The organism is Haliea sp. E1-2-M8 (genome assembly GCF_030649675.1).
Classification (GTDB): domain Bacteria; phylum Pseudomonadota; class Gammaproteobacteria; order Pseudomonadales; family Halieaceae; genus Haliea.
This window is the reverse complement of record NZ_JAUTDR010000004.1, coordinates 115344-172350: the sequence shown is the minus strand read 5'-3', so window position 1 is coordinate 172350 and position 57007 is coordinate 115344. Positions and strand designations below refer to the sequence as shown.

Here is a 57007-nt window from a genome sequence, read left to right as displayed (position 1 = left end):
CCCGCACCGCAGCGTGCAGCGCCAGGTTCTGCGCGGGGATGTACCCTCTCCCATCAACCCGCCCTCCGGCTGCAGCTTCCACCCCCGCTGCCCGGTCGCGGAGCCCCGCTGTGCGGAACAGGAACCCGAGCTGATTGATAGCGGCGCGGGCCAACTTGCGGCCTGCCACCTGATCCAGCGCCAGACCTGACCCTGGTGCGGGTGTTCACCGCAGCGGGCGCTATCCTTGCGGCCACACAGGCTGGCGCTTGCCGAAAAACGCCTGGGTACCCTCGCGGGCATCCGCGGTGGTCATGGTCTCAATCATCGGTTCACAGGTGGTGCCATAGGCTTCTGCGAGAGGTTGGTTGAGTTGCTCATAGAACGCCGACTTACCCCGGGCAATGCCCTCGGTGGACTTGCTCGCGATTTTCTGCGCCAGCTGTTCGGTGACGGAGTGCAGCCTGTCAGCCGCCACCGCACGATTGACCAGCCCCATGCGCACTGCATCCCCGGCGTCAAACAGGTCGCCGGTCAGGGCCAGCTCCATGGCGTGTTTGCGGTGGATGTTGCGGCCCACCGCAACCAGCGGCGTGGTGCAGAAAGCCCCGATGTTGACCCCGGGGAGACAAAAACGTGCCTCTTCACTGGCGATGGCGAGATCGCAGGCTGCTACCAACTGACAGCCTGCCGCGGTTGCAATACCCTGGACACAGGCGACCACCGCCTTGGGAGATTGGGTTATCCCCAGCATGAGGCGAGAGCAGGCCTCCAGAATCCCGCGCATCCGCGCCTTGCAGGCAACGTCCGTCTCGCCAGCCTGAGGTGCCATTTCACGCAGGTCGTGACCAGCGGAAAAAGCCGGGCCGGAGCCGGCGATAACAATACAGCGCACATCTGTATCCGCTTCCGCGGCGGCCAGCGACTCCTGGAGCAGGTCGATCATCTGGCTGGAGAGCGGATTACGCTGCCCGGGCCGGTTCAGCGTGAGCCAGAGTACCGATCCGGACATTTCGGCGGTTACCCAAGGGGGGGATGGTGCTGGAGCCATGGTGCTTCCTCGCTTCGGGTGGTGATTGGATTCGATACTGGCCTCCTGCAGGCGACCTGTCCAGCTGATAACTGATCGGGGCCACGGCAAATATCGTATACTCTATTCAGCCGCAGCAGCAGGACACAGGGTCATGGCAGAGAACAACTCGCTACCGAAAACAGCATCCCGATATCCCCGACTACCCTGCCGGGGCTGCACCCCGGACTGCAAAAACTATGCGGTTTGTGAGGGCACGCCCTGGCGCATCGAGCGCGACGGCAAAGTTCCGGCCGGGCACGCCGGGACCCGCCGCACCTAGTACCCTGCCTCCAGGTGGCAGGGTACTAGCTATCGCCGGGCCTTGGCGCGTGCGGCCAGCTTAGGCGCGGCCAGCTTCGGCTTGACGGCCGCTTTGCGGGCCGCTGCGGTTTTGGCTTTGACCGGCTTTCCTGGCTTCACTCTCCCGGCCCTGGTCGGCGTCGCAGCTTTTTTCCTGGCCTTGGCCTTGGTCTTGGACTGCGCTCCGGTCTTGCTCGCCACTTTCGCTTTGGTCGATGCTTTCGCCGCGGGGCTGCTCGCCGCTTTCTTCCGCGCCTTGCGCTGCACCGGCTTGCTGGCCTTGGGCACAGCCAATACCTCCGCTTGCAGGGCGGCATAGGCGGCGTACAGGCACTGCTCGTAGAAGCCCGGATCGGGCATCATTTCCCGGCAGGCCTGGAACGACACGGCAATCTGCCCGTGGTAGCTGGTCACCGCGTGGAACAGGCCCATATTGTCGATGCAGGGCCCCAGACCATAGCTGCGCAGCACTTGGGCACCGCCCATGTACAACGGCACCTGCGGGCCCGGCACATTGGTCACAATGGTGTTGAAAATCGGTTTCATGCCGGCCATCAACCCTGACCCCAGGGCGGCGCGCACCCCCAACGCCGCCAGCTCTGCCGGCAAACTCTGGGTCATGTCCGTCATCAGCCGCGCGCCCACAGCCTCGTGGTAGGCCTTGGAGCCGACCGCTCCCTCGTGCACCGCCTGCAGGCGCTCGCGGGGACCGGCGATATCCGTGCCCAGGGCAATGACCATCATCGACACCTGGTTGCCCGCGGCAGTGGCGTCTTCGGTTTTGCGCACGTTGACCGGCGCGCCTGCCACCAGACTGCCTTCCGGCAGTTCTCCCTTGTCCAGCAGATAGTGGCGCAGAGCGCCGCCGACAATGCTGAGGATAACGTCGTTGACGGTAGCGCCGGGCACGGCGTCTTTCATCTTCCGGATCAGGCCGAGATCGAAGTCCGCAGCGCCCAGGACCCGGTGCGGCGAGACGGCCGCATTGAAGCGCGTGCGCTCCTTGTCCCCCAGGGTGCGGAATTTCTTCGCCTTGACTCCCTGATGCACCCGGCGCCAGGCCGGAATGCCCGCGGTCACCAGGCGGGCGAGCCGGAACGGTGCCCACATATTGACCTTGTAGGCGCGCCAGAGCATTTCCACCCTGCTGAGCCCCGGGTCCTGTACCGGAGACGCCTCCTGCCGCGGCGACGGCGGATTGGGGGTAAGGTCGTGCAGGGCCGAGATGATTTCCACCCCGGAGGCACCGTCAATCGCCGCGTGATGGATCTTCAGGAACATGGCGTAACAGCCCTCGGGCAGGCCCGCGACATTGTCCAGGCCTTCGATGATATAGGCCTCCCAGAGCGGGCGCGAACGGTCCAGCGGACGGGCGTGCAGGCGCGCCACCAGGATCGACAGCTGGCGCCAGTCGCCGGGTTTCGGCAGGGCGATATGGCGGACGTGGAATTCCAGGTCGAAATTCTCGTCTTCCACCCAGTAGGGCTGATCGAGGTTGAGAGGGACCATCGCCAGTTTGCGCTTGAACACCGGGGACCGGTGTAAACGGCTGGCAAAGGTATTGAGGATGTCCTTGAAACGCACCACCTCAGTGCCGGTGGTGGAGGGGTCATAGATCAGCAGCGGCGCGATGTGCATCGGCGAATTGTTCATTTCTGCGTACAGAAAAGTGGCATCCAGCCCACTCAGTTGATGCATACGACCACACCTCCCGACTATTCCCGGGCGCCAAATGACACCCTCTTCGCAGTATAGCCGAGATCAGTCACGGCGTTTGCGGGTTAGCGTCAGCCAGTCGAGGACGATGCCGGCCCCAGGTCTGGCAATAGCTCGCAAAAATAGCAGCGGCGCTCTAGAATCCCCGCTCCCGAACTCTTGCCCGAGCAGCTCACCACATGCCTCCCGCATCCCTATCGTCTTCCGGTTCCAGCGTGTTGCGCCGGATAGAATCCAGCCGCCTGTTCCAGGGCGCGGTGATCGCCATCATCATCCTCTCGGCGCTGACCATCGGCGCCAAGACCTACGAGTTGAGCCCCTGGGTGGAACGCACCCTGGGCATCCTCGACACAGCGATCACCGTCTTCTTTCTGCTGGAGATCCTGTTCCGCTTCGTCGCCTGTCCAGACAAGCGGCGTTTTTTCCTCGACGGCTGGAACATCTTTGACACCATCGTGGTGATCGGCAGCCTGATCCCGCTGGACAACTCCGAAGCCGTACTGCTGGGGCGGCTGTTGCGGGTATTCCGGGTCCTGCGCCTGGTTTCGGTGTTACCCGAGCTGCGTTTCCTGATCAACTCGTTGCTCAAGGCCATACCGCGCATGGGCTACATCGCCCTGCTGATGTTCATCATCTTCTACATCTACGCCGCGATCGGCTCCATGTTCTTTGCCGGTGTCGACGAGTATTTGTGGGGCGACGTGGCAGTGTCCATGCTGACCCTGTTCCGGGTCGCCACCTTCGAGGACTGGACCGACGTCATGTACGCGACCATGGAGCTCCACCCGCTGAGCTGGATCTACTACCTGACCTTCATCTTCCTGACTGCGTTCATCTTCCTCAACATGATGGTAGGCGCGATCCTGGAGGTCATGAGCTCGGAGCAGAACGCCCGCGAAGTCCAGCAGGCCCACGACGAGCGCGACCGCATCGTCCACCAGCTCGATGCAGTACAGGAGCAGCTGCGAGCCCTGACCCTGGCGGTGCAGGCGCAGCAGCCCCCCGACCGGCGGGCATGAGGGCGCGGACCGGCGGCACCCCGCATGGACACCGGTACAAGTTCACAGTGCGGTGGTATTTGGACCCGGTTTCGCGGATAATCCCGCGCCTTCCATAATCGCCAGCCGCTGGCGCCGGGCACCCCTGCACGGCGGCGGTTCGTTTTGCGGTTCCCGCTGACTCTCGCGAAGACTATCTGCCATGCTCGCTACACTCAAACAGGACTGGTTCGGCAACATTCGCGGCGACCTGCTCGCCGGTCTCGTCGTTGCGCTCGCCCTCATCCCCGAGGCCATTGCCTTTTCCATTATCGCCGGCCTCGACCCCAAGGTCGGCCTCTACGCTTCATTTTCAGTCGCCGTAATCATCGCCTTCACCGGCGGCCGGCCGGGCATGATTTCCGCCGCCACCGGGGCCATGGCGCTGCTGATGATCACCCTGGTGCGGGAGCACGGCCTCGAATACCTGCTCGCCGCCACAGTCCTCACCGGGGTGTTGCAGATCCTGGCGGGGTTCCTCCGCCTGGGGTCGCTGATGCGCTTCGTGTCCCGGTCGGTGGTGACCGGCTTCGTCAACGCGCTGGCAATCCTGATATTCCTGGCCCAGCTGCCGGAACTGACCGGCGTCACCTGGCACGTCTACGCGATGACTGCGGCCGGCCTCGGCATTATTTATCTTTTCCCCCTGCTACCCTTGGTGGGGAAGCTGGTGCCGTCACCCCTGATCTGCATCCTGGCTCTGACCGCCGTGGCCATCCTGCTGCAGCTGGACATCCGCACCGTGGGCGACATGGGCGAACTGCCCGACACCCTGCCGGTGTTTCTGTGGCCGGACGTGCCGCTGAACCTGGAAACCCTGGCCATCATCTTCCCCTACGCCGCCGCGCTTGCGGTGGTCGGCTTGCTGGAGTCGATGATGACTGCCACCATCGTCGATGACCTCACCGACACACCGAGCGACAAGAACCGGGAGTGCAAGGGCCAGGGTATCGCCAATATCGGTTCCGGACTGCTCGGCGGCATGGCGGGCTGCGCCATGATCGGCCAGTCGGTAATCAACATCAAATCCGGCGGCCGCGGCCGCCTGTCCTGTTTTGCCGCCGGCCTCTATCTGTTGCTGATGGTGGTGTTCCTCGGCGACTGGCTCAAGCAGATCCCCATGGCGGCGCTGGTGGCGGTGATGATTATGGTGGCCATCGGCACCTTCTCCTGGGACTCCATCCGCAACCTCAAGCACCACCCGCTATCCTCGAGTATCGTCATGGTCGCGACAGTTGTGGTGGTAGTCGGCACTCACAACCTGGCGCTGGGCGTACTGGTGGGCGTTTTGCTGGCCGCGCTGTTCTTCGCCAACAAGATCAGCCGCTTCATGCTGGTGCAGAGCCAGGACGAGGGCGAGGGGCACCGCCGCTACCGGGTTATCGGCCAGGTGTTCTTTGCCACCGCCGAGGGCTTTGTCGGCGCTTTCGATTTCAAGGAGGCCCTGGAACGAGTCACCATCGACGTCAGCGAGGCGCACTTCTGGGACATCACCGCGGTGTCCGCTCTGGACAAGGTGGTGATCAAGTTCCGCCGCGAAGGCGCGGAAGTGGAGATCCTCGGCCTCAACGAGGCCAGCACCACTATCGTCGACCGCTTCGGTGTTCACGACAAGCCGGAAGAAATAGAGAAGCTGATGACCGGTCACTGAGCCGGTCCGAATCCATGCAATGTTAGTGCGGTGAGGTGTTGCAGCCATTCGCCACCGCACGTAGCATGACGCTGTTGCCACTCCCGGCCAGGAAGCCCACATGTCCACCGTTACCGCCTGCATCGACGCCTCTCCCAGCGCCCCCTGCGTGGCCACTGCCAGTGCCTGGGCCAGCCAGCGCCTGCAGGCGCCCCTTCTCCTGTTGCATGTACTGGAAAGACCGGAGGCCCCTCCGACCCAGGATCTCTCGGGCAGCATCGGCCTGGGCAGCCGGGAGCAGCTGCTGGCAGAGCTGACCGAGCTGGACGCGCGCCGGGAGCGACTGGCCATGGAACATGGCAAGCACCTGCTGGAAGATGCCGCCCGGCTGGCGGCTGCAGCGGGCGTGGAATCGCTGGAGAAACGCCAGCGCCACGGCAGCCTGCTGGAGACCCTGCGGGAGATGGAAGGAGACACCCGCCTGCTGGTCATGGGGCGTGTCGGCGAGGATCACGATATCGCCGCGCATACCATTGGCTCCCACCTGGAAAGCGTGGTGCGCAGCGTACACCGACCGATCATGGTGGTTATGCGGGAGTTTGTCGCCCCCCGGCAGTTCATGATCGCCTACGATGGCAGCCCCACCGCGTCCAAAGCGCTGGACCTGGTGGCCAGTAGTCCGCTGCTGACGGGCCTGCCCTGCCATTTGGTCACCGTGGGCCCGCTATCAGCCGAGCAGACACGGCAGATCGGCCAGGCGCGCGACTCTCTCGTGGAAGCCGGCTTCGAGGTCATCACCGCCACGGTGGAGGGCGAAGTCCAGGCCGCCCTGGGCCAGTATCACCGCGACAACGATATCGACCTGATGGTCATGGGCGCCTGGGGGCATTCCCGCATCCGCCAGTTCTTCGTCGGCAGCAACACCACCCGCATGCTCAGCCACAGCGACATCACCCTGCTGCTATTGCGCTGACCATTGCCCGCGCGGCGTGGTTCACAGCGCCCGCAACAACATCCGCCCGGACACCAGCAGCAGGAAAAACCCGAAAGCCAGATTGAGTTGGCGCGCGTTCAGGCGATGGGCAATGCGCGCGCCCCAGGGCGCGGCCAGAATCGTCGCCGGCGCAATGCACGCCAGCCCCAGCAGGTTGACAAAACCCAGGCTGGCTGCCGGCAACCGCGGATCCCCCCAACCCGTCACCACAAAGGCAGCAGCGCCGGGTACGCTGATCAGCAGGCCAAACACAGCCGAGGTGCCCACCGCCCGGTGGATGGTGTGCCCGAGCAAGGACAGCACCGGCACGCTGAAGGTGCCGCCGCCGATGCCCATCATGCTGGAGAGACCACCTATCCCCAGAGGTATCAGCCGGATCCCGAGGCCCGTGGGTATCTCTCGCGCGGGTTCCGGGTTGCGACCGCCGAACAGCAGCATGCGCAGGCCCAGCAGCACCGCCACCGAACCAAAGATCAACGCCAGCACGTTGCTGTGCAGGCGCGAAGCCAGCCAGGCGCCGAACACCGCGCCCACCAGGATATAGCCACCCCAACTGCGCGCCACGATGAAATCGACCGAACCACGCTGGTGGTGGGCGCGAGCCGATGACAGGGAAGTCAGGATGATTGTCGCCAGCGAGGTCGCCACCGCAACATGCATGCGGATCGCCGGATCGACGGCCAGGGTTCCCAGGGCGGCATCCAGCACCGGCACAATGACAATCCCGCCACCGACTCCCAGCAGGCCCGCCATGAGACCGGCGAAAACACCCGTTGCCAGCATGGCCAGCACCAGGGGACCCCATTCGGTGACAAGATCCATGGTTACTCCCTGTTCCCAGAAACTTTTGGCGCACGCTGTTTCAGGCGCCGGCGACCGCGCTATGATGCCACAGCAAGCACGCCAAACCGCTACGAGGACATCTGTTGTGCGCACAATTCACTGCCAGGGCCGCGCCATTGCGCCCTCCAAGGTCGTTTGCATCGGCCGCAACTACGTGGCCCATATCGAAGAGCTGGGCAGTGAGGTGCCCGAAGACATGGTCGTGTTCCTGAAGCCGAACTCGGCCCTGGGCGACACCCTGTATGCGGCTCATGGGGAGCCCCTGCACTACGAGGGTGAAATCGCGTTTCTGGTGGAGGGCGGACAGTTGGCCGCCGTGGGCTTTGGACTCGATCTGACCAAACGCAGCCTGCAGTCGCGCCTGAAAGAGAAAGGCCTGCCCTGGGAGCGCGCCAAGGCCTTTGACGGCGCCGCCCTGTTCAGCGAGTTCCTGCCGCTGACCCTGCCGGTCGAGCAACTGTCAATGGAGCTGCGGGTCGACGGCGAAACGCGCCAGCAGGGAGGTGTGCCGCTGATGCTGTATCCACCGCAGAGCATTCTCGACAACCTGGCCGGCTTCATGACTCTGGAAGACGGCGACATCCTCATGACAGGAACCCCGGCGGGTGTGGGCGAAATTCTGGGCGGCCAGCATTTTCAGGGTCGCGTGCTCGGCAATGGGTCCGCCCTGGTCGAAGTGAGCTGGACGGCGCGATAACCGGTGAACACCGGGCAGCGAGCGTTGAGACTAGCGATCGGGGTCGGGGTCGGGTACATCCTCGGCAGTAACGGGCTCAGCCGCGGCCTTCTCCCCCGCCAACTCGCGGTCCTCTGAATCTTCCTTCAGCCCCTCTTGCTTATCCCCCCGCACGGGCTGGTGGCACAGTTCGACCAGCAGGGGAAAGTGATCCGAGCCGAAGGCCGGCAGACGGCGCAGCTCGCTAACCGTGAAGTGGTCGCTGTGATACAGATGATCAAGGGGCCAGCGGAGCAATTTATGCTCGGCATGATAGGTGTTGAACATGCCGCGCCCCACCCGCGGGTCGAGCAGGCCGCTGATCTTGCGAAAGAGACGCGTGGTGGTCGACCAGGCAACGTCGTTGAGATCGCCGGTGACGATGACGGGGCCGGTCTCGTCCGCGACCGCTTGCGCCACCACCACCAGCTCCGCGTCACGCTCGGTGGATTCCTCGTTTTCGGTCGGGCTTGGCGGTGCCGGGTGCAGTACGTGCAGGCGCAGGTCAACCGTGTCCGATAAATGCACCTTGGCGTGGATTGAGGGTATGTCCTCCTGCACCAGATAGGCGACTTTAGTGTCGCTGAGCGGCAGGCGGGAGTACAGGTGCATGCCGTAGAGATTGTCCAGGGGCACCTTTACGCTGAACGGATAGTCGCCCTCGAGCGTGTCCAGATAGCCCTGCCACCGGGAATCAGATTCCAGCGTGATGAAGATGTCCGGGTTGTTCTGGCGCACCAGTTCGAGGAAACGGTCCGCATGTTGGTTCGGGGTCAGAACATTTGCCGTCAGCAGCCGCAGGCAGGGTGTCGCGCCATCGGTGTCCAGCACTTCCCGCGGCCACAGGCGGGTGTAGGGAAGAATCCACCAGGCATGGAAAATGATACATCCGGCGCACAGGGCCAAACCGGTAATTACCAGCGGGCTGAGCCCATCCAGCACGCCGATCACCACGCCGACGGCAAGCAGCGTGCCGGCGAGCGCGGATAGCTGCAGGCGGGGAAAATCCAGCCCGCGAATCCACCAGGCGGTGATCCGCGACAGCGGCACCAGGGTAGCAAACACCAGTACAACGGTTGCACCAAGCCATATCCACTGCACCGTCACCGCCGACTCCCCGCTGTATTAGCGAAATGCGCACACACATTACAGAATAGCGGCCAGGAGCGGTGTGCGCACGCCCCGTGACTCCATTGCAGGGTACACAATCTGCAGGATTGTGAAAGCCACACTTTTACAGTAGCTTAGAGCAAACCACGGAGTGGCCGCCCATGCAAAACATCCTGAAACTGGACGTAGCAGGTCAACCACGCGGCTGGATCACCGCCCAGCAAGCCGTATCCGCCTACGCCCGAGGAGACGTCCTCTACGGCGTGGGGGCACCTTTGCCGCCGATTATGGGCGGAGTCCAGCGCCTCACCGGCCTGCGCTCCCGCATCGACCTGCAACCGATCATCGCCCTGCAGGGGCGCATCCGCAGCGACTTCAGCCTGCCGCTCTGCAACCGCACCCTGTTCCGCCGTGATGACCACCGCTGCCTCTACTGCGGCCAGCAGTTTCCCCGCTCTGAATTGACCCGTGACCATGTGCTGCCCACCTCCCGCGGCGGTAGCGACCGCTGGGAGAATGTGGTCGCCGCCTGCCGCCGCTGCAACTGGGCAAAGGATAACCGCACCCCGGAAGAAGCCGGCATGCCGCTGCTGGCGGTGCCGTTCCGGCCCAACACCTGGGAGTGGCATTTCCTGGCCAAGGAGCGGGTACTGGCAGACCAGATGGACTACCTGTCACAGCAGTTCCGGGCCCTGCGCGCCTGGGCGCACTGACCCGGGTCGGGCTCAGCCGCGGAAGTAGCGCTGGGGCACGAAAGGCATTTTGGCCACGGTGACCGAGACCGGCTTGCCGCGCACATCGACTATCAGCCGCGTACCTGGCTCGCCGCCGTCCCGTCGCACATAGGCGATGGCAATGGGAACACCGACGCTGGCGCCAAAGCAGGCAGAGCAGACTTCACCTACCTGTTCGCCACGCTCGTCGAACACCGTCTGCCCCTCCCGCACCGGCCGCTTGCCGTCTACCACCAACCCCACCCGACGCAGCGGCGGCCTGTGCTCGACAAGCTGGAAAATCCTGTCGGCCCCGGGGAAGCCACCGGGGCGCTCGCCGCCGGGGCGCCGCGCCTTGCCAATGGACCAGACCAGCCCGGCCTGCACCGGATCAATGGTAGCACTCAACTCGTGCCCATACAGGCACAGGCCAGCCTCGAGACGCAGGGAATCGCGAGCACCCAGGCCGATCGGTGCAACTTCCGGCTGTGCCAGTAACAGGCGGGCAATCCTGTCCGCGCTGACCGCGGGCAGGGACAGCTCGAAACCGTCCTCACCGGTATAGCCGGAGCAGGTGATGTACAGCTCCACCCCGTCGATACTCGCCCGCATGCCGTGCATGAAGGTGAGCGCGGCGGCCGCGGCACACAGCCGGGCCATGACCTCGCGCGCCGCCGGTCCCTGCAGTGCCAGCAGGGCCTGATCCGCCATCACCTCCAGGCTCTGGCCATCCAGGTGCGCACGCAAATGGGCGATGTCCTGCTCCTTGCAGGCGGCATTTACCACCAGGAAGAAGGTTTCCGGCCCCCAGCGGGTGATAATCAGGTCATCGAGCACGCCCCCAGTGCTGTTGGTCAGCAGGGCGTAGGTTTGGCGATCATCCGCAAGGCCAACGACATCCGCCGGCACCAGGGCTTCCAACAGCTCCGCCGACCCCGCTCCCGACAGCACTACCTGACCCATGTGGGAAACATCGAACAGTCCGGCAGCCTGCCGGGTATGCAGATGCTCCTTGATAATACCGGCGGGATACTGCACCGGCATGTCGTAACCGGCGAAAGGCACCATGCGGGCACCGAGTTCCCGGTGCAGGGCGTCGAGAGGAGTGTGCAACAGGGTCATCGTTAACGCCTCGGCTGTGTCTGATGGGGGCAATCCGGCACTCTAACCAGAGGCCAACGCCCGCGCAAGGCGCGAGATCTACCCCGGGGGAAGCAACCCGCTGGTCGCCAACGGTGTTGTAGGTTACGCTTCCCGCTACGAACGGTCACGCAAGCGTTGCCCCCCCAGCAGAAGATGTCAGGTTCAATACGGTCCTTTTATGCGTAAGTTGCTGCCCTGCGCTCATGACTGAGCATGCTGCCAGGAACCTTGAAGAGTTGCTCGAGCAGATCGCGATCGTGGCGCACAACGAGCACACCCTTGTTACGGTGGGTGACATACTCGAGGCTGTAGGTACCCGATCTTTCGCGCCGCTGCTTATGCTTACGGGCACATTGCTGGTCTCGCCCCTGAGCGGGATTCCGCTGTTTCCCTCGATGATGGCCTTGATCGTGCTGCTGGTGTCACTGCAAATGCTGGCCGGCCGACGTCACTTCTGGCTGCCCCGGTGGCTACTGCAACGCACGCTGCCACGACAAAAGCTGTTGCGGATACTGGAGTGGCTGCAGACACCCTGCGCGACTATTGACCGCTATCTGCAACCGCGTCTGACATATCTGGTCAGGGGTCCGTCAACGGTCTTGATCGCACTGACTTGCCTGGCCATTGCGGTGATGATGCCGGCAATGGAACTTGTCTTGTTTTCGTCGTCCATCGCCGGTGTCGCGCTCTGCGCCTTCGGGCTGGCTCTGGTGGCGCATGATGGCGTGCTGGTACTGGTGGCGTACGCCATAATCACACTGATGGCGGCAGTTGTGGCCGGCGTGTTGCCCTGGGAGGCTGCCGGAACAGGGTAGAATGCAAAGCATGAGCCGCCGCCGGTTTTGGCGCCATCCACCCGCAATTTCCGTTCGCTTTCGCGCGTGGAATCCGACTCAGTCATCGGCAGGCACCTTCGCATCGGCTTCCATCATGCTCGAACCACGCTTCACGTCGGCAAGCGACGCCTCCCAGTAGGCTTCGAACCGACGCACCAGATGCCTGGGCTTTTCCGCGAAGAGGCGCTGGCCCAGCGGAAACGCCCGGGCCTGCAACTGGGCGCGCCGCCGGTCGGACAGACCCAGCAGGGCCTGCAGGTCGCGGTTGGACTCAAAACGCTCCTGTTCCTCCGACAGCGTTTTCCCAAACACCGCAAGGTCATGGTCATCGCCCAGGTCGTCGCCCAGGTCTTCCAACGCGTCCCGCCACTCATCCAGCACGTCGTCCCAGATCGGGCGCAGTACCCGCACGTGGTAGAGATGGTATTTGACGCGCTTGCGCCACTGATGAAAGTTTTCAGTGCCTGGCTTGTCCGCCACCCTTTTCATGGCCTTGCGGCCCCGCGCATAGGTTTCTTGCAGGCCCGGTGCCAGGGAATCGAAGCCGTCGCCGATCGGCCAGTCGCCGGCCCGCTTGCGCGCCTCAAGGATGGTGGCGGCGAAGGCCTCGATCCGGCCGTCGAGGCCAATTCCGTCCTCGACCACCTTCCGCTTCCGCTCCTCCAGCACGTCACGCACTTTTTTCAGGCGTTGACGATTGCTCTGTTTGGCAAAGGTGTCGATCAGCCGGTCATAGGTCTCGAGCAACGCCTCCGCATCGCGAACGTAGGACAAGCTCCGGGCAGCATCCCGGAAGCAGTCGTTCTCTCTCTTGTACACCTGGCAGCCGTTATCCAGATCGCCGCGGGCCAGGCGCAGCAGCGCACGGATCTTTTTGCAGCGCTTGCGCAACTGGTGCACGGTACCGTGCCGGTCCAGGCCGCTATCGACGATTTCCGCCAGCGCTTTGTCCATCTGCTCTCGCGCCATGCGGCGGATGCCGTCGCCCGCGGATTCTCCGATCTCGAATTTAAATGACATTCAAAAAACTCTCGGGTTGGCTTTCCTGGTGGCTACCAGACTAACATTTGCGCTCCCAGGCGCCCGCCATCGGTCTGTCAGCGGCGAACCCGGCGCAGGGCTTTGCCATGCGGTCTGGGCGTTGCTACTGTAACCATCCTTGCCGCAGGACCACACCGTGCATCAAAACCCGCCTCCAACGCGCACCATCAGCCTGATCGGCATGCCCGGCGCCGGTAAAAGCACCGTGGGGGTTTTGCTGGCCAAACTCTCGGGCCTGGATTTCAACGACACCGACCTGGAAATCCAGGTCCAGGCGGGAGCCACCCTGCAGGAGATCATAGACAGTCGCGGCCATATCGTCCTGCGTGCGCTGGAAGAGGAGATCCTGCTGGCCGTCCCGCTGACACACACTGTCATCGCGACCGGAGGCAGCGTGGTGTACAGCGACCGGATCATGCAGCGCCTGAAACAGGCCGGGCCGGTGGTCTATCTGGACGTGCCTCTGTCGACCCTGGAAGCACGCGTCGCCGCCGCGCCGCCGCGCGGCATTGCCAGTGACGTCGGCTACAGCTATGCCGATGTCTTCCGCGAGCGCACCCCCCTCTACCGCCGCTACGCGGATTTCACCGTCGCCACAGAAGGGCGCGACCCCCAGGACGTTGCAATGGAAATTCTGACCCGACTGCGCGGCGCCAGCTGACGCCTGATGGACGCGGCCGGACACGTCCGCCGACGCCGGGACGGACAGCGCGTCAAGCCCACTACGGCCACTTGCCACCGGTTTCACGTTGCAGCGGGACTGGCACGGCCTTTGCTGGAATTGACCCAGGCGGCTCGCTGGCAACACCGTCAAGGATGACAGACTACAGGGACGTAGCCGCGAGTGCAGGGAACCCAGGACAGGGAGCGGGCCGCCTATCCATTAAGCCGCGTGCGTAGCAGCACTCTCAACAAAATAAATTTGTTATAAATCCAACAAAATTTTGATTTACTCGCTGAAATCACTGAGTGATATTGCGCCGAAATTCAAGGCTATAAATCATCAGGAGGTGATTTATGACTGAACGCACACAAGAACCCGCTGCCAATGATGGCCTCGATGATATCTTCGAGCCGGCGCTGATGGACATGGCGGATGACGACTTCGAAGAGGTTGCCTGTGTTTCCACCGAAAAGCAGCGCCTCGCCGCGAAACGTCGCCGTGCCGAGCAGCGCATTGAGCAGCGTCGTTTGCGGGAAGAACTGGGCTACTACGACCTGGAATTCGAGGACTTCTAGTCCCCGGTGGCGGGAGCCCGCACGCCCCCGCCCGGTCGCTGAATCCCGGAAGTCGCCCACAAGGCGACCATGTCCTCTCCCCCTGCTATACCTGAACCCCCTGAAAACACTTCGCCACCCGGTCGATCTGGGCGCGTTTGGGTGAGCTGCTGTGGTAGACCAGATTCAGGGGCCGGCTGAAGCTGGGGGCGGCGGCAACGGGCGACAGACCCGTGCCCGCGAGATAGTCCAGCAGGCTCGCGGGCAGGAAACAGGCGCCGCCAAATTCCGCCAGGAAATCGCTGGCCAGATCGTTGAGGTTGGTGTGTAGCCGCGGCGGCCGCTGTTCCCCAAAACGCTTGTCGTGAAAGCGGGCGAAGCCCCCGCCCCAGTCCAGAAACACATAGTTGCCGGCCATGGCTTCCTCCAGCGTGTCATCCGGCCGGGAGCTGTACAGGCGCAGGGTCAGGCGCCCGACAGGTACGCTCTCCAGCTCCGGCACACCGGGTGGCTCGTAGGCTATAGCCAGATCCAGAGTGCGGTCCAGCAGCTTGCGCATCAGTTCGCCGGATTCGCGGCTCTCGATGCGCAGGGCAAGGTCCGGGTCTTCACGCTGCAGGGTATGCAGCCGCTGCTGCAAGACACTGCTCCAGATCCCGATCCGTATTCCCAGATAGACCTGACTGCTGCGGGCATCCTCCAGGCGCAATTCCTGGCGCGCGCGCGTCAGCGCCAGCAGCACGGTTTCTGCATGCGGGACCAGCCGCTCACCTTCGCTGCTGAGCTGGATGTTGTTGCGATGGCGGATGAACAGCGCCACACCCAGCGCTTCCTCAAGCTGCTTGATGCGCGCGCTGACCGCCGCCTGAGTGATAAACAGGTTCTCGGCAGCGCGGCCAAAATGGCGGGTATTGCGCACCTCAAGGAAAGTGCGCAGCAGTTCCGTATCCAAGCTCAGGACTCCCCAGGCAGTTCGGCACAGCTTATATGCTAGTACCCGGTAGGCAAACATGCCCCCATTCGCTACATTGCCCGAAACCCGAGTGTGCGCGAAAGTTGCTCGAGAGAACGCTTCTTATGTGCAGGCAGTCGCGCTAGCATAGGCCCCCCAGGGAAGCAGGAGCAACAGGCAATGCCGGAACTGAAGCGCGAAGTCAGACCCATCGAAGTCAATTACGTCTGCGACGCCTGTGGCAAGGGGATGATGGCGGCCTGTGGCGAGATGGACCCCAAATCCGGAGCGATAGACCACCGCTGCCTGATCTGCAATCACCAGCAAGTGTTCGAGTGGCGCCCCTATCCCCGCATTGAGCACATCGGGCTGGAAGAAAAACTCTAGACGGCAGCTGTATCCGGGCGCGATTCATACTGCCACTCGAATACATTCATTTCGATGAAAATAAAGGCAAACAGCCACAGGGACGCGTCCCAGAAATCGAGGAAATCACCCGCCACACCCCAATAGGCTGCGGCGAAGAACAGCACACCATAGAGTACCGACTTGAAATACTTGTTGGCCCCCAGGATCGACGCCGAGAGCTTGCCCCGCAACTGCAGGCGCACCTCGATTTCCAGCACCACCACCACCAGAATCCAGACGCCGGCGTTGATCACATCGACCCAGGCCAGGCGCTTGGCGGCTGCCAGGCTGTCGGCACTGGTGAGGACATTGAAGCCCTGCAGCTGATAGACCTCCCCGCCCAGGGCTGCACAGCTCACCGCGTCGAGCGGGACAAACTCATCCAGATTGACCAGCACTGACCAGGACTGGTCGGCCATGGCGCAGGCGTTACCGAGGAAGGGGGCAACGTCGTACAGCGGGGTAAGCTCGGCGTAGTAGCCGGTGAAGGCGTAGACGATGGCGATGCTGCACAGGCCCCGGATCCCGTGCAGCGCCCATTGCACGGGGCCATGAATCCGGCGGTCATCGAGCACCGAGGTCTCCAGCTCAAACAACAGCAGCAGGATGATCCAGGCGGCGGTATCAATGGTGGCGGAGAAAACCTGCACCAGCTGGCCCGCGGCGACGGAGTCCGCGCCCATCGCCGCCAGGGTCAGCAGTTCTTCCTGCAGGAAAAGATAGACATTGATGCCCAACAGCAGAAAAGTGAGGTACTTGACGGCGGTGAACAGCTGATAACGCCGCTCGCTGCCGAACACATTGCTGCTCGCTGTCATCGGTGCCTCCGTCAGACCTGCAGCAGCAGGTGTTCGCGCTCCCAGGAGCTGATCACGCGGTTGAACTCCTCAAACTCATCCAGCTTCACCGCGGCATAGGCGCGCAGGAACAGGTCACCGATCATGTCCTGCAGCTCCGGCGTGTTGTGCAGATTGCGCAGGCCTTCTTCCAGGGTGCGCGCGACCTCGACGTCGTCCTCGTTGGCAGTGCCCTGGTGAGGCTGCGTCGGCGTCAGGCCCTTTTTCATGCCCAGATAGCCGCTGGCAAGCGTGGCGGCAATAGCCAGGTAGGGGTTGGCGTCGGCGCCGGGGAACCGATTTTCCACCCGGGTCGCCTCCGGCGGCCCCCAGGGTACCCGGAAGGCCGTGGTGCGATTGTCCATGCCCCAGTTGAGGTTGATCGGCGCCGCAATCTCCGGCGCCAACCGGCGATAGGAGTTCACATTGGGCGCATACAGGCTGATCAATTCCGGCGTGTAGCGCTGCAGCCCCGCGATGTAGGACAGGAAGGCCGGGGTATGAGTGCCGTCCTTTTCGGAAAAAATGTTCTCGCCGGTATCGACGCGGAGCATGCTCTGGTGAATGTGCATGGCGCTACCGGGCTCACGCTGCATGGGCTTGGCCATGAAGGTCGCGTACATCCCGTGCTTGTGCGCGGTTTCCCGCACGGTCCGCTTGAACACGAACACCTGGTCGGCCATGCTCATGGCGTCGCCGTGAAGGAAGTTGATCTCCAGCTGGGCGGCGCCGTTTTCGTGGATCAGGGTGTCGACCTGCAGTTTCTGTTCGTCGGCGTAGTCGTACATGTCCTCAACGAAGTCCTCGAACTCCGCTACTGCGTCGATGCTGTAGGACAGCCGCGCCGATTCCCGGCGCCCGGACCGGCCCTTGGGCGGCATCAGCTCGTAGTCCGGGTCGGTGTTCTTGGCCACCAGGAAGAACTCGACTTCCGGCGCCACCACCGGCTGCAATCCCTCGGCCGCGTACAGGTCCAGGATATGACGCAGGACATTGCGCGTGGAAAGCGGATGGCGCTCGCCATTCATTTTGTAGCAGTCGTGGATGATCTGGGCGGTGGGCTCACGGGCCCAGGGCACTACCCGCAGCGTAGCCAGGTCTGGCTTGAGAATCATGTCGGCGTCGGTTGGCTCGACGAAATCCCAGTGTTCATCCGAGTACTCCCCGGTGACGGTCTGGATCATGATACTTTCCGGCAGCTTCGGATCCCCCATGCTGAGGAACTGCTGCGCCGGGATAAACTTGCCCCGGGCATTGCCCGTCATGTCGGGCACCAGACACTCCACTTCGGAAATCTTGTGCTGCTTGAGCCACTCATGAATGGCTTGGGTATCGGTTTTCATACGAATTCCACAGGGTGGGAAGTGGCCAGTATCGCAGTACTGTAAATAATGCTGCAAGGGGGCTACCCCTAACGTGTTATGCAGCGCATCGCAAGCGTATCCGTATAATGGCCCAATGGAAAATGAAGCGCACGTCACATCATGGTACGCCGCCACCGCCAACCAGCAGCTGGAATTCCCGGCGCTGGCAGGCTCCAGCGCGGCGGATGTCTGCATTGTCGGTGGCGGTTACACCGGGCTATCGACCGCCATTCACCTGCGCCAGCGCGGCTACAGCGTCATTCTGCTGGAGGCCAATAAAATCGGCTGGGGCGCCTCTGGACGCAATGGTGGCCATGTCGGCACCGGCCAACGCGCGGGCCAGGAGCAGCTGGAGAAGTGGGTCGGGCTGGAGCATGCAAAAGCCTTGTGGCAACTCGGCCTGGAAGCAGTGGCTACGGTCTGCGAGCTGATTGACAGCCACGGAATCGACTGCGAACTGAAGCGCGGCAATCTGCACCTGGCGTCGAAGCCCGGCGACGCCCGGGAACTTGAGCAGGAAGTTGAGCACCTGCACAGCGTCTATGGCTACGACCAGATCCGCTACGTCGACCGCACCGAGCTGGCGGAGATGACCTCCAGCCAGGGCTTCCACGGCGCCTCCCTCGATCTCGGCGCGCGCCACCTGCACCCCCTCAACTACGCCCTGGGCCTGGCCCGGGCCGCCCGCGACCTCGGCGCCCACCTGCACGAGGGCAGCCGGGTGACCGGCTACAGCGAGGGCGGCAAGGTCACCGTCAAGACCGGCAATGGCACCGTGACCTGCGACTACCTGGTGGTGGCCTGCAACGGCTATCTGGAAAAGCTTGAGCCGCGCACCGCAGGGCGCATCATGCCGATCAACAACTACATGCTGGCGACAGAACCGCTGCCGGAGCCGCTGGCGCGGCAACTGACCCGTGACGACACGTCCATGACGGATACCCTGTTCGTGGTCAATTACTGGAAGCTGTCTGCGGACAACCGCCTGCTGTTTGGCGGTGGCGAATCCTACACCCGCCGCTTCCCCGCCGACATCAAGGGTTTTGTGCGCAAGCACATGCTGCGTATCTACCCTGAACTGGCAGACACCCGGATCGACTATGGCTGGGGCGGCACCCTGGCCATCACCATGAACCGGATGCCGGACTTCGGTCGTCTGTCGTCGCAGGTGTTCTACGCCCACGGCTATTCCGGCCACGGTGTGCCGATTGCCACCCTCGCGGGCAAGCTGCTGGCGGAGGCCATCAGTGGCAGCGCCGAGCGCTTTGACGTCATGGCCCGGGTTCCCTCCCGCCAATTCCCCGGCGGTACCCTGCTGCGCTGGCCCGGACTGGTTGCGGGCATGTTATTCTATAGCCTTCGCGATCGTCTGGGCTGAGCCCGCTGGCCAGCCAGGGCCGCCCAGGGGCCGCAGGGACCGCAGGGACCGGATGCAACCACCAATGTTCGAACACTTTCTCATCACCCGCTTTAACCTGCGCAACCCGAGCTGGACCAGCAGCCGGTCGCAGCACCCGGTCCTGAGCGAGGCCTGGCTACAGGATCGCTTCCAGCTGTTTGAACAGTACTGCCTGCCCAGCGTGGCGGCGCAAACCGAAGCCGGGTTCAGCTGGCTGGTGTACTTTGACACCCAGACTCCGGAGCAGTGGCTGCCGCGCATAGAACGCTACCACCGGGAATGCCCGCAGTTCCAGCCCGTGTTTGTCGACGGCATGCCGGCTTTTCTGCCAGACGTACAGGCGCGCATTGCGGCAGCCGCTGCCCCCTACGTTATCACCAGCCGCCTGGACAATGACGACTGTATCAGCAGCGATTTTATCGCCCGCGTACAGGAGCAGTTTGCGCCCACGGATTTCCTGGCCCTGGATTTTATCGACGGCTACATGCTGGAGATTGCCCCGGTACAGCGCCTGGGGCGCACCGTGAACGCCTACAACCCCTTTGTCAGCCTGATCGAGCGCAACCGGGAGCCGCTCAGCGTCTGGCACAAGGTTCACGCCCAGTGGAAGCGCGAGCCCCACTTGCGCCGTATCCGCGGCCAGCGTATCTGGCTGACCGTGATCCACCAGGACAACAAAACCAATGAATTCCGCGGCTTCGGCCGGGCCGACAAGGCCGAGGTCAGCGCCAGCTTCGTCCTGGCGCCCGCGGCGCAGCAGATCTGGGAGCAACTGCTGCCGGTAACGCGCTGGCGCTGGCTGAGCCTGAAGAACCGGCTGCACACCGGTGCCACGCTACTCAAGCGCGACCTGAAGAAGGCCCTGGGCCTGTACCGCCAGCCATGAACTCCATCGAGCTCATCAATGCCGGCACCGCGGCCGCCGACTGGCGCGCCGAACTGCGCGACCTGGTAACCTCGCCGGCGGCACTCTGTGACGCCCTGCAATTGCGCCCCGAGCAAATCGGCTGGAGCGACGCTGCGGCCAGGGACTTCCCGCTGCGGGTCCCGCGAGCTTTTCTCGCCCGCATGGCTCAGCGAGACCCGCACGATCCCCTGCTGCTCCAGGTACTCGCGGGGACCCGGGAGCTGCAGGCCGTGCCGGGCTATGGCTCCGACCCGACCGGGGAGACCGGCGCGGCCAATCCGCAGCCGGGCATCATTCACAAGTATCAGGGCAGGGTGCTGTTGCTGGTTACCGGCAGCTGTGCCATCCACTGCCGCTACTGCTTCCGCCGCCACTTCCCCTACGCGGACAACCAGAACAGCCGCAGCGAGTGGCGGTCGGCCCTGTCCTACATTGCCGACAACCACAGCATCAGCGAAGTCATCCTCAGCGGCGGCGACCCCCTGATGGCGGGTGATGCCCAACTCGCAGAGCTGGTGTCGGAGCTGGCAGCCATCCCCCACATCCGGCGCCTGCGGGTGCACACACGGCTGCCGGTGGTGATTCCCGGCAGGACCACCCCGGCGCTGCTGGCGGCCCTGTCCCACCCACGCCTGCAGACAGTGCTGGTGGTGCACTGCAATCACGCCAATGAGATCGACGCAGCCGTGGCAGCGGCCTTCGCAATGATTCGCCAGCAGGGTATGACGCTGCTCAACCAGGCGGTCTTGCTGGCGGGTGTGAACGACAGCGCGTCCGCGCTTGCCCGCCTCAGCGAACGCCTGTTTGAGGCCGGCGCCCTGCCCTATTATCTGCATCTCCTCGACCGGGTGGCAGGGGCTGCTCATTTTGAGGTCGGTGCGGAACGGGCACGTGCACTGCACCGGGAGATCAGCACCGTGCTTCCGGGCTACCTGGTACCGCGACTGGTGCAGGAAGTCGCCGGTGCTCCGGCGAAAGTACCGCTACCCCGCTGAAACGAGCTGCCGGGATTGCCGCAGGCGGATCGCCCAGTGACTGACCGGTTCCGGCAGGCCCAGATAAAACCCCTGGAATTTCTCGCAGCCCATGACCTTGAGCTGTTCCAGCTGGCCACTGCTTTCGACCCCCTCGGCGATCACATCCAGACCCAGGCTGCGCCCCAACTGCAGGGTGGCGGCGATAATAGCCTGGTCATTGTTATCGGTGAGCAGGTCGCGCACGAACAAGTAATCGATCTTGAGCCGGTACAACGGCAGGCGTTTCAGATAGCTGAGGGAAGCGTAGCCAGTACCGAAATCGTCCAGCGAGAAACGTACCCCCAGCGCGGTCAGGCGCTCCATGCGCGCCACCGTATCGGCGACATCAGTGATCAGCATGCCCTCCGTGACTTCCAGCTCGATCAGACTGGGGCGCAGGTTGTACTGACGAATGCTGCGTTCCACTTCTTCGACAAAGTCCCCATGGCGAAACTGTCGGGGACTGATGTTGATTGCCAGGGTCAGATCCGAGAGCAGCGGCTCAGCCTGCCAGTCCCGCAAAATCTGGCAGGCCTGCTGTAACACCCAGTTGCCCAGCGGGATGATCAGGCCACTGGACTCAGCGACCGGAATGAATTCGCCGGGGGCCACATCCCCCAGCTCCGGGTGCCGCCAACGCAGCAGGATTTCACCGCCAATCACCCGCTGGTCACAATCGACCTGGGGCTGGAGGAACAGCTCAAACGAGTGCTGCTCCAGCGCCTGCCGTAGCGCCGATTCTATTTTTAGCCGACGATCGACGCCGCGCTGCATGGCCGGGTCGAAGAAACGCACGCTCATCGCCCCGTCCCGGCGGGCGCCCGCCAGGGCCAGCTCGGAGTTGCGCAACAAGGTGCTGGCATCGGAGCTGGCACCGGCGCCGGCATCACTGAACATGCTGATCCCCACCGAAAATGACATGGCCTGGTTGGTCCCCGCCAACTGAAAAGGCTCACTCAGGGAGGCTGTGAGCGCGCTGACCCAGCGTCTCGCGTCCAGCACCGCGGTGTCACGATCACCGCTGAGATCCGTCAAAACGATGGTGAAATCGTCGGCACCGATGCGTGCGGCAACGTCTGCTTTGGTCACCAGGGCAGTGATACGCGCCGCCACCTGTCGCAGCAATTCATCGCCCGCCGGAAATCCGAAGGTCTCGTTGACCAGGCCAAACGCGGTAAAGTCCAAAGTCACCACCGCGCCCTCCAGACCCGTGCGCTGGGCACTGGCCAGGCCCTGGGAAAGACGCTCCAGCAACAGGACGCGGTTGGCGAGCCCGGTGACGGTATCAAAATACTGGGCGTGGTTGAGCTCTTCCCGCAATTGCAGATAGCTGCTGATGTCGGTAGCCACACCGCACAACGCATAAACACGGCCGGCCGGGTCCCGCAGCGGTAATTTGATCGTCAGAAAGGTGCGGGAACCGCCACCCTTGAACGTCACGACCTCCTCTTCGGCAGAACGCTCACCCCGGGTCAGAACCCGCGTATCCACTTCGCGCTGGTGCTGCGCGGTCGCCTGGTCGTAGAGGTCGTCATCGGTTGCGCCGAGCAAGGCGGATGCCTCCCGCCCGAACAGTTCGCGCTGCCTGCGATTGACATAACGATAGCAGTGGTCCAGCCCCTTGGTGTAAATACAGGCATCGATATTGTCGAGGATGGTTTCCAGCCGGGTCTCCGCCAGCTGCAGTTCCGAAGCCTTGGCAGCCACCGTGCGCCGCATCAACCAGGCGAGCCACAGGGCCACGGCCAACAGCAGCAGGCCCGCCCCTGCCACCGGGTAGAGCCAGTCCGGTAAATCGGACTCGTCACCGCCCACCCCCCAACGCTGCAATATCCTGAAATAGAGAGAGTCCGGCTCCGCCTGCCAGCTGCCCAGGTACCGGTCCAGCACCTCAAGCACGGTGCTGTCCAAGCCCTGGCGCCCGGCAAAATACAGACGCGAAGGCTGGAACAGTACCGGCGTCACAAAGAACCCAAGGTCACGAGCGCGCTGATCACCGAACAGGTGGTTGGCGGCCACCGCGTCAGCGCGGCCATCCCGCACCGCGACGAACCCCTGTTCGAAAGAAGGAACGGCAACCCAGCGCACCTCCAGATCGAAACTCTGCATCAGGTCGGCCAGGTAGGTCTGCTGGACGGACCCTTCCAGCACCGCGATGCGCAGACCATCGAGGTCCAGCAGGCTGGCGACGTTGATCGCCGCCGAACTGTATAACTGAGACCAGCTGCGCAATACCGGCGTCTGGTGAAAACTGAAATCCTGGTCCCGGACATCGTTGATGGCTACATCCGGCATCAGGTCGATCCGGCCCTCGCGCAGGAGTTCGAGACAGTGGTTCCAGCCACAGGGCACCGGCTCCAGCAACCAACCCTCGCGCTCTGCGATGTGCTGCAACAGGTCACCAAAAATACCGGACAATCGGTCATCCAGCAGCAGCAACTTGGGGGGGTTGTGATAGACCCCGACCCGCAGTACCTCCAGGCTTTGCGCATGGGCCACACTCGCCAGCAGAACAGTCATCAACAGCAATGGGTACAGGCGCCCGGGGCTCCCAATCCAGCTTCGCCACGCTGTCATCACCGGTGGTCGCCACCCCGTTTGCGCTGGTACATCAGGGCATCACCCTCGGCCAGCAGAGCGTCCAGATCCTCGTGCCTGGCCGCGTTGTAGCGCACAACCCCGTAAGAGAATGCAACGGCATAGCCAAGTTCCAGCCCCCGGTTGTACTCTCCGACAGCCTCCCGAAACCGCGCCATGACTGTCTTTACTTCATCGTCGTTGGCGTCGTTGAGCAGCAATACGAATTCGTCTCCTCCCAGCCGGGCCACAATGTCCGAATCCCGGCTGACCTCCAGCAGGGCACCGGCGAAGAATTTGAGCACCCGGTCCCCCTCCGCGTGACCGAAGCGATCGTTGATGGGCTTGAACCGGTTGAGGTCAATAAATACCAGGGTCAGCGGAAAGTCCTTGCGCCGGGACATGCGCAGGGCCTGGCCGGCAATGATGAAGAAGCCACGGCGGTTGTTGATCGCGGTCAGTTCGTCCAGGGTAGCCATTTCCATGGCCTGCATCTCGTGTTCCACCAGGGTGGCGAGGTCCTGCAGAATCAACAGGTCACGGGAACCAAACTGACGCGGTTTGTGGTCGATAATGCACACCGTGCCCAGCACATTGCCGTCCAGATACCTGATCGGATAGCCCGCGTAGAAGCGCACGCCCGGGTCGCTGGTCACCAGGGGGTTGTCGGCAAAGCGGCTGTCGGCTGAAGCGTCCTCCACCACAAACGCGCCTTCACCGGTAATCGCGTGGCCACAGAAGGAGATATCGCGCGGTGTCTCTGTCGCGTCCAGCCCCTGGCGGGACTTGAACCACTGGCGGTCAGTATCTACCAGGCTGACCAGCGCAATGGGCACATCAAACACATGCATCGCCAGGCGGGTAAGCCGGTCGAACCGCTCCTCCGGTTTGCTGTCGAGAATATTGAGAGATCTCAGCGTCTCCAGGCGCCTGGTATCGTTATCTGGTATCGCGGCCGACTGCATGTCTCTCTCCCTGAATAATCAGAGTATGGTCATTAATCGTCGGACTGGCAAAACTCTTGTGCCGAGAGCGGGAATCGGGGTTGCCGCCCTGCTCCGGGGCGGTATGCTAGCTCTCCCGATGCACACTTCCGCGGAGATCACACATGCGACCACAGGATACGGATTGGGCGGCACAAGTACGTTCGCTGCAGGACATAGAGGCTATCAGAACACTGAAGTTCCGTTACCTCAACGCCTGTGACGACAAGCAGCCAGACCTGGTGCGGGACTGCTTCGCAGCCGGCAACATTGAAATCAACTTCGGCCACATCGGCCAGTTCGATAGCCGTGAGGCCTTCGTCGCTGTTTTCGTGGAACTGGGCTGCCACGACCACATCGTGGACATGCATCACGCGGAAAACATGATCGTCGACCTCACCGGCCCGGATTCGGCCACTGCCAGGGTGGGACTGCGATTCCACAGCATCAATACCCGCGACCAGACCAGCGTACAGTTGGGTGGTCATTATCTGGATGAGTATGAGCGGCGCGACGGCCAATGGTTGATCACGGCCAGCCAGTTTCTGGTGCGGTCCGCGCTGATCAAGGACTTTTCTGGAGATTGCGAGAAGGTGGTCTGGGCGGGCAACGGCATGCCCCACTGAGGGACCCTGCGTCCAGGCAGAGCGAGCTTAACCGGCTCCCGCGGCTCTGGCCCCAACCGGGTAGGTGGATTCCCCATGGATAAACGGCTCGCACAGTGCGTCTCGCAGTTTGCCGACTACGCCATCAGCGGCCTGTGGAAGATCATACCAAGTTGAGCCGAGACGGCAACCGGGTGCGGGCCGGGAACGAAATCCCGGCGGCAGTCAACGCTGCGCCACAACGTTGGGGTGGAGGAAGGCAAACTGCCCGGAACCGTGCCCATTGTTGATCTCGATCCGGCCGAAGATGGGCTCCGGCACGGCGATGTTGGCTTCCGTACCGTGGCGGATACGCTCCTTCAGGTGAGCGTACAGGTCATTGTCGAACAGCACGCCGGTATTCTGGGTGAGCAACCCCACCAGGGCCTTGGTGAACACTGAATGGTTGCCGGCACCACCGTCCGGCACCGGCACGACGCCGCCCGAGGTCAGCACCGTGCGCGCGCGGTTCTGCAAGTAGAATTTCAGGTTCTGCTCAATTTCATGCTGCCGCAGCTTGATACCGCCGGAGGTCACGATACCGCGCCCCGAGTAACAGGAATCAGCGATCACCAGCACATGGTTGGCCGGCAACATGGCCAGCCACCGTGCCAGAGCGCTGCTGGAGACGCCAAACATTTCCTGGGCACCGGGTGACGCCGAGGTGGCGTCGACCCCCATCCAGTAGCTGTCGGAGCCGTCTTCGGAGCCGTGCCCGGCGTAGTAGATCAGCAGGGAATCCTCCGGTTTGAGTGACCCCTTGAGAGCGTCCACGCGGCGGAAGATGTCTCCCCGGGTAGCGTCCAGCAGCAGCTCCGACTGGAACCGGTAGCGCTGGGTCAGCACCTCGTGCATGGCGCGGGCATCGTTGTGGGCGAAACTGAGTTGGCGCAGATGCTGGTAGTTGTTGTTGCCAATCACCAAAGCGTGGAACTTGCCTACCTTGATATCGCCGGGAATGCGCATGCGAGAGGTGTCCGGCAGCGGTTCCAGCACGCTGCGGGTCGCGACCTGCTGCGTCCACTGCTCACGCAGTTCCGCGACTTCGCGCTGGTAGCGTTTTGCTTCCGCGTCCACTTCGGCCAGCCTGGTTTCCTGCCGGGCGAGGAGGGCGTCGCGTGCGGCCAACTCTCCACGCAATTGTGCCAGCTCCGCGCTGCGGCTGGATTCCTCGCGCCCGGCGGCGGCCACCGCCGCGGCAAGCTGGTCGCGCTCACTGCGCCCCAGCGCCACGGTGGCCTGCAGTGCTTCCCGTTCGTCGCTGGCGGCGGTCTCCTGCTGACGCAACTTGACCAGGGCCGATTCGGTCTGGGCCAGCTTCGCCTCCGTGCGCTGGCGTTCATTCAGGGCCGTCGCCAGTTCGTCACGCAGGGTATCGGCCGCGTCCCGCAGCGCCGCCAGCTGGGCATCCATGGCCGCCAGAGCCTGCTGGTCCGCCTGCGCCCCGGTGGCGAGTTCGGCGCGCTGAGACTGCAAGGTGGCGATCTCCTGGCCCCTCGCTGCAAGCGCATTGCGGGCTTCCGCCAGCTCCAGCTCGGACATGGCGGTTACCCGCTCCAACTCGCCCTGCAGACGGCGATTTTCCAGCTCTACCTGGCGCACACTCGCCAGCAGGGTCGCCTGCCTGGCGTCCAGTGTCGCTTCCAGGCTTTCCAGCTGGAACTGCTGATCCTCCACACGCTGCCGCTTGTCCCGCAGCTCACGCTCCAGTTCCGCCACCCGGCCGCTGTCCGCCGGCGCCGGTTGGTTGCGGGCCCGGGCGAGCTGCTGTTGCAGGGCAGCCACCTCCTCCGCTGCGCCGCGCAGGGAATCGCGCCTTGCGATGAACCCGGCACGGGCTTCCTCCAGCTCCAGACGCAGGGCGTCGGCTTCCGCATTGCGGGTCCGCAACTGACTGGTCAACTGCGCCACTCGCTGCTCCGCGGCAGTTCTGGCCGCCTCCGCCTCCGAGGCCAGCACCAAAGCCTCGCCCAGGCCGGTGGCCTGGCGCCACAGGTTGGTCGCCAGCAATGAGTCGCGCTCAACCCCGAGCCCGTTTTCATGAAGATGCGCCAGCCGGCGCAGCGCAGTGACATCTCCCTGCTCGGCCGCGCGCTGGTACCACGCCATGGCGTCAGCGTAGCGGGGTTGTGCAAACAGGTACTGGTACACCTCACCGAGCCGGGTTTGCGCAGCGGTATCCCCCTCTTCGGCAAGCGGCAGGAAGAAGGCTACCGAGGCTTCGGGGGTCGCTCGATCATAGGCTGTGTACTCACCGCCGCGCAGTTCACACACCTTCGCGGTCACCTGCGTCAACTGGCGCCGCTCCGGATAAACGATGCCGCCCAGGCGTCGCACCCGCGGCGGCAGCAAGCAGGGCACAATATCGAACTCCTTCAGCTCGGCGGCGCGGCTCGCGGCGTCGGCGGTCGGCGTCTGTGCATATCCGGTGGCGGCCGCCGCAAGCAGGCCTGCCACGACACAACTTTGCAGGATTTTCATGATGCTCGTTCCCTCCTGGTACTGGAGCGCGGAATACGGACCCGGGGCTGCGGCGTCAGGGCAGCATACCCTCGGGCAAGGCCTTGCAGCCGGCAATGGCGCCGGGGTTGGATACTTTTTGCAACAGGGACGGCAACACCTCCCGCAACACCGGGTTGTGGGCATTGATGGCAACGCCGCGACAGGCGAAATCCAGTGCCTCGCGCGACCGCTGCAACTCATCCAGGCGCTGCGCCGGCTCCTCATAGGCGGACGCAAGCTGCAACAGGCCGCCGGCAGCGGCGCGCTTGCTGGCTTCGTCCGGAGCCTGACGCAACACCAGGTCATAGACCCATTTCGCTGAGCTGGTGCTGCCGTGGAGAAAATAGCCGCCGCGGTCGAATTCGTCACTGGCGAATGCAGTATTGGCCATCGTGATATTCTGCGCTCCCTGCTCCAGCCACAGTGCCACCTGCTTCCCATCGACTGATGGATTGCCGGTATCCCGGTATTGCACCAGGAGCTCATCAATAAAGCGTTGTTCGGGCGAGTCCTGATACGCCTGCCAGCTCGCCGCGGCGATGCCGGTGGCGAACAACAGCGCAGAAACGGCGATCCAGGGAGTCGCATTGCGGGAGCTTGTCGCGGGCCCGAAGCCGGCGAGAAACTCCCTGGCATTGGCCACGCGTTCACGGCGCCGATGGGCCAGGCTTTGCAGCAGCACCTGCCACTGGCCCTGGCGCAGGCCCGGAGGACGTTCCGCTTCCAGTCCGTTGCTGCGAGCATCGATTGCCCGCGCACCATCAAAGGGGTGACGCCCGGTGAGCAGCAGGTAAGCCACGCAGCCAAGGGCGTAGATGTCATCCCGCCGGTCGGGAGACTGGCCCTCGAACATTTCACAGCTGGCGTACTGTGGCGTCAGTGCAAGCGGGGTGTCACCGTCGAAACGGGTGGTGTTGCGGGTCGCCATTGCTTCGTCCAGCGTCCGGGCGATGCCGAGGTCCAGCACCTTGACCTCGTTGTTCTCGGTGAGGAAGACGTTGCCCGGCTTGAAGTCCGAATGCACCACACCGTGGTCGTGCATATAGGCCAGCGCTTCACCGCAACTGCGGATGATGTGCCATGCCCGGTCCCAGGGCAGACCCTCCGGATACTTGCGCAGAAATTCGTCCAGCGGTTCCCCGCGCATGAATTCCATGACCATGAAGACGATGTCACCATCGCGGTCAAAGTGGTAGACACCGACAATATTCGGATGGTTGAGCTGGCGGGAATTGTTCACTTCGCGACGCAGTGAAGTCAGCGCCTGAGGATGATCCTTGAAGGTGTCGCCGAGCACCTTGATCGCGACGTAGGGATTGGAATCTTCCAGTTCCCGGTCGAGTGCCAGAAAAACCTTGCTCATGCCGCCGGCGCCGAGCATGCGTTGCAGCACAAAGCGATCCCGCAGCACCATGCCGGGAGCAGGTACGCGCGGTTGCAATGGATCCACCTCGGTGGCATTTCCGGGCAAATCGGCCTGCAGCGTCACCTCGTAAGTTCTATCCACGGGCATCGATCTCGCAATGTGGCCTGCCTGCGGTATCACTGCCACAGGCAGACTTTAATACTAGACCACACTTGCGCTGTGCCCAAGCTGAACTAGACTTTTTCTGGACAATAACTGATCGCGTTACGGGTGCTTTTCTCAGGTTGGCTTGGCGGCACCTTCGGGGTGCCGGTTGCGCAACCCGAGCCTGCACCCGTTGCTTGCAGGGGGACGGGTGGCATGAACAAGCTTATCAAGTGGGCAATTGTTAGCGGCAGTGCCGCCTGGGCCGCCGCTGGCCAAGCCCAGCAGGGGCCGGCGACGGATGTCGGCCAGGTACTGGCGAACCAGGGGGCGCCACAGTTTATCGTCGATGCCGGCGACGCGATCCGGGCCACCTGCCTGGAACTGGGCGCCACTGGCCAGTTGTCAGGGCAGCGCCTCGACCTGTTCAGTCGCTGCCGGGAGATGTCACTGACCGTGCTGGGCGCGACAAACAACAGTTACAACTATTCCAGCCTGAGCGATACCTACAACGCCATTCGCCAATTTTCCGGTGAGGAGGCATCCAGTCAGTCCCGCCTGGCGACCGAGAGCAGCAACCGACAGTTCGTGAACCTGGGGGCCCGCATGGACGCCATCCGCCGCGGGGCCCGCAGTTCGATTTCCCCCGTGGCGTTCAATGTCCACGGTGTGGACCTCACCGAGGCAGTCGCCGGCAACACGCCACCGCTTGCCGGGGGTACCGGTGCGGGAGATGCACGCGACGCCGACACCGGCTGGGCCTGGTTCAGCAACGGCGCGATCGGCTGGGGCGACCGGGACGAAACCGACAACGAAGGCGGCTACGACTTCGATTCCTGGGGTGTCACCCTGGGCGCCGACTATGCCTTCGACAGCGGGCTCGCCCTGGGCCTGGCGCTGGGGTACAGCAGCTATGAGGTCGACCTGGACCGCACCGCGGGCAGCAACTTCGCCAACAGCTCCGCCGGCGGCAAGATAGAAAGCGAAGGCTACAGCCTGTCCGGATTTTTTGTCTACGGCATGGAAAAGACCTACGTGAACGGCATCCTCAGCTACGGCCAGAACGATTTTGACATGGCGCGCAGAGTCCAGCTGACCGCCGCGCCGGGCGCATCGGGGACCGCGCAGGGCCTGGTGCTGGACCGGCGCTTCGATGCCAGTACCGACAGCACCCAGCTTGGAGCCCAGACCACTGCCGGTTACGTCTTCGGCAGCGGCGCGACCACCGCCGACATGTACCTCGGCTTCGACTACCTCGACATCGATATCGATGGCTATCAGGAGCGTGAGGACGGCACCGACGGCGGGCTGGCCCTGCGCTATGGCAGCCAGGACGTCCAGTCCGTGCAATCCATTGCCGGGATGATGGTCCGCCACGCAAGCAGCACCGGTTTTGGCGTCCTGCTACCCTATGCCGGGGTCGAATGGCGCCACGAGTTTGACAATGAGTCACAGGCCCTGGACTACAGCTATGCTTTCGCCGTGCCCGGTAGCAGCGTGCAGTTTCAATCGCCGACCGATGACCCGGACGAAGACTTCTTTGAGCTCACCGTCGGCGTTTCAGCGCAATTTGCCAACAACCTGTTTGCCTTCGTGCAATACAACAGCACGGCGGGCCTGTCACGTACCAGCGCCAACCTGGTGACTTTCGGCTTGCGCGGGGTATTCTAGAGGGAATCCGAGTACCATCGGATTTTACGGGATTTTCATTTAAAAACAGTGCATTATCACCGGCCGAGTCATTCCTGAACGCGAGTTGTGCCAAAACGCTGCTGCGTTAGGGTGTAACCCATGACGAATCCCGACAACAGGTTGCAGGCCACCCGACGCCAGCCCCAGCAGGCCCGCTCGCGGCTCCTGGTTGCGTCCATTCGCGAGGCCTGTCGGCGCATCCTGCAAGACAGCAGCGCGGACACCCTGACGGCCCAGCGCATCGCTGATATGGCGGGCGTCACCATCGGCTCCTTCTACCAGTACTATCCCAACAAGGAAGCGGTGCTGCTCGATGTCCTGCTGGAGGACGCTCCCGAGGAAGCCGACCAACTCGCCAGCGAAACCCGCTATCTCGGCGCCCTGCGCTGGCGGTCTCTGGAGGACACCCTGCGCGAGCTGGTGGTGGTCACCTGCCAGCGCCACCAGCGCCTGTTGCAGCGGCACGGCGAGGTCTACCGGGGCTACCACCGGGAGATCGGCTTCGACACCCTTGTCCATGCCAGCGTCCGCCGCTACGTCGCAACCAGCTCGCTGGAAGAGTGGCTGCAGGAGCTACTGCTTCACCACCGGTCGGACATGCCGGCGGCGACGGCCGCAATCCGCGCCTTCCTGATTGCCACCACCCTGACCGAGGCAACCGCCCGGGCCGTGGACGAGCACCCTGACTGGCTGGGGAGCGCCACTTTCCGCAGCGAACTCCAGCAACTGCTGTTGGTTCACGCCCTGCAGCCCGCCACGCCATCAGCCGCACCCAATCACCCACCACCTGAGGATCCAGATAATGAATTACAAGGATGACTCCAGCATCAACTGGAAAGTACTCGCCCCGCTGGTACCGAACCCTGGCCGCTACCCGATCATGCAGCCCCTGACGCCGCATCAGGAGCTGGCCCTGCTGTGCCGGGTGCTGATCCGCGAGGGCTACAACGATCACATCGCCGGCCATATCACCCTGCGCCTGGATGACGGCACCATGCTGGTAAATCCCTGGGAACTGGCCTGGGACGAAGTCTGCGCCTCTGACATTCTCACAATCGACGAGCAGGGCAAGATTCTCGACGGCCGCTGGAACGTTACCCCGGCGATCAACGTGCATCGCGACATGCACAGCCTGCGGGAGGACGTGCGGGTGGTAATCCACAACCACCCGGAGTGGGGCTCGGTCTGGGCCGCCTGCAAGCGGGTGCCGCCGATCTACGACCAGACTTCCGCGCTGGTGGACAGCGACCCGGTCGTATTCGACGAATACCACGGCACGGTGAACGACGAGAAGGAAGGCCGCGCCGCCGTCGAGGCGCTGGGCGAGCACAAATGGGCGCTGCTGGCCAACCACGGCGTGTTCCTGGTGGGCAAGGATGTGCGCCAGGCCCACCTGCGCGCCATCACCCTGGAATGGCGCTGTCGGCTGGCCTGGCGGGTGGAGGCACTGGGCAACGGCCAGCCTCTGGATCCGAAAATTGCAGCTGCCACCGGCAAGATGACCGACAGCAACGGCTTCCCTTTCCTCTGGGAAGCCATGGCCCGGCGGGAAATTCGCCGCGACCCGCGGGTGCTGGAATAAGCCCCGCCCCACAACGCCCATTCACGATCACCGATTAAGGAAAACCCATGACGCTGACCGTCACCCCCCTGCAACACATCGGCGCCGAAGTGAGCGGCTTCGATATCACCCAGCCCTTCAGCGACGCACTCAAGCAGGAGCTGCGTGATCTCTGGTATGAATACGGGCTGCTGCTGTTCCGTGGCCAGGCCATCACCCCGGAAAACCAGATCGAATTCAGCCGCATTTTCGGGCCGCTGGAGCTACACCCGCTGAAGGTAAAGACCTCCGACGAATACCCGGAGCTGTTCGTACTGGAGAATGGCACCGAAAAGGACAACTACATGCTCGCCCACTACAACGGCGAGCCCATTGTCGGCCGGCTGGACTGGCACATGGACCTGCACTACACCGCCCGCCCCAACCACGGCGCGGTGCTCACGGCGGTGCAAGTACCGTCCAGCGAAGGTCTCACCGGGTTCGGCGACCTGGCCCTGGCCTGGGATACTCTGGATGAGGAAACCCGGACACTGCTGGAAAAACTGGAAGTCGCCTACAGCTTCAGCATGCAGCGCAAGCACATGCGCTACGTGAATCTCGAAGGCTACCAGCCGGGGGAAAACCTTCCCCGCAAGCCAACGGATATTGGCTTTCCCGACTTCGCCGATGCCGTGTATCCCGCCGTGGTCACCCACCCCGTCAGTGGGCGCAAGGTGCTGGAGATCGTCGAGCAGTTCCTGGACCGGGTGATCACCCCGCAGAAATTCGGCCTGTCCAACGACGAGTCCATCGAGCTGCTGGAGCGCCTGGTGGCCCACACCCGCAAGCCCGAGTTCCACTACTTTCACCAGTGGCAGGAAGGCGACATGGTTCTCTGGGACAACTGGCGCATCATGCACTGTGCCACCGGCACGCCACCGGGGGTGCGGCGGGTGATCAACCGGACCACCATCATGGGCGAGGTGACCCTGGGGCGGGTGCTGGACGGGGAGTAAGAATTCGGGGGTCAGGTACCGCCTTGAATGGCAAGTCCACTCAAAGGGAGTTGGAAAGCCAGGGCTACCAGGAATATCCCTGTGTAGCCCTGGTAGCCCTTACACCCGCGCCCTGCTACCTGGGGTTGCGGATGCGACGTGAGTGCCGTCCAGCAACGCCAGTGACGAGCGCGCCCAGCAGCAAAAGCGCCCAAACCGGGAGCAAGGGAACAGGAACAGGAGCAGGTTCGGCAGCGGTAATATCCAGAGATACATCATCCAGCGCAAAATTGCCCGGACCTGTAAAAGCCTCGGGAATAAAGTTTCTGAACACGATATTGACCGACTGACCGGCCAGTGGCGCGAGCGCGCTGGATATATCGAAACTGATCGTGTCCCAACCGCCACTGTTTGTAGACCCGGTGAAACTCTGTGAATCAATCGTTGCCAATGTAGCGCTATCAGCGGCGTCTGTAATCAAGACCTCAAACGTCCGCGGCTCTGTTCCACCATTGCTCACTCTGTATTGTTGTTGCCAGGATAGAGTGGCAGCTTGAACGCCAGACGGTACGCTGACCGCTTGTACAAGGCGGAACTCCTGCGGGCCGTTACCGTCGAAGCTATTGGCCGCCTGATAGACCCCTTCAGCTGGAGCCGGATCAGAAACGGACGAGCATATACTATTTGTCGTTACAACGGTCCAGTCGCTATCACAGCTGCTGGCTCCGTTCGCCGTGACACTCCAACCGGTAAAGTCCCCGCTTTCAAAACCACCATTTACCAGGACTTCTGCGGCACTCACATTCTGGGCCAACAGCATTGCCAGTATTGCCAAAAAAAATCTGTTTGAGCGATACAACATGTACTTTCCCCTGACGATTTGTATTTTTTTCAGCCGGGAGTATACATCAGCTTTCGCGAGCGCAGAACAACCTGACTCACAAATAGAAGGTTGGCGCTGGCTCCTGCTGGTGTGGCTGAGCCGCTGTATTGATCGACGCACACAGTCGAGGCGCCCGCGGAAGGGTGCTGGACGGGGAGTAACCGCCATGCAATCATGACGGATGGCCGACCACCCTCATTTCCTCCGCAGTCTGTCGATTGCACTGCTGGTAGGGGTTGCCTACTGGGGCGGTGCTTACCTGGGTGTGACCCAGACGATCACCCCCGGGGGTATCGCCATTGTCTGGCCGCCAAATGCCGTGGTTCTCGCCGCGCTGTTGATCCTGCCCAGACGCGACTGGATCAGCGTCATACCCGCGGTAATCCTTGCCGAGTGGTTGGCCGATGTGCCAGCTTTCCCGACCTGGGCGGCCCTGGCTTTCGGCGTAATCAATCTGTTCGAGGTTTTCCTCGCCGCCAGCCTGATTCGCCGATTCACCAAGGCGCCTTTCCGCTTCGACACGCTGCAGCAGGCCGGTATTTTCGTTCTGTCCGGCCCTCTGTTGGCTTCCGCCGTCGCCGCGCTCGCCGGGGCATTGGTGTACATTCTGCTGGGCCGGGACGAAACCAGTTTTCTGACACTCTGGCGCCTGTGGTGGCTGGGAGATGGGCTGGGCTTACTCCTAATCACGCCACTTCTGGTCACCTTGTGGCACGACCGCGCACAACTCTGGCCGCTACGCAACGCGAAACTCATCGCCGAGTACCTGCTGCTTTGCCTGCTCATCCTGGGCCTGGGTGCTCTCGTGTTTGGCGTCCTCAGCCCCTACCAGCCAGGGCTGCCCCTATCACCGCTCATCCTTTTGCCTGCCGTCGCCTGGGCTGCGGCGAAATTCAGTGTCGCCGGTACCGCCGGTGCCATTTTGCTCATCGCCGGTCTGGCTATCGGCTTTATGGTACACGGGGCAGCGCCCTATGGCGGGCTCGATCCACAGCAAGCCGTATGGATTCTGCAGGAATACCTCGTCATCCTCGTCGCACTGGGTGTCGGAGCAGCCGTGCTCCTGCGGGAGATCACTTCGCAAAAGCTGCAACTCCTGCTTCTGGACCGGGCCATCCATGCCACCAGCGACTCGATCATAATCGCCGACGCCCGGCAGCCGGACACGCCGATCATCTGGACCAACCCCGGGTTTGAGCATCTGTTCGGCTACAGCAGCACAGAGGTGCTCGGGCGCAATTGTCGATTCCTCAACGAGAGAGAGCCAGACCAGCCCGGCGTTGCCGAGGTAGCCGACGCCATCCGTGACCAGCGCGTCTGCGAGGTCATTCTGCGCAACTATCGAAAAAGCGGCGAACCGCTGTGGATAGAGTTGAGCATCGCGCCGGTGAAAGACGGCAATGGCGATACCACGCATTTTGTCGGGGTACAGCACGACCTCACCGAACTGAAGGCAACCGAGGCAGCCCTGCGGGAAGCCAAGAGTGACCTGGAGGCCAGGAACCACGAACTGGAGCAACGGGTAACGGAGCGCACCGCCCAGCTGACCACGACCAATAGCCGGTTGGAGCGCCTGGCTTCCACCGACCACCTTACGGGCGCAGCCAATCGCCGCAGCTTTCTTCAGCTTGGCCAGAGAACCATCCGCCGGTACAACACCAGTGGCCAGCCGCTGGCCATGCTCATGCTTGACCTCGACCACTTCAAAGCCGTCAATGACCGCTACGGCCATCTCGCCGGGGACCTGGTACTGGCTTCACTGGGGGATTGTATCCGCCAGTACATCCGCCCCGGTGATCTGTTCGGGCGCTTTGGGGGCGAGGAATTCCTGGTCCTGCTGCCGGGCCTGGCCCTCGAAGACGGAGAACGCATCGCGGAGAGATTGCGCCAGGAAATAGAGGCCCTGATTATTCCTCACGAGGACCAGTCAATCCGGGTGACTGCGAGCATGGGTATCGCCAGCCTCCAGCCCTCTTGGGACATTAACATGCTACTGCAATCCGCCGACAACGCCCTGTACCAGGCAAAGCGGGAAGGGCGCAATCGCGTGGCGAGTTACCGTGCGGCAAACCAGACTTAGCGAACGCAATGGCAGCTAAACTTTGCCCTCAGCAGGTGCCAATGTCCTCGTGCCAAAGCTCGGGATGCGACTCGATGAAATCCCGCATCAGGGCAATACAGCCGGGATCGTTAAGAACTTCTGCGTCCACGCCGCGCTGGCTCAGATAAGCCTCGGGCCCCTGGAAGTTCTCGTTGTCGCCGATCACCACCCGTGGGATCCCGTACAACAGGACGGCCCCGCTGCACATGTCACAGGGGGAAAGCGTAGAATACAGCACCGCCCGCCGGTAGTCCGCCGGGCTCAGGCGCCCGGCATTCTCCAGGCAGTCCATCTCCGCGTGCAGCACCGCGCTGCCACGCTGCACGCGGCGGTTATGGCCGCGGCCAACGATACGGTCGTCGATCACCAGCACTGAACCTATGGGAATACCGCCTTCTGCGAGCCCCTGACGGGCTTCGTGCAGTGCTTCGGCCATGAATTGTCGATGTTCTGAGTTTGTCATCGGTAGATTTCACTCGTCAGGTACAACAGCCTGGAGTCGCGGCTGCATTCTACGCTGGATTATGCCGCGTGAGCGACTACACTTTTGAGACACAGATGATCGACCAGGAGGCCGGAAATGGATAATCGTGAGACAACAATTGAGGCTCGTCGGCGCTTTATTACGCTCGTGGGTGGCAGCGCACTGCTGGCGCCCTTCGTCGGGCTGGCAGGCTGCGGTGATAAAGAAGAGCCACGTGCACCGGCGATGACCGGAGACGACCGCAGCACCTCGGAGATGAGGCCAAATCAGTCCACAGGTACGCAGCCCGCGACCGACAGGGCCTCAGAACGGGCGGCTGCCCAGGAGCCTGCCGGGGAAAGGTCCCCTGCCGAGGCCGCGGACACACAGGCAGGGGCGCAGCAAGCGGGTGGCAACGGGGCCATGCCCAAGCTCAGTGAGGACGATCCCCAGGCCAAAAGTCTGGCGTATGTTCACAACGCTGAAGACGTAATAGCGAGCGAGCAGCCGCGTTACGAGCAGGGCCAGGCATGCAACAATTGTCAGCTCTACCAGGGAACGGCGAACGACGAATGGGCGGGATGCCCGTTGTTTGCTGGCAAGCAGGTGAAGGGAACCGGCTGGTGCAACGCCTATACCCCGCGGTCTGGTTGACCGCGCCGGGCCGCCAGCCCGGATCCCGGGTTATCGCGAAAATGGTCGGTGTGAGACCGCCCGAAAAGTTCCGATAACCTTTTGTTTTTCAGGAGCTTTTTGCTATTCGATTCGCCTCAGATACCGTCAAAAATACCGTCAAAAAGGTTCACTTCAAGGGTTCGAATCCTGCGGGGCATCCAAATGCCCTGCAGATTGAGAGTAGCACCCTTTGTCGAGCGCCGGTAGAGGCCTCGGGCCTGCACCTGCCAGTGCCTTAAAAGCGCACGCGGTCTTTCCAAGGATCCCGTCGCTCTCCTCTGCGCTTGTTTCGTTTATTTCGTTTATGCTAGAGTTCGCCCGTGCCGGGTGTGCAGCCCGGGATCCGGCATAACGACAAATCAGGAGTACAGAGCATGGGTGCACAAGAGATCCTTCACCTCCCCAATCCGGACGAAGTGGAGCAAGCCAAGGTTTCCAGCCGGACACTCTCAAAGTATGCCGGGGTGGACCGGGTGCAACTGACGCTGAAGGTGGACAGCCAGCCCACTGAGGATCTGATCCTGCCAGGCCACGTCCTGCAGATCCTGCTGGAAGTTTTGTCGGAGATGTCCAAGGGCAACGCCATCAGCCTGGTTCCTCATCACCATGAGCTGAGCACCCAGGAGGCCGCCAACCTGCTGAACGTCAGCAGGCCTTTCCTGGTTGGCTTGCTGGAACAGGGGAAGATCCCATTTCGCAAGGTAGGGACGCACCGCAGGGTTCTGCTGAAAGACGTCATGGCTTACAAGGAGCGTACCGACCAGCAGCGCAAGGCCTCCCTGGATGAACTTACAGCCTTGTCGCAGAAAGAGGGGATGGGGTACTGACCTTCCGTGAGTAAGTTCACGGTCGTCTATGACGCCTGCGTGCTGTACCCCGCACCGCTGCGGGATACCCTCATGCGGCTGGCCCTGACGGACCTGTTCAAGGCCCACTGGTCAAGCCAGATTCATGAGGAATGGATCCAGGCACTGCTCCAACAGGGCAGGTTCACCCGCGCCACCCTGGAGCGAGCCAGGGACCTGATGGATGACCATGTCCGGGATGCCCTGGTAACCGGCTACGAAGCACTCATACCGAGCTTGTCGTTGCCCGACCCTAACGACCGGCACGTACTGGCCGCTGCGATCCGCTGTAATGCTGACGCCATCGTAACCTTCAACCGGAAGGATTTTCCGGAGCAGGTGCTCCAGCCCTACGGTATCGACGTACTGCATCCGGACGACTTCATCTGTTACCAGATAGACATGAACGCCCCGGCATGCTGCAAGGCTATCCGGGAGCAGCGCATGGGACTTAGAAATCCGCCGTTCACTGTAGAGCAATTCCTCGCTACACTTCAGAAACAGCAGCTCCCCCAGACAGTGTCCAAGCTGCGGGAGTATGCTGACTTCCTTTAGAAGGGATCGTGCATAGTTTGGGATTAGACGACTTCATGACTCATAGGTAGCCGGGCATAGGCCCTCGACGAACGATTGAATTCGTAGTTATACCGATTACCATTTAAAAGCTGCTCAGACATGAAATGCTCTCTGAACCAGACGGCGCAATGGTAACTAGAAATCACCCATACGGGACTGAATTCTGATTGATTGCTCGATCACAAATTGAATACAGTGCCGCAGGTACTCTTCACTACAACTCTTCTCCCGACCAGTGAAAGTTACGTGATGCGCCCCATCCATCATGATAGAAACACTGGGAAGATACCTGTTAAAACGCACGAACTCTCCGAAGGGAATCCCATGTGCCAGTATCGGCATTGCTGCTTTTACCCTGCTCAAAGTTTTCGACACATCTTGCACAAACTCACTAAACTCACGACAGTCCGGAATAGCTTGTAGTTGCGCTGACAGGGCGATGTGATGATATGTATCCATCCCAAAAGCAAAGGGTGAATCGAAGAACTCATCCGCATAGTGTTCTTCGGCCCAACACATCAACATACTGAAGGCGCGCGCTAATGAGGCTGAACAACCCGTAAAATCAGATTCATCCAAATATCGTTCAGCAAGGACAAGCTGTTCTTTACAATTATCTGGCTGCACAAACTCCAAAAGTGAAATGGCTTCAAACTCAGTACCGAAAACTGTTGCTGAAACCTCAATTAGGAACTGATTGCAGGTAACTCGATATCTCTCCAACGCGTCTTCGCTTGGTAGAGTAGCATGGTGCTTTAGCGCAACCCTCGACTTATTAAGTGCATTCATGGGCTGGTTGAAAGGAAGCTCTCGCTGCGTTAGCTTCCTGTACTCTGGCCAATACCCCATAAAATTTAATTCTTTTCTACTTGTACCGCCCGACACCTCCACCGCGAGATAGAGCACCAACTCAATTGAATCATGGAAGAGCAGCAGCGCAGCCGCAGACATCGGTCGAGGTAGATGAGACTTATCGAAGCCATCTAGGAAGAGGTACTTTGCAAACGCTAGCCGACGCATTTGTTCAGGAGTAACGCTCATCTGCTCACCATCCTGGATATGCCGAAAATCTATCCACCACAATTGGTTAAATTCCAATCCCGTCTATATCTATAACGTACTAGCAGTAGGTACAGTACGCCGGTCTCAGCATCAACCGTTCGAAGAGTTAATGACTCCACTGACTCGACAACACTTCGGCCTGCTGCAACACCAGCTCAATAGCTTCCTGAGCCTTATCCGGCGGATACTTGTACCGCTGTAGCGTCCGGCGCACCAGGATCCGCAGCTTGGCCCGCACACTCTCCCGCACCTGCCAGTCGACGGTGGTGGATTGCCGCAGCTTCTCGGTGATCTCGACGGCGATCTTCTTCAGGGTCTCGTCACCCAGCTCACGAACCGCGCTCTCATTGTTGGCCAGGGCGTCGTAGAAGGCCACTTCGTCCGGGTTCAGGCCGAGGGCGGCATCCCGCTCCAGTTCGGCCTGGAACTGCTTGGCCAGGGCGATCAGTTCCTCGATTACCTGGGCGGTTTCGATGGCGCGGTTATTGTACTTGCGAAGGGTCTCTTGCAGGCGGTCGCCGTACTTCTTTTCCTGGACGACGTTGTTGCGGGTTGCGGAGCGAATGTCGTCCTTGAGTAGTTTCTCCAGCAGCTCCACCGCAAAGTTCTTGTAGGGCATCTGGCGCACATCTTCCAGAAACTCGTCGGAGAGCAGACCGATGTTGGGCTTGTCCAGGCCGCAGAGGGCAAACACGTCGGTTACCCCGTCCGCGATAATAGCGTTGTCGAGGATCTGCTTCAGGGCCGAGTTCTTGTCTTCCTGCGTCAGCTTCTTGTCTACGCTGGTGTGCTTGGTGATGGCGGCCTTCACTGCCGACAGGAAGGCAACTTCCTTGTGGTAGGCCCGTGCCTCGTCCAGGGTACTGCACAGAGAATAGGCCTTGTTCATGGCCAGTACGGTATCCAGAAAGCGTTTCTTGCCGTCCTCCAAACCAAGAATGTAGTTGGCGGCGGGGATCAGCAGTTGGTTGGCTTGCGTCTCAAAGCCGCTGTAATCGAGACCCTCCCCTTTGGGACCCTTGGCGAACAAGCCATGGATGATATCCAGCTTCTCCAGCAAGATGGCGAAGGCCTCCTCGGTACTGTGCGTCGGCTCTCCCCGGCCCTTGGAGTCTGCGTAGGTTTTCAGGGCCTGCTTCAGCTCGTTGGCGATGCCGATGTAATCCACCACCAGGCCACCCGGCTTGTTCTTGAAGACCCGATTGACCCGGGCGATTGCCTGCATGAGGTTGTGACCCTTCATGGGCTTGTCGACATACATGGTGTGGCAGCAGGGGGCGTCGAAGCCGGTCAGCCACATGTCCCGCACGATCACCAGCTTGAGAGGGTCATTAATATCCTTGAAGCGTTTCTCCAGCCGCTTCCTGGTTTGCTTGTTGTAGATATGCGGCTGCAGCAACGGCTTGTCGGAGGCAGAGCCGGTCATGACGATCTTGATGGCGCCCTTCTCTGGGTCCGGATCGTGCCAGTCAGGACGCAAGGCGACGATCTCGTTGTAGAGGTGGACACAGATCTCCCGACTCATGGCGACGATCATGGCCTTGCCTTCCATCACGGCGGTGCGTGCCTCGAAGTGCTGCACCAGATCCTCCGCCACTTCGGTTAGCCGCGGGCCGGCACCCACCAGTTTCTCCAGGCGGCTCCATTCACCCTTGGTCCGCTCCCGGGAGCCTAGGTCTTCCTCGTCCTCGACGACGTCTTCTACCTGGTCCGAGAGTTCTTCAATGGCTTCGCGGTTGATGTCCAGCTTGGCCAGGCGAGATTCGTAGTAGATGGGCACGGTTGCCCCATCGTCCACGGCGTCCTGGATGTCGTAGATGGAGACGTAGTCGCCGAACACGGCACGGGTGTCCTTGTCCTCGCTGGCGATGGGTGTACCGGTGAAGCCAATAAAGGCAGCGTTGGGCAGGGCATCGCGCAAGTGCTTGGCGTAGCCGAAGACGTAGGTGCCGTCCTTCTTGAGTGTGGCCTTGAGCCCGTACTGGCTGCGGTGCGCCTCGTCGGAGATCACCACGATATTGTGGCGGTCATTCAGGATCGGGTGGCCAGCTTCCTCATTCACCAGAGCGAACTTCTGCACGGTGGTAAAGATGATGCCGCCAGACTCCCGCTCCGCCAGCAGACGGCGCAGTGCATCCCGGTCCTCGGCCTGTACCGGTTCTTGCTTGAGGAGATCCCGGGCGGCGGTGAACGTAGCGAACAGCTGGCCGTCGAGGTCGTTGCGGTCCGTAACCACCACCAGGGTCGGATTATTCATTTCCGGCTGCTGCAGCAGCTTGCCCGCATAGCAGCACATGGAAATGCTTTTGCCGGAGCCCTGGGTATGCCAGACCACCCCGGCCTTCTTGCTGCCGGGGACCACGTCATCGACGTAGCTTGCCCGCTTTTCCCCCTGCACATTCTTCTCTGGCTGCCGCGCCGCAATCACCGTGGCCCGCACCGCCTCGCGTACGGCGTGGAACTGGTGGTAACCGGCAATCTTCTTGATGAGCTTGTCCGAGTCGGTCTCGAAAATCACAAAGTAGCGGATGTAATCCAGGAACAGCTCCCGTTCGAAGAAGCCACGCACCAAAGTTTCCAGCTGCCAATCCAGCAGTGGCTTATCGTCCTCGCTCTTGAGGGTACGCCAGGGCATGAAACGCTCCTGGTTGGCCGTTAGCGAACCCACCCGGGCGTTGTAGCCATCGCTGACTACCAGGGCCTCGTTGTAGGTAAAGAGGTCCGGCGCTTCATCCTTGTAGGTCTGGATCTGATTGAAGGCATCCCAGATATCCACGTTCTCCGCCTTGGGGCTCTTCAGCTCCAATACGGCCAGGGGCAGGCCGTTGATGAAGGCGAGTATGTCCGGGCGGCGCAGTTGCTTGCTGCCTTCCAGGGTGAACTGGTTGATGGCGCGGAAGCGGTTGGCCTCAAGATGGCCGAAGTCGATCAGGAAGGCGTGATCGTGGACTAGCTCATCGTCACACTTGTACTCGACAGCTACACCGTCCAGCAGCAGGCGGTGGAATGTGCGGTTGCTGACGACCGTATCGAGACTCTCTGGCTTGCGCACCTGGGCCAGTACCTGCTCGACGGCACGATCTGGCAGGTGAGGGTTGATGCGGCGGATGGCCGCTTCCAGGTCCGCCAGCAGCAGTACCTGCCGGTAATCCGCCCGCTCTGGCGCTGGGCCGTCAGGCGCCAGGTCAAGCCCATGGGCAATTTCCCAGCCGCTGTCGGCAAACCATTCCAGGCAGAGCTGTTCAAGTTGGTCTTCAGTCATGCCTCAGTCCTCGTCCACCGCTGGATGCGTGAATGGGCACAGCTGACGTTTTCCCTCCTCACGAACTATCCGGAATTTCCGGATAGTTGCCTCCCGCCCCAACTCCCCCTCGACGAATACGTTACCGATGTGCTCATTGACGGTGCGTACATCCTTGCCGAACAGTTCAGCCTTCTGAGCCTGGCTTAGCCAGACCGTCCCGTGGTCCAGCGCCACCTCCAGTTGCTCCCTGCCATCCTGGCTGGTGAATATCTGCAACTGCGCCTGCTTGGCGGCTTGGACCTGCTGTTGGGGCTCCATCATGCCTCTGGACCTGGCTTGAGGTCGGCGTGCTTCAGCTCCTCGCGAATCTTCTCCAACGGCCTTCGTAGCGACTTCTCCAGGCGGGTCATATGCACAACCAGCCATTGAATCATCTCCGGCCAGTTGGACTTGTCGTAACCATCAATCGGCTTGGCGTAGAGGATCCGACAGGCCTTACGGCCAGGAAGTGATTGCCACGTCAATGAATCCCCGAAGTCGGCTTCAATCGATGCTTTTTGGGCCTCAAGTCGGTCGAAGACAAACTGGTTTGCACCGGCTTGGGAGCGGGACATATAGAACTCGACCCGCACCTCGTTTTTGCTGAAGATCAGATTGAAGCCCATGGCCGACAGACCGGAGCCCGCCGAGAGCCAGTGATCCTTACCAGGGCTGATGTTGTTGTAGAGACTACACCCGCTCTGACTGAACGCATCCAGTGCCTGCTCCCAGAACGCCAAGCGCAATCGATGGCTGTTGCGCTGTTCGTTACTGGCGCTCTTTTCCTCGGCTTCCTTGGCCATCATCCCGATCATGAAATCCGAGGCTTCCGGAGTCGGGATAATCTGCTCCACGTTCAGGAACAATTCACCACCAGACTGATAGGGAGTCACCTTGAAGCACTGACAGTTCACACCGAACTGACTGAGCCAGAGTACAGTGTTGGTTACTTCCTTGCGGTAGTGGGCCGCGACCAGAATCATGCGCTGGCTTTTCAGCGTGTTGAGCTGGACGGACTGCAGATCGTCGGCCTGCAGGAACTCCAGCAGAACGCTCTCTGCATCCGCTGGCGGCGCACCTTGTAACTGGGCCTTCTGGTTCAGGTAGCGCTGAAAGATCTCCACCACCTGCTGCTTCTTCAGATTGGCGCAGTAGCTGGCGTACTTGAGCGCCTGCCAGACGACGTCCCGACCACTGTCATCGAGCTTGTTCTCAATGACCACCAGGTTACCGTCCTTGTCGACGGCCAGCAGATCCAGTCGCTCACGGGTGTCGTCGAAACCATCGAACTCCTTCTGGATAATCAGGAGCTCGTCACCATCGCCCTGAGTCAGGGCTTGCGGGGTATTCTCCAGCCACTCTTGCAGGTGCTTACGCTCGGAGAATCCGAGGTCACTGAAGCGTTTGGCTTGCAGCGGACTGATGCGGTTGGCGGTGGAGTCAATCTTAAACATTGGCAGGCTCCGCAGCTTCCGCAACTTGATCTTCAGCAGCCGAGACAGAGAGTTCGCCGGAGAGGAGCTTGGGTAGAATGCTATCCCTTGTTGTAGCTAAAGATGTAAGTTGCTCCTGTAAACAGGCCATTTGCCTCCCCATCGGACTCACAACTTTTTCATAGGCCCTACTTAACTCCAATGAGGGCATAGCGAACATAATGTCTTCGAGAACTTGCTTGCGGAGTTCAGTTTGTCCAGTTGATCCTGCGCCGCTTGCTTCTATGAATGGCTCGTTAGCAAGCATCAGGCCAGCCAAAAACGCCTTACTTATAAGGCGATCATTTGCTCGAATAACCGTTACATGACTGTCCGCAACGGATCGTTCTGGTAAGAGCCGGACAGGGGCAAGTCGACCAAGAGTTCCGACACCTGTCGAGTTAACTAGAACATCCCCTATTTGAATTTCTCGACCATCTGTTTTTCGTTTAGAAGAATCGTTTCTGCGCGCCAAAACAAAATCTATCTTGTGATTCCGGATGCATTTTTGATTAATAACCTGGACGCCACCATCTTCAATATATTTTGGTGAAATACCTCTTCTAATTTCAGTAGTTACGGACTTCAGGTCTCTTGCGGCCCACCCCTCCGGAATCTCCCCCAACTCACCATCCTGCATAGCCGAAGGAAATAGCTCCGCTGTCTCCCAGAGCTCCGCATACTGCTCCGGCTGCTCTTGCTGTAGGCATGCCAGTGCCTCTTCGTCCTTGCCTGAGATGGCCTGCATGGCGGCAAGGTTCATGTAGGTCTCAAGGTCAGGCAGTGTCTCTGCTTCGCCTGCATAGCAGACGGGAGAAGCGGATTCCGCTGTTGGCTGGAGGGCCAACCAACGCGCCTTAGCAGCAATCTTGGCTTTGACGGGATCGAAGTCCACATACCAGCTTTTGAAGATGGCCTGGGCTATCTGTTCGAGTGTTTGGTTGATTTGATGGTTGAGTTGGATCTTTTCGGTTAGCGACCAAATAATATCTGCAATACGCCTTTGCTCTTCAATAGGGGGCAGTAGTGCATGGAATGCCTTAACCTCAGGGAAATATATAGTTTGGTGTGTCGTACCGCGTGAGAATAGCGCGTAACTAGAATACTCGGCCACCAAGATGGAAGCCAAATAGCGATAGTCAATAGCATCCGAGCATACCCAGTTCACGAAATCCTGACTAGTAGCCATTGGTCGCCCCATGATTACCACGTAACCAACGGACGCCGTGCGGGACAAGCAAACTGTACCTGCGGGCAGTATCCGAGCAGACGAATTATAGATACCAAGCTTTGTCGCGTGCTGGTGCGTGTCGAGGATCACCGTTCCATGATTGCTAGTTGCATCCTTAATGCCTACCCACGGAATGTCACCATCCCAGTATTCGGAATGCCTCCTGCTAGGTGTGTGTCCAGTCTCTAATCGAGCAACATCGGTCAATCTCGTCCATGACCAGCCTTCAGGACATCGCAACTCAGGATTACCTACAGACAACGCAAACCGGCCCGGAATTACTGCTTTAGTAGCATCACGCCCCCCAGTTCGAGTCTCGTGGTGCTTAGAGGCCATACCCCAGCCCTCCAAGATTCAGCTCAATCTCAGCCTCCCGTTGATCACTGTAAGGCGCTTTGCATTCAACTAGTAGGGCTGTCGTGTTTGCGCAATCAATGATCAGATCGCAGAGGTGATTAACTTGTACACGAGGCCATTCAGACATATTGGTCTGTACCTGTCATTTCTGCTGCCCCTCAACCGCTCGATAGGCCTGTTGTGGAGAATTTGGAGTGTCGGGAAGGGTCATGGCGATACGCTTTTGCGCCAATAGCGGACGCAGGTAATTCTGACGAATAGTTTCCGGGTTTCGTAACAACAAATGAGCAAGTTCTTCAACACGCCATGCCCGCTGCTCACACAGGGCCACCACGAGCTCACGGACCTCCTCCGGAGGATGCCGTTGACCCAAGGCACCCACCCTTGCGGCGAGATGACCGGGCAGCTCGTTCAGTAAAGAGTCACGAGCCTCGTGCCCAGGGTTACTAGATAAGGCCTCGAGGTTACTATATAAGGCCCCGGGGTCACTAGATAAAGGGCCCTTCTTACTGGATAGGGGGGCCGTCCTACCTGACAAGGGCTGTCGATCACTTTCTCGTGACTCCAACAGCTTGTCCGTGGGCTGATAGTACGTGGCCGACCCTCGGCCCTGCTGCCTGAGCAAGCCAGCGTCACGCAGGCGACGCAAAGTAGCACTGGCGGCCAGCGGATCTACCTTGCTCAGGGCGCGGAAAGTGGCGTTATCTATTACACCAGCCTCTCGAGCCACAATCAGGGCACGAGCTTCTTCATTCGATAGATGCAGGTCCTTGAACTGTGCCAGCCAGCGGATGTCCTCCTCCCCCAGGAAATGATGAAAAAGGAACTGGGTGACGAATTGATCCTGACCTCTGTCGGACTCGAACAAAGGAGGCGCCAGCCCCGCTGCATCCATCGTTTCGCGGATTGCACGAATACCACTGCCTTTGGTCTCCGCAAACCGGGTTTCGTGCAAGACAGCGGCTATGACCGGGTTGCGCGGCATGGAGCCGGGCTCACCGAGGTGCTCTGGTGATTTTAACGAGAACCCTGGGTTGCGAATTTCCAGCCGATTGGAGTAACGGATTATCTGGACCGGCGCCTGTACCCGGTAGTTTCGGTGCATCAGGGCATTGACCAGTGCTTCACGCAGTGCCCGCTGCGGAATGGCAGGTTTGTCGCTGCGTTGCAGCTCACCCTCGTCCAGGCCAAAAGCTTTGGGGAGATCATCCAGTACAGCCGCCTGAGCCCTTCGCAGCAGGCTGAATAATGGAGCGCGTAATTCCACAGTGTCGAAGCGGCGATCCGGATTGGGAACCCACTCTCGACCAGGCACCCGGATGTAATCTACCCGCGTCATAGGGAAACAGCGCCGTAGCGCAACGGATCTTCCAAACAACAGCAAGCCAGCTACGGTCGGTTGCCATTGGCCGGCATTGTTGCGTCGAACCGCCTTGAGGGCCTGCAGTAATTCCAGGTCCGTCCAATGCAATTCTTCTGCATCGGGATTGGCCTCCCCTCTGGCAAGCCGGTAGTCAGCTATCGCTGCGTCGTCAAAATCCTCCAGCTCAGCATCGGACACAGTCCCGGCATCATAGCTTTCCTGCTGACGTGACTGATAAAAGATCGTCATATCGTCTTCAGTGCAGCGTTGATCAGTACTGCCAATTCGGCGGAAGGCGCCCCTGGGTAGACCTACAGCCTTGAAATAGACCGGCTTGTCCTGTGAAGCTGCCTCCGGGACATGTACCACGATAACCGGCTTTTCATCGAGCCACTCTGTGCTGATATCGACACGCACCGGCTGATTAAAGGTAGTGGCGCACTGGCTGGCGAGGTCGCTACTCAGCTGGTCAGGATGGGGAACCCCCTCTACATCGTAACCGGGGAACAGGGCCATTTCTTCACGAACAACCCCCAAGAGCAGCCAGCCTCCGCCAAGATTCGGTTCATTGGCAAAAGCGCATACAGTTTCCAGTATGGATTTACCTGACTTTTTCGCACGCTTGGCTTCGATACGCTCGTTTTCATCCAGAAGGTTAAGATTTTGAAGAAGTTCAGAGGCATTCATAAACGTGAATCCCATAATCCTAGCCCAGTCAGATTGCGTTTGATTTTCACCTCCAGCCGCTCATTCTCTGCAAACTGCTCCCGCAGCTGCCTCGTCAATCGCGCCATCTTCTCGGCGAATGGCTCACCATCGTCTTCCTGCTCCCGGGCCCCCACATAACGCCCCGGCGTCAGCACAAAATCGTGTTTCCTGACTTCATCCAAACTGGCGGACCTGCAGAAACCAGCAATATCCTCGTAGGCTTCGCCCCGCTGCCAGGCGTGGAAGGTGTCGGCGATCCTGGCGATGTCTGCATTGGTGAAGTCCCGCAGTACCCGATCCCGCATATAGCCCAGGTTGCGGGCATCGATAAACAGGAACTCCTGCCGACGGTCGCGCTTCGTCACGTTGCGCACCACGCCGTTGGCCTTGTCCCGGGTCAGAAACCAGATGCAGGCCGGGATTTGGGTATTGGTGAACAGCTGCCCCGGCAGGGCCACCATACACTCGACCAGATCTTCCTCCACCAGGCGCTTGCGGATCTCGCCTTCGTTGTTGGTGTTGGAACTCATGGAGCCGTTGGCCAGCAGCAGGGCCATGCTGCCTGTGGGAGCCAGGTGGTGCAGCATGTGCTGCATCCAGGCGAAGTTGGCATTGCCCTTGGGTGGCGTGCCGTACTTCCAGCGGGCGTCCTCGGCCAGGGATTCACTCCACCAGTCCTTGGTGTTGAAAGGCGGGTTGGCCATCACGAAGTCGGCGCGCAGGTCCGGGTGCTGGTCGTCCAGGAAGGTGTCGGCGTTCTTCTTGCCGAAGTTGAAGTCGATGCCCCGGATGGCCATGTTCATGGCGGCCAGCTTCCAGGTGGTGGGGTTGGATTCCTGGCCGTAGACGGAGATGTGCTTCTTCTGCTCGGCGGGATCGTAGTGTTGCTCATTGGCGTGCTCCTCGATGAACTTGTCCGAGGATACAAAAAAACCACCAGAACCCATGGCCGGGTCGTAGACGCGGCCTGAATAGGGCTCCAGCATTTCCACGATCAGGGTGACGATGCTCTTGGGAGTGTAGTACTGGCCGCCCTGCTTGCCCTCGGCCAGGGCGAACTGGCCCAGGAAATACTCGTATACATGGCCGAGCACATCCTTGCTGTGCAGGCTCAGCCGCTCACCGTCATACACCGGCTTGGTGAAGGAGGTATCGGAGAAGGTGTTGATCAGCCCCAGCAGCTTGTCGTTCTCCAACTGGTACTGGCTGATGCGGTTGAGAATGCCCTTGAGCCGGGCGTTGCTCTTCTCGATTTCCTCCAGGGCGTTGTCCACCAGCCAGGAAACCGAGCGCAGCTTCACGTCATTGCCGGCATCGTCCTGCCAGAGGACAGTACCAACGGGCAACACGGCCTTTTCCTTAAGGGTGTTCCAGCGGGCGGCCTTGGGTACCCAGAACACATTGGCTTCGCGGTAGTAGTCCAGCACCTCCAGTTCATCCTGCAGGGCCTGCTGGTAGTCTTCCTCGCGGTCGTAGTCGTCCCGGGGCAGGTAGTAGATGTTGTCGTCGCTGTCGCTCTTGAATAGCTCCAGCAAAGCCTCCTGCCGCTCCTCGAAGGCATCGGAGACGTACTTCAGGAAGATCAGGCCCAACACCACATGCTTGTAGTTGGCGGCATCCAGGTTGGAGCGCAGCTTGTCGGCGGCCTTCCAGAGTTTGTCGTCGAGTTCCTTCAGGAATTGTTGTTCGGTGTTGCTCATCGGTTCCCCTTGGATCTTGTTGTTCCTGGCTTGCCGGGCATAACCCGCCACCCTGGCCGGTGCCCGTGGGATGGGTAGGACTATACCCATCAATTGAAGCCATGGAAAAGCACAACGTGCGCGCCATGATGCGGAGCGGCGAATCCAGGTGCTCAGAAAGCCCCAAACCCTCTCCGATCAGCAATCTACGGCAATCGACATGGCAGTGCAGTGCTGTGTGGATAGACAGGTCGTGTTATCAGGCAGGAGGGAGGGCGAGACCCACCTCCTACTTTGGTGGCGCTGCCGCGCAGTGCCCCAAGCCAGATCGGTTGAGGAGGGAGGGTGAGACGCCGAGGCTGCACTGAGCGCGACGGCCCTGGCCGTAGCGAGGTGCAGTGAGGCGGCGAGACTGACCGACGATGCCGATCGCAGCGCCGGGAGCACGGAGGCGGTGGTGCCGCCATAAACGGCCAAGCAGATTTATCCATAGAACTGATTATGCGGCGTCAGCGGACAGTGCCGGAGGCACTGCGCATAATCCCGTTTTATGGTCATTCTGCGACATCCTTATCCTGAGACCTCCGTGCCCAAGCCAGAAAAAAAGAGGCTGCACCGTTTCCGGTGTAGCCTTGAAATAGGTGGACGGTCGCAGCTTACGATTCTCCGCTGCCGTTGTGCCGAGCAATGAAGCTGATGTCGTTGTTGAGGTACTTGTACAACCAGTACAGACCAACCGGCGGCAGTAGCAGAAGACCCTCGGGCCCTTCCTCTGCCAAGATGAATAGTGATAGAAGCACCACGATGCTGCTGACCACGAATGCGACCCTGTCTTTCTTGTTCATGAAGTAGCTCCTTCTGGTTTGGGTATATTGTTGGTGGTGGGTGGGTTTCAGAGTCGGCCGCTCTCAGCCATGGAGTACACGCCTTCAGTGCCGACGATGACATGGTCCAGGACCCGGACATCCACAAGCTTCAACGCTTCCTGCAAGCGGGTGGTGATCCTCATGTCAGCAGAGCTGGGCTCCGCAATACCTGACGGATGGTTGTGGGTGAAGATGACAGCCGCTGCATTGACCTCCAGGGCACGCCGGACGACAACTCGAGGGTAGACTGCAGCTCCGTCCACCGTGCCCCGGAACAGCCTCTCAAAGGCGATCAGGCGGTGCTGGCTGTCCAGGTACATGCAACAGAAGTATTCGTCCCGCTCGTGGGCGATCTGGAGCCTGCAGAAGGTTTTGACGTCAGCAGGGCTGGTGTAGGCATCGGACTCTCTGATCCGGGACTCAAGGATCATAATGGCTTCCTGGATGGTGGCCTGTTCGGTCTCCTGAAAGTCCAAGGGGTAGTGCATCGGTACCGTGGTAAGACGGGGCTGATTGTCGGTCATGGTGTAGCTCCTGGTTCAAAGTCTCTGGAGAGAGCACCAGCAGCACCAACGGTGCGGCGCCGGTGAGCTCAGGTGGGTGGTGAAGCAGGAAGCCAGAAAGGCTATCTGTCATCACCACGACGTGCGCGGAAGCGCCCCAAACCAGGAGCGGGAAGCCAAGGCGCTCAGCCGTGGTGGCTATCTCCCTGTGTGGATGTGTAAAAAGTAAGACCTGCCCGTAGGCAGGTCAGTCGTCATGAGGAGATTACGGGTAGGGGCTTCAGCTCGTTACGGAGCTGTTCGATCCTGGCAGTCCGCTCGATCTGGGCCCGGGCTTCGAAGTCATAGGCCTCCTGCTCTGCCCAGCGTGCGCAGTGGTCAATGGCAGCGGCGCCCCGGTTGCAGGCACTGAACAGGGTTGCCGCGGCAGTGAAGAGATTGTTGATCGCTGTGAACATGGTGGGTACTCCATTAGTTGGTGGGGATGGCTGTCGCCACGTCGTCCGCGGAAGCGGCAACGAGCAGCGCAGCATGTAAGGGAGCCAGCAACGAAGACCTGGGGGTGGTCGTCTTCGGAAACTTCAGTGAGCTACCCCCCCGGGGGGGTACTTGCCAATGCGTGAGCGAGGCTGCACGTACTGGGGTCGTAGGCATGTGACGATTTTCGCCCTATGGCTCGATCCTGTGGCAGTTAGAGTACCGGCATTACATGGTCAGAGTTGGCTGGTGCAACCGGTTTAGAATATCGGGAGACCATCGGTTGAGAAGTTCTAGAACTACTTCTCCAGACAACGAAAAGCAGTCCGTGGAGCTGGATGTTTTTCGATCAGTCTTGGCTTCTATAAGCGTTGCTCCTGTCGATTCGCGACTGAGTTGTCGTCAACCTATCGGTTTGGTTGGTCGGTGTATTAGAGCCACGTCTGAACCCCGCCAGGCACTCGCGTCGGGCTGCGCTGCGCGCACCCTAGCGGCACCTGGCGTGGTCACGACGTGGCCATAGTGTGGGGGTGGATGTGTATCACTGTCCGACTTGTCCACCTTCAGGCGAGCAACCCGGACAGCTGAGAGGCGCATGAATACTGGGGCTGACCGAGTTGTCCAACTTGTTCAGATTAAAGATGAAGGCCACCCCCCCTGTATGAAATACTGGTATTTCCGGTATTGCCAGAAATACCAGTATTACTGGGGGGCAGTAGACGCTATTCATTCAAGCGGTACACGTTGCTATTGTTCGCGCCCTTGGTCAGTGTCCAGAGCCCATCCTCGTTGGGCGAGCACGACCAGCGCTGGAGGCACTCAACGACCCTACGTCGAGGGAATGACGAGTTGGCACAGACATGGCTGACGACGTCTCTCTGGATGGCTTCACCGGCGTTCTGTAGCATCGCTGATATCTCACCAATCAAGTCCGAGTCCTGATTGAGCTCGTGCTCAACAGCTCTTTTTTCGCGTAATCTGTCCGCCTCATTGCCATCGATGAGCTTGACGGAGTTGAACATGCGATTGTAGTCGCCGTCCTCATAGTTAATATAGCTGTATATAGAGCTCTGGACTATTGGACCGCGCGACTTCTGGTTCAGGAACTCCACCGTTCGCCTTACACCCCCATCTACCGGTTCTTGGCTCACTATATCGATAACGTAGGCGCAGTCACAGTCGTCCAGGATGTCGCTGGTTCCAGCTGGCACGCTCTTCTCATCCCCGCCCTTGTGCTTATTAGTATGTGCAAGGCCGATAATCGATCCACCGGCTGTGGTCAGCCGACGGCAGGTTGTCATGAATGCGCTGCTGGCCTTTTTGTCCATAACATCAGCGAATTTCTTAACGGTATCCAGTATAAAAATAGTCTCACTGGCTATCCCAGCTTCGAGGACGAACTCTACTAGCTCGGCAAAATTTTCGTTTGGCTGAGGGAAAGTGCTTGGTGCTATCACTTCAAAGCCGTGCCGATTGCCAAGATCACCTTTGGTAATCAGACCTTCGTAAGTATCATCAAGGTTAATGTGGTAGACCGCCTTACCCGCTGTACCATTGCCAATTGCCTCGGAGATCAGTTTAAGGCTAAGCAAAGTCTTGCCGGTATTGGGTCCTGCATAGAACACCGTTATTTGGCCAGACAACGCCATGCGTCCAGCTATGTAGGTCGCGCTTTTGACCTGCGCTCGCATTTCCTCCAACTTATCGTTTATCGACAAACTTCTTAATGTTTCTAGTGGAACGGTCTCATCTGACATAAATGTGCGGTCCTTGGTTTTTCAAGGGCGCCCCCTTCCGGGGGCGATTGTTATTGAATCCAGCCTCGATAGATGTAGTGATCGACATCCTCAAAAGCTGCTGTGTCAGGGTTCATGCATGGCCTTTTCGCGATATGGAAGATTGCTCCGCCGTCGCTGAGTTCTTTCAGCTGCGTGACCGCATAGACCCTGCCATTACTCTCCAGGTCGTACAGGCTTATACCTGTGGTCCCGGCGGAGATAACTAGCTCTAGTGTTGCTGCCGAACTTGGCGTGAGAAAAACTTCCGGCCTAAGATGGGGCAGCTTGACGCGTCGACGCGGATGCTTACGCATTGGTCACCTCCAGCTTGCCAGCTTCTACCCGTTGGTTTATCCAATCCAAAACGGCGGATTCCTGCCAGGCTCGTGACGAACCTCCTGGAATTAGCGGTATGCTCCTTGGGAAGTTCGCTGAGGGGTGGTGGGCCAGGCTATATATGTAGCTGCGCGACAGGCCCGTCAGGGCCTGCACCTGTTTGATACGTATCAGCCGTGGGCTGTTGGTATGTTGGTGCTCCATACAGTGGATCCTTACGTTACGGTGCTCGTGGTGGCATTAGTGCCAGGCCGCACAATAAGGAATTGCAGGAGCAGGAAGAGTTAGGCTACGGCCTCACCCTGGAGAGCCATCTGCCTGTTTAATTTTTAACCTTTTGTTTTTTTTATATTTTTTAGGTCACTCTCTATTTTCTTCCCATCACCAATTATTGTAGCGAGTCGTTTGGTTCGGATTTCGGGTGGCTTTTTATTTGGGGTATTTTGTCTGAGCCAAAGGTCTACGCGATCCACCATGTTTAACCTTGGATTTATCTTTCCTTCCATCCGGAGAGCTTTGTGGATTGTCACTGCTAAGGCTAGTTCGGGCGCGAAGTGTTCGCTTGCCGGATCGGCGTAAGCAGGTATGTCTCCAGGTCCTCTTTCGAGGAAGTCCTCAAGATCCACTTTATCCACGTAGACGTCATTGATGCTGAAAGAAAGCGACAATGGGTGCATGCCGGGTTCGTCCAGGGGGTAGTATTCCTTGTCTTCGAAAGTGAAGGTGCTGACGATTAGCGCATCGCCGATGAGATGGGCTGGGCCCAGGGTGATGGGGCGGCCGGAGGTTTCGATCCAAAAGTCCTTACCACCGCTCAACACGATTACGTTGCCGTTTGAATCGTAGTTCTCGTCCAGACCAGCAGCAGTCTCGTGAACATTGTAGTTGGTCGCGACGTCAGCCTTTAATGCAATTCTACCGTTTCGTTGATGATAGAGAATGACTTCAATCTTCGATCTGGGGCTCATGTTCACGAGCGCCATTTCCGTGGCGACCATTTCGAGGTTCAGCTGATTCGGAAGCATTTTATAATTTGGGGTTTCCATGTATCGGTCTCTTTTATTTATTGGTTTCGCAGGTCGTCCAGGTAGTCCGCCCACCCCTGCATCATCCCCTTGCGCCCCTCCAGATGGGAGGTGCGATTGTAGGCCCGACCATTGGGGTCACGCACCGCATGCGCCAGCTGATGCTCGATCCAGTCCACCCGGTAGCCGAGCACCTCATCAAGCAGCGTACGGGCCATAGCTCGGAAACCGTGGGCGGTCATCTGCTCACTGGTGTAGCCCAACGTTCGCAGAGCCACTCGAACAGTGTTGTCGGACATGCAACGGCTGGCACCCCTGGCGCTGGGGAACACGTACCGCCCGCGGCCCGTGAGGCGCTGCACATCACGCAGGATTTCAAGGGCCTGGCGACTTAGTGGAACTATATGGGGCAAACGCATTTTCATCTTCTCGGCGGGTAGCTCCCACTGTTCGGCGTCCCAGTTGATCTCGGCCCACTCCATGGCGCGGATCTCCCCGGGACGCTGGAACAGAAGCGCAGAGAGGCGTACTGCGGTCTTAACGGTCAAGGTGCCCTGGAAGCTATCCATAGCCACCAACAGACGCCCAACCTCTGCGGGTTCGGTGATGGCGGCATGGTGTTTCTTGTTCTTGGATTTCAATGCGCCTTTCAGGTCACCGCTCGGATCACGCTCAGCACGACCAGTCACCACCGCATACCTGAAGATCAGACCGGCAGCCTGCTTGGCGCGGTGGGCAATGTCGATGGCCCCCCGTCCTTCGATGCGGCGCAAGACCGCCAATAGGTCGAGAGCAGTGATATTTGAGATAGGGCGATTACCGAGATGCGGGAACAGGTCCTTCTCCAGGATGCGGCGGGTACGCACCCGGTAGCTCTCCGATTTATCGTCCATGACCTGATTGAACCACTCACGGCCAACGGCCTCGAAGCTATCCTCGGCAGCCTGGTACAAGGTCTGCTTGGCGACCTTCTTGACCTCACTAGGATCAATGTCCTGACCGATTTTGCGTCTGGCTTCGTAGTGCGCTTCCCTGGCTTCCTTCAGTGAGACTTCCGGGTAGACCCCAAGTGCCAGTGTCTTGCGCTTGCCAGCGAAGCGGTAGTCGTACCGCCAGTACTTACTTCCCTTGCGATCGACCAGTAGGTAGAGACCACCTCCGTCCACAAGTTTCTGGGGCTTGGTGCCTTGCTTGGCGTTCTTAACGGCAATTGCCGTGAGCTTGCTCATGGGCTTCTCCTGGTACCTTGACGGTATCTGTTCTGACAAACCTCCTGATACCGTCAACAATACCGTCACCGGCGTCGGTATCCAGTAGGATCCTTTGGACGTGATCAGACGAGACTAGAAGAAAAAGTCAGAAAAAACAGGAGGTTAAGGACAGTATCGGATTGAATGGGATTGAAAAATGGTCGGTGTGAGAGGATTCGAACCTCCGACCCCTTCCTCCCGAAGGAAGTGCGCTACCAGGCTGCGCTACACACCGAAAATTTGAGGTGGGCAAATATACCAGAGCGGCGCCTGCGAACCAAGGGGCTGCTGGCCACCAGAAAATTAAGATCCGTCACCCGTTTGCGCCTAGTAAACACCTGCCCACTTGGCGATCACCTGACTCAGCAAGCTGAAGCCAGTGACCACCGCCAGGAGCAATAT

At 60.6% G+C, this 57007-nt stretch carries 53 protein-coding genes and 1 tRNA gene (2 of these 54 only partly in view); 22 read left to right on the top strand and 32 right to left on the bottom strand.

Features of this window, described 5'->3' with window-relative positions:
- A protein-coding gene (locus Q6D67_RS04970) for an ABC transporter ATP-binding protein (RefSeq protein WP_304704477.1) crosses the window boundary here: on the top strand, positions 1–190 show its final stretch. Its footprint begins 788 nt before the window's first position; only the last 190 of its 978 coding nucleotides appear in the window; its start codon lies beyond the left edge, outside the window; it ends in the stop codon at positions 188–190.
- 30 nt (positions 191–220) lie between these two features.
- Here the strand turns inward: Q6D67_RS04970 and Q6D67_RS04965 are convergent, their stop codons facing one another.
- Both Q6D67_RS04965 and Q6D67_RS04960 read right to left on the bottom strand, forming a co-directional pair.
- A complete protein-coding gene (locus tag Q6D67_RS04965) occupies positions 221–1030 on the bottom strand; it encodes an enoyl-CoA hydratase (protein ID WP_304704476.1) in 810 nt (269 codons plus the stop codon).
- A 330-nt stretch (positions 1031–1360) separates the two neighbouring features.
- The gene (locus Q6D67_RS04960; RefSeq protein WP_304704475.1) at positions 1361–3049 is read right to left on the bottom strand and encodes a wax ester/triacylglycerol synthase family O-acyltransferase; all 1689 of its coding nucleotides are present in this window, start codon (positions 3047–3049) and stop codon (positions 1361–1363) included.
- 197 nt (positions 3050–3246) lie between these two features.
- On the opposite strand from Q6D67_RS04960, the gene Q6D67_RS04955 reads away from it, so the two are divergent.
- From Q6D67_RS04955 to Q6D67_RS04945, 3 genes are all read left to right on the top strand, one after another.
- Positions 3247–4086, top strand: a complete 840-nt coding sequence (locus Q6D67_RS04955; RefSeq protein WP_304704474.1) for an ion transporter — start codon at positions 3247–3249, stop codon at positions 4084–4086.
- A 181-nt stretch (positions 4087–4267) separates the two neighbouring features.
- A complete protein-coding gene (locus tag Q6D67_RS04950) occupies positions 4268–5755 on the top strand; it encodes a SulP family inorganic anion transporter (RefSeq protein WP_304704473.1) in 1488 nt (495 codons plus the stop codon).
- Positions 5756–5855: 100 nt separating this feature from the next.
- Positions 5856–6707 (top strand): universal stress protein, encoded by an 852-nt coding sequence (locus Q6D67_RS04945; RefSeq protein ID WP_304704472.1) that lies wholly within the window; start codon positions 5856–5858, stop codon positions 6705–6707.
- A 21-nt stretch (positions 6708–6728) separates the two neighbouring features.
- On the opposite strand, the gene Q6D67_RS04940 is transcribed toward Q6D67_RS04945, so the two are convergent.
- Complete coding sequence (locus tag Q6D67_RS04940; RefSeq protein ID WP_304704471.1) at positions 6729–7550, bottom strand: sulfite exporter TauE/SafE family protein; 822 nt, start codon at positions 7548–7550, stop codon at positions 6729–6731.
- 106 nt (positions 7551–7656) lie between these two features.
- Here Q6D67_RS04940 and Q6D67_RS04935 point away from each other — a divergent pair, with 106 nt between their 5' ends.
- Positions 7657–8268 carry a fumarylacetoacetate hydrolase family protein gene (locus tag Q6D67_RS04935; protein WP_304704470.1) on the top strand — a complete coding sequence of 204 codons (612 nt, stop codon included), beginning with the start codon at positions 7657–7659 and terminating at the stop codon, positions 8266–8268.
- Between the two features lie 30 nt (positions 8269–8298).
- Here Q6D67_RS04935 and Q6D67_RS04930 read toward each other — a convergent pair whose 3' ends face one another.
- Positions 8299–9393: an endonuclease/exonuclease/phosphatase family protein gene (locus tag Q6D67_RS04930; protein WP_304704469.1), complete on the bottom strand. Its 1095-nt coding sequence runs from the start codon at positions 9391–9393 to the stop codon at positions 8299–8301.
- Positions 9394–9557: 164 nt separating this feature from the next.
- Here Q6D67_RS04930 and Q6D67_RS04925 point away from each other — a divergent pair, with 164 nt between their 5' ends.
- Positions 9558–10109 (top strand): HNH endonuclease, encoded by a 552-nt coding sequence (locus tag Q6D67_RS04925; RefSeq protein ID WP_304704468.1) that lies wholly within the window; start codon positions 9558–9560, stop codon positions 10107–10109.
- Between the two features lie 12 nt (positions 10110–10121).
- Here the strand turns inward: Q6D67_RS04925 and gcvT are convergent, their stop codons facing one another.
- Positions 10122–11231 (bottom strand): glycine cleavage system aminomethyltransferase GcvT, encoded by a 1110-nt coding sequence (gene gcvT, locus Q6D67_RS04920; protein ID WP_304704467.1) that lies wholly within the window; start codon positions 11229–11231, stop codon positions 10122–10124.
- 257 nt (positions 11232–11488) lie between these two features.
- On the opposite strand from gcvT, the gene Q6D67_RS04915 reads away from it, so the two are divergent.
- Positions 11489–12067: an exopolysaccharide biosynthesis protein gene (locus tag Q6D67_RS04915; RefSeq protein ID WP_304704466.1), complete on the top strand. Its 579-nt coding sequence runs from the start codon at positions 11489–11491 to the stop codon at positions 12065–12067.
- 78 nt (positions 12068–12145) lie between these two features.
- Here Q6D67_RS04915 and Q6D67_RS04910 read toward each other — a convergent pair whose 3' ends face one another.
- Positions 12146–13108 carry a CHAD domain-containing protein gene (locus Q6D67_RS04910; protein ID WP_304704465.1) on the bottom strand — a complete coding sequence of 321 codons (963 nt, stop codon included), beginning with the start codon at positions 13106–13108 and terminating at the stop codon, positions 12146–12148.
- 157 nt (positions 13109–13265) lie between these two features.
- Between Q6D67_RS04910 and Q6D67_RS04905 the strand changes: the two genes are divergently transcribed.
- Positions 13266–13790 carry a shikimate kinase gene (locus Q6D67_RS04905; protein WP_304704464.1) on the top strand — a complete coding sequence of 175 codons (525 nt, stop codon included), beginning with the start codon at positions 13266–13268 and terminating at the stop codon, positions 13788–13790.
- Between the two features lie 356 nt (positions 13791–14146).
- Complete coding sequence (locus tag Q6D67_RS04900; protein ID WP_304704463.1) at positions 14147–14368, top strand: PA3496 family putative envelope integrity protein; 222 nt, start codon at positions 14147–14149, stop codon at positions 14366–14368.
- An 85-nt stretch (positions 14369–14453) separates the two neighbouring features.
- Here the strand turns inward: Q6D67_RS04900 and Q6D67_RS04895 are convergent, their stop codons facing one another.
- Positions 14454–15299 carry a LysR family transcriptional regulator gene (locus Q6D67_RS04895; protein ID WP_304704462.1) on the bottom strand — a complete coding sequence of 282 codons (846 nt, stop codon included), beginning with the start codon at positions 15297–15299 and terminating at the stop codon, positions 14454–14456.
- Between the two features lie 180 nt (positions 15300–15479).
- On the opposite strand from Q6D67_RS04895, the gene Q6D67_RS04890 reads away from it, so the two are divergent.
- Positions 15480–15686: a type II citrate synthase gene (locus Q6D67_RS04890; protein WP_304704461.1), complete on the top strand. Its 207-nt coding sequence runs from the start codon at positions 15480–15482 to the stop codon at positions 15684–15686.
- Here Q6D67_RS04890 and Q6D67_RS04885 read toward each other — a convergent pair.
- Both Q6D67_RS04885 and Q6D67_RS04880 read right to left on the bottom strand, forming a co-directional pair.
- Positions 15683–16525: a hypothetical protein gene (locus tag Q6D67_RS04885; RefSeq protein WP_304704460.1), complete on the bottom strand. Its 843-nt coding sequence runs from the start codon at positions 16523–16525 to the stop codon at positions 15683–15685. The two genes, Q6D67_RS04890 and Q6D67_RS04885, sit on opposite strands and share 4 nt — an antisense overlap.
- 11 nt (positions 16526–16536) lie before the next feature.
- Positions 16537–17886, bottom strand: coding sequence for a glutamine synthetase family protein (locus tag Q6D67_RS04880; RefSeq protein ID WP_304704459.1), 1350 nt, complete (start codon positions 17884–17886; stop codon positions 16537–16539).
- Positions 17887–18001: 115 nt separating this feature from the next.
- Here Q6D67_RS04880 and Q6D67_RS04875 point away from each other — a divergent pair, with 115 nt between their 5' ends.
- The 3 genes from Q6D67_RS04875 to epmB all read left to right on the top strand — a co-directional run bounded on the left by Q6D67_RS04875 (position 18002) and on the right by epmB (position 21208).
- Positions 18002–19285 carry an FAD-binding oxidoreductase gene (locus Q6D67_RS04875; RefSeq protein ID WP_304704458.1) on the top strand — a complete coding sequence of 428 codons (1284 nt, stop codon included), beginning with the start codon at positions 18002–18004 and terminating at the stop codon, positions 19283–19285.
- Between the two features lie 64 nt (positions 19286–19349).
- The gene (locus Q6D67_RS04870; RefSeq protein ID WP_304704457.1) at positions 19350–20192 is read left to right on the top strand and encodes a glycosyltransferase; all 843 of its coding nucleotides are present in this window, start codon (positions 19350–19352) and stop codon (positions 20190–20192) included.
- Positions 20189–21208, top strand: coding sequence for an EF-P beta-lysylation protein EpmB (gene epmB / locus Q6D67_RS04865; RefSeq protein ID WP_304704456.1), 1020 nt, complete (start codon positions 20189–20191; stop codon positions 21206–21208). Before Q6D67_RS04870 ends, epmB begins: the two co-directional genes overlap by 4 nt.
- Here the strand turns inward: epmB and Q6D67_RS04860 are convergent.
- A complete protein-coding gene (locus Q6D67_RS04860; protein WP_304704455.1) occupies positions 21197–23806 on the bottom strand; it encodes an EAL domain-containing protein in 2610 nt (869 codons plus the stop codon). The genes epmB and Q6D67_RS04860 overlap by 12 nt on opposite strands.
- Complete coding sequence (locus Q6D67_RS04855) at positions 23806–24771, bottom strand: sensor domain-containing diguanylate cyclase (RefSeq protein ID WP_304704454.1); 966 nt, start codon at positions 24769–24771, stop codon at positions 23806–23808. Before Q6D67_RS04855 ends, Q6D67_RS04860 begins: the two co-directional genes overlap by 1 nt.
- Positions 24772–24914: 143 nt before the next feature.
- On the opposite strand from Q6D67_RS04855, the gene Q6D67_RS04850 reads away from it, so the two are divergent.
- Entirely contained in the window at positions 24915–25415 is a 501-nt protein-coding gene (locus Q6D67_RS04850) for a nuclear transport factor 2 family protein (protein WP_304704453.1), read from the top strand.
- Positions 25416–25619: 204 nt separating this feature from the next.
- Here Q6D67_RS04850 and Q6D67_RS04845 read toward each other — a convergent pair whose 3' ends face one another.
- Complete coding sequence (locus Q6D67_RS04845) at positions 25620–27914, bottom strand: caspase family protein (protein ID WP_304704452.1); 2295 nt, start codon at positions 27912–27914, stop codon at positions 25620–25622.
- Positions 27915–27969: 55 nt separating this feature from the next.
- Positions 27970–29442 carry a serine/threonine-protein kinase gene (locus Q6D67_RS04840; RefSeq protein ID WP_304704451.1) on the bottom strand — a complete coding sequence of 491 codons (1473 nt, stop codon included), beginning with the start codon at positions 29440–29442 and terminating at the stop codon, positions 27970–27972.
- Positions 29443–29661: 219 nt separating this feature from the next.
- Between Q6D67_RS04840 and Q6D67_RS04835 the strand changes: the two genes are divergently transcribed.
- The 4 genes from Q6D67_RS04835 (at position 29662) to Q6D67_RS04820 (ending at position 33693) form a co-directional block, all read left to right on the top strand.
- Positions 29662–31116, top strand: coding sequence for an autotransporter outer membrane beta-barrel domain-containing protein (locus tag Q6D67_RS04835; RefSeq protein ID WP_304704450.1), 1455 nt, complete (start codon positions 29662–29664; stop codon positions 31114–31116).
- 120 nt (positions 31117–31236) lie between these two features.
- Complete coding sequence (locus Q6D67_RS04830; protein ID WP_304704449.1) at positions 31237–31956, top strand: TetR/AcrR family transcriptional regulator; 720 nt, start codon at positions 31237–31239, stop codon at positions 31954–31956.
- A complete protein-coding gene (locus Q6D67_RS04825; protein ID WP_304704448.1) occupies positions 31940–32719 on the top strand; it encodes a class II aldolase/adducin family protein in 780 nt (259 codons plus the stop codon). The genes Q6D67_RS04830 and Q6D67_RS04825 overlap by 17 nt, the downstream gene beginning before the upstream one ends.
- Before the next feature lie 47 nt (positions 32720–32766).
- Entirely contained in the window at positions 32767–33693 is a 927-nt protein-coding gene (locus Q6D67_RS04820) for a TauD/TfdA family dioxygenase (RefSeq protein ID WP_304704447.1), read from the top strand.
- Positions 33694–33808: 115 nt separating this feature from the next.
- Here Q6D67_RS04820 and Q6D67_RS04815 read toward each other — a convergent pair whose 3' ends face one another.
- Positions 33809–34534 carry a hypothetical protein gene (locus Q6D67_RS04815; RefSeq protein WP_304704446.1) on the bottom strand — a complete coding sequence of 242 codons (726 nt, stop codon included), beginning with the start codon at positions 34532–34534 and terminating at the stop codon, positions 33809–33811.
- Between the two features lie 202 nt (positions 34535–34736).
- Here Q6D67_RS04815 and Q6D67_RS04810 point away from each other — a divergent pair, with 202 nt between their 5' ends.
- Entirely contained in the window at positions 34737–36635 is a 1899-nt protein-coding gene (locus Q6D67_RS04810; protein WP_304704445.1) for a diguanylate cyclase, read from the top strand.
- A gap of 28 nt (positions 36636–36663) precedes the next feature.
- Here Q6D67_RS04810 and Q6D67_RS04805 read toward each other — a convergent pair whose 3' ends face one another.
- Positions 36664–37119 carry a nucleoside deaminase gene (locus Q6D67_RS04805; RefSeq protein WP_304704444.1) on the bottom strand — a complete coding sequence of 152 codons (456 nt, stop codon included), beginning with the start codon at positions 37117–37119 and terminating at the stop codon, positions 36664–36666.
- Between the two features lie 117 nt (positions 37120–37236).
- Between Q6D67_RS04805 and Q6D67_RS04800 the strand changes: the two genes are divergently transcribed.
- The 3 genes from Q6D67_RS04800 (at position 37237) to Q6D67_RS04790 (ending at position 39194) form a co-directional block, all read left to right on the top strand.
- Positions 37237–37773: a high-potential iron-sulfur protein gene (locus tag Q6D67_RS04800; protein WP_304704443.1), complete on the top strand. Its 537-nt coding sequence runs from the start codon at positions 37237–37239 to the stop codon at positions 37771–37773.
- Between the two features lie 395 nt (positions 37774–38168).
- Entirely contained in the window at positions 38169–38621 is a 453-nt protein-coding gene (locus Q6D67_RS04795; protein WP_304704442.1) for a helix-turn-helix domain-containing protein, read from the top strand.
- 6 nt (positions 38622–38627) lie between these two features.
- Positions 38628–39194: a putative toxin-antitoxin system toxin component, PIN family gene (locus tag Q6D67_RS04790; RefSeq protein ID WP_304704441.1), complete on the top strand. Its 567-nt coding sequence runs from the start codon at positions 38628–38630 to the stop codon at positions 39192–39194.
- Positions 39195–39350: 156 nt separating this feature from the next.
- On the opposite strand, the gene Q6D67_RS04785 is transcribed toward Q6D67_RS04790, so the two are convergent.
- The 17 genes from Q6D67_RS04785 to Q6D67_RS04705 all read right to left on the bottom strand — a co-directional run.
- On the bottom strand, positions 39351–40256 hold the full coding sequence (locus Q6D67_RS04785; RefSeq protein WP_304704440.1) for a hypothetical protein: 906 nt from the start codon (positions 40254–40256) through the stop codon (positions 39351–39353).
- 127 nt (positions 40257–40383) lie between these two features.
- On the bottom strand, positions 40384–43539 hold the full coding sequence (locus tag Q6D67_RS04780; RefSeq protein ID WP_304704439.1) for a type I restriction endonuclease subunit R: 3156 nt from the start codon (positions 43537–43539) through the stop codon (positions 40384–40386).
- A gap of 3 nt (positions 43540–43542) precedes the next feature.
- A complete protein-coding gene (locus Q6D67_RS04775; RefSeq protein ID WP_304704438.1) occupies positions 43543–43842 on the bottom strand; it encodes a hypothetical protein in 300 nt (99 codons plus the stop codon).
- Positions 43839–45014 carry a DUF4268 domain-containing protein gene (locus tag Q6D67_RS04770; RefSeq protein WP_304704437.1) on the bottom strand — a complete coding sequence of 392 codons (1176 nt, stop codon included), beginning with the start codon at positions 45012–45014 and terminating at the stop codon, positions 43839–43841. The genes Q6D67_RS04775 and Q6D67_RS04770 overlap by 4 nt, the downstream gene beginning before the upstream one ends.
- Complete coding sequence (locus tag Q6D67_RS04765; RefSeq protein ID WP_304704436.1) at positions 45007–46599, bottom strand: restriction endonuclease subunit S; 1593 nt, start codon at positions 46597–46599, stop codon at positions 45007–45009. The genes Q6D67_RS04770 and Q6D67_RS04765 overlap by 8 nt, the downstream gene beginning before the upstream one ends.
- 163 nt (positions 46600–46762) lie before the next feature.
- Positions 46763–48670, bottom strand: a complete 1908-nt coding sequence (locus Q6D67_RS04760; RefSeq protein ID WP_304704435.1) for an ATP-binding protein — start codon at positions 48668–48670, stop codon at positions 46763–46765.
- Positions 48667–50391 (bottom strand): class I SAM-dependent DNA methyltransferase, encoded by a 1725-nt coding sequence (locus Q6D67_RS04755; RefSeq protein WP_304704434.1) that lies wholly within the window; start codon positions 50389–50391, stop codon positions 48667–48669. Before Q6D67_RS04755 ends, Q6D67_RS04760 begins: the two co-directional genes overlap by 4 nt.
- A 635-nt stretch (positions 50392–51026) precedes the next feature.
- Positions 51027–51215, bottom strand: a complete 189-nt coding sequence (locus tag Q6D67_RS04750) for a hypothetical protein (protein WP_304704433.1) — start codon at positions 51213–51215, stop codon at positions 51027–51029.
- A gap of 47 nt (positions 51216–51262) precedes the next feature.
- Positions 51263–51724 (bottom strand): RadC family protein, encoded by a 462-nt coding sequence (locus Q6D67_RS04745; RefSeq protein ID WP_370551922.1) that lies wholly within the window; start codon positions 51722–51724, stop codon positions 51263–51265.
- Positions 51725–51993: 269 nt separating this feature from the next.
- Positions 51994–52197, bottom strand: a complete 204-nt coding sequence (locus Q6D67_RS04740) for a hypothetical protein (protein ID WP_304704431.1) — start codon at positions 52195–52197, stop codon at positions 51994–51996.
- Between the two features lie 741 nt (positions 52198–52938).
- Entirely contained in the window at positions 52939–53973 is a 1035-nt protein-coding gene (locus Q6D67_RS04735; protein ID WP_304704430.1) for a hypothetical protein, read from the bottom strand.
- A gap of 50 nt (positions 53974–54023) precedes the next feature.
- On the bottom strand, positions 54024–54308 hold the full coding sequence (locus Q6D67_RS04730) for a hypothetical protein (RefSeq protein ID WP_304704429.1): 285 nt from the start codon (positions 54306–54308) through the stop codon (positions 54024–54026).
- A complete protein-coding gene (locus Q6D67_RS04725) occupies positions 54301–54534 on the bottom strand; it encodes an AlpA family transcriptional regulator (protein ID WP_304704428.1) in 234 nt (77 codons plus the stop codon). The genes Q6D67_RS04730 and Q6D67_RS04725 overlap by 8 nt, the downstream gene beginning before the upstream one ends.
- Before the next feature lie 125 nt (positions 54535–54659).
- Positions 54660–55376 carry a hypothetical protein gene (locus Q6D67_RS04720; protein ID WP_304704427.1) on the bottom strand — a complete coding sequence of 239 codons (717 nt, stop codon included), beginning with the start codon at positions 55374–55376 and terminating at the stop codon, positions 54660–54662.
- A gap of 17 nt (positions 55377–55393) precedes the next feature.
- On the bottom strand, positions 55394–56584 hold the full coding sequence (locus Q6D67_RS04715; protein WP_304704426.1) for an integrase arm-type DNA-binding domain-containing protein: 1191 nt from the start codon (positions 56582–56584) through the stop codon (positions 55394–55396).
- Between the two features lie 179 nt (positions 56585–56763).
- Positions 56764–56840, bottom strand: a tRNA-Pro gene (locus tag Q6D67_RS04710).
- A 92-nt stretch (positions 56841–56932) separates the two neighbouring features.
- Positions 56933–57007: the 3' end of a DUF3094 family protein gene (locus Q6D67_RS04705; RefSeq protein ID WP_304704425.1), read on the bottom strand. The gene runs 141 nt beyond the window's last position; only the last 75 of its 216 coding nucleotides appear in the window; the start codon falls outside the window, past its right edge; it ends in the stop codon at positions 56933–56935.

Coding starts and splice junctions, on each gene's coding strand:
- Q6D67_RS04965 (WP_304704476.1), bottom strand. CDS start 1,030: ATGGCTCCAGCACCATCCCCCCCTTGGGTAACCGCCGAAATGTCCGGA.
- Q6D67_RS04960 (WP_304704475.1), bottom strand. CDS start 3,049: ATGCATCAACTGAGTGGGCTGGATGCCACTTTTCTGTACGCAGAAATG.
- Q6D67_RS04955 (WP_304704474.1), top strand. CDS start 3,247: ATGCCTCCCGCATCCCTATCGTCTTCCGGTTCCAGCGTGTTGCGCCGG.
- Q6D67_RS04950 (WP_304704473.1), top strand. CDS start 4,268: ATGCTCGCTACACTCAAACAGGACTGGTTCGGCAACATTCGCGGCGAC.
- Q6D67_RS04945 (WP_304704472.1), top strand. CDS start 5,856: ATGTCCACCGTTACCGCCTGCATCGACGCCTCTCCCAGCGCCCCCTGC.
- Q6D67_RS04940 (WP_304704471.1), bottom strand. CDS start 7,550: ATGGATCTTGTCACCGAATGGGGTCCCCTGGTGCTGGCCATGCTGGCA.
- Q6D67_RS04925 (WP_304704468.1), top strand. CDS start 9,558: ATGCAAAACATCCTGAAACTGGACGTAGCAGGTCAACCACGCGGCTGG.
- gcvT (WP_304704467.1), bottom strand. CDS start 11,231: ATGACCCTGTTGCACACTCCTCTCGACGCCCTGCACCGGGAACTCGGT.
- Q6D67_RS04910 (WP_304704465.1), bottom strand. CDS start 13,108: ATGTCATTTAAATTCGAGATCGGAGAATCCGCGGGCGACGGCATCCGC.
- Q6D67_RS04900 (WP_304704463.1), top strand. CDS start 14,147: ATGACTGAACGCACACAAGAACCCGCTGCCAATGATGGCCTCGATGAT.
- Q6D67_RS04890 (WP_304704461.1), top strand. CDS start 15,480: ATGCCGGAACTGAAGCGCGAAGTCAGACCCATCGAAGTCAATTACGTC.
- Q6D67_RS04885 (WP_304704460.1), bottom strand. CDS start 16,525: ATGACAGCGAGCAGCAATGTGTTCGGCAGCGAGCGGCGTTATCAGCTG.
- Q6D67_RS04880 (WP_304704459.1), bottom strand. CDS start 17,886: ATGAAAACCGATACCCAAGCCATTCATGAGTGGCTCAAGCAGCACAAG.
- Q6D67_RS04875 (WP_304704458.1), top strand. CDS start 18,002: ATGGAAAATGAAGCGCACGTCACATCATGGTACGCCGCCACCGCCAAC.
- Q6D67_RS04870 (WP_304704457.1), top strand. CDS start 19,350: ATGTTCGAACACTTTCTCATCACCCGCTTTAACCTGCGCAACCCGAGC.
- epmB (WP_304704456.1), top strand. CDS start 20,189: ATGAACTCCATCGAGCTCATCAATGCCGGCACCGCGGCCGCCGACTGG.
- Q6D67_RS04860 (WP_304704455.1), bottom strand. CDS start 23,806: ATGACAGCGTGGCGAAGCTGGATTGGGAGCCCCGGGCGCCTGTACCCA.
- Q6D67_RS04855 (WP_304704454.1), bottom strand. CDS start 24,771: ATGCAGTCGGCCGCGATACCAGATAACGATACCAGGCGCCTGGAGACG.
- Q6D67_RS04850 (WP_304704453.1), top strand. CDS start 24,915: ATGCGACCACAGGATACGGATTGGGCGGCACAAGTACGTTCGCTGCAG.
- Q6D67_RS04845 (WP_304704452.1), bottom strand. CDS start 27,914: ATGAAAATCCTGCAAAGTTGTGTCGTGGCAGGCCTGCTTGCGGCGGCC.
- Q6D67_RS04835 (WP_304704450.1), top strand. CDS start 29,662: ATGAACAAGCTTATCAAGTGGGCAATTGTTAGCGGCAGTGCCGCCTGG.
- Q6D67_RS04830 (WP_304704449.1), top strand. CDS start 31,237: ATGACGAATCCCGACAACAGGTTGCAGGCCACCCGACGCCAGCCCCAG.
- Q6D67_RS04825 (WP_304704448.1), top strand. CDS start 31,940: ATGAATTACAAGGATGACTCCAGCATCAACTGGAAAGTACTCGCCCCG.
- Q6D67_RS04820 (WP_304704447.1), top strand. CDS start 32,767: ATGACGCTGACCGTCACCCCCCTGCAACACATCGGCGCCGAAGTGAGC.
- Q6D67_RS04815 (WP_304704446.1), bottom strand. CDS start 34,534: ATGTTGTATCGCTCAAACAGATTTTTTTTGGCAATACTGGCAATGCTG.
- Q6D67_RS04810 (WP_304704445.1), top strand. CDS start 34,737: ATGGCCGACCACCCTCATTTCCTCCGCAGTCTGTCGATTGCACTGCTG.
- Q6D67_RS04805 (WP_304704444.1), bottom strand. CDS start 37,119: ATGACAAACTCAGAACATCGACAATTCATGGCCGAAGCACTGCACGAA.
- Q6D67_RS04800 (WP_304704443.1), top strand. CDS start 37,237: ATGGATAATCGTGAGACAACAATTGAGGCTCGTCGGCGCTTTATTACG.
- Q6D67_RS04795 (WP_304704442.1), top strand. CDS start 38,169: ATGGGTGCACAAGAGATCCTTCACCTCCCCAATCCGGACGAAGTGGAG.
- Q6D67_RS04785 (WP_304704440.1), bottom strand. CDS start 40,256: ATGAGCGTTACTCCTGAACAAATGCGTCGGCTAGCGTTTGCAAAGTAC.
- Q6D67_RS04780 (WP_304704439.1), bottom strand. CDS start 43,539: ATGACTGAAGACCAACTTGAACAGCTCTGCCTGGAATGGTTTGCCGAC.
- Q6D67_RS04775 (WP_304704438.1), bottom strand. CDS start 43,842: ATGATGGAGCCCCAACAGCAGGTCCAAGCCGCCAAGCAGGCGCAGTTG.
- Q6D67_RS04770 (WP_304704437.1), bottom strand. CDS start 45,014: ATGTTTAAGATTGACTCCACCGCCAACCGCATCAGTCCGCTGCAAGCC.
- Q6D67_RS04765 (WP_304704436.1), bottom strand. CDS start 46,599: ATGGCCTCTAAGCACCACGAGACTCGAACTGGGGGGCGTGATGCTACT.
- Q6D67_RS04760 (WP_304704435.1), bottom strand. CDS start 48,670: ATGAATGCCTCTGAACTTCTTCAAAATCTTAACCTTCTGGATGAAAAC.
- Q6D67_RS04755 (WP_304704434.1), bottom strand. CDS start 50,391: ATGAGCAACACCGAACAACAATTCCTGAAGGAACTCGACGACAAACTC.
- Q6D67_RS04750 (WP_304704433.1), bottom strand. CDS start 51,215: ATGAACAAGAAAGACAGGGTCGCATTCGTGGTCAGCAGCATCGTGGTG.
- Q6D67_RS04745 (WP_370551922.1), bottom strand. CDS start 51,724: ATGCACTACCCCTTGGACTTTCAGGAGACCGAACAGGCCACCATCCAG.
- Q6D67_RS04740 (WP_304704431.1), bottom strand. CDS start 52,197: ATGTTCACAGCGATCAACAATCTCTTCACTGCCGCGGCAACCCTGTTC.
- Q6D67_RS04735 (WP_304704430.1), bottom strand. CDS start 53,973: ATGTCAGATGAGACCGTTCCACTAGAAACATTAAGAAGTTTGTCGATA.
- Q6D67_RS04730 (WP_304704429.1), bottom strand. CDS start 54,308: ATGCGTAAGCATCCGCGTCGACGCGTCAAGCTGCCCCATCTTAGGCCG.
- Q6D67_RS04725 (WP_304704428.1), bottom strand. CDS start 54,534: ATGGAGCACCAACATACCAACAGCCCACGGCTGATACGTATCAAACAG.
- Q6D67_RS04720 (WP_304704427.1), bottom strand. CDS start 55,376: ATGGAAACCCCAAATTATAAAATGCTTCCGAATCAGCTGAACCTCGAA.
- Q6D67_RS04715 (WP_304704426.1), bottom strand. CDS start 56,584: ATGAGCAAGCTCACGGCAATTGCCGTTAAGAACGCCAAGCAAGGCACC.